The organism is Roseibium aggregatum IAM 12614, from assembly GCF_000168975.1.
Taxonomy (GTDB): Bacteria; Pseudomonadota; Alphaproteobacteria; order Rhizobiales; family Stappiaceae; genus Roseibium; species Roseibium aggregatum.
On record NZ_AAUW01000017.1, the window covers coordinates 112,794 to 169,354 of the forward strand.

The window sequence follows — 56,561 nt, forward strand, 5'->3', positions numbered from 1 at the left end:
ACGCTCTCATTGCCAGGACCGGCGATGACCCGGGAAACGTCTACATAACCTTCGATAGCGAAGGCGCTCTGGCGGCGGCGGCCGCCGCCGATGAAAGCGTGAAGGCCGGAGAACCCCTCGGCCCGCTGCACGGTGTGCCGATTGTCGTCAAGGACAACATAGCCGCCGTCGGCCTGCCGACAACCGGTGGAACGCCGGCGCTGAAGGGCTGGGTGCCACGGGAGGATGCACCTGTTCTGAAGAAGCTGCGGGACGCGGGAGCCATTCTGCTCGGCAAGACCAATCTTCATGAACTTGCCTTCGGTATCACGTCGAACAACGCTGCCTTCGGTGCCGTGGCAAACGCCTATGATCCGTCCCGCTTCGCCGGCGGATCGAGCGGTGGCACGGGCGCTGCGGTTGGCGCCCGACTGGCGCCTGCCGGGCTTGGAACCGATACGGGTGGATCGGTGCGTATTCCCTCGGCGCTCAACGGCGTCGCCGGTCTGCGCCCAACCACCGGCCGCTACCCGGCAGAAGGTATCGTGCCGATTTCCACCACGCGCGATACGCCCGGCCCGATTGCAAGGACGGTTGCCGATCTGATTCTGCTCGACGCGGTCATCACGGGCAGCACGACACAGCTTGAGCCGGCGGATCTGAGCACTGTCCGCCTTGGGGTTCCAGGTGGGCTGACGGATAATCTCTCACCGGAGACGGATCGTCTGTTCAAGGAGGCGCTGGAAAAGTTGAAGGATGTCGGCGTGACCCTTGTTCCCGTCGATATCAGCACGGAGCTTGAGCTTGCCGGAAAAGCCGGTTTCCCTATCGCCCTTTGGGAAGTGAAACGGGATCTCGCCGCCTTTCTGGAGATCCATGAAACCGGGCTCAAGTTGCAGGACATTGCAGATGAGGCCGACAGCCCCGATGTCAAATTCGTGTTCGACAATCTGGTGCTGGGCAACCAGGCGATCCCCGATGACGTCTACCGGGCAGCCATGGACGACATGCGACCCTTGATCCAGTCCGGATATGCGGAGGTCTTTGCGGCCAACAAGCTGGACGCGCTGGTCTTCCCGACAACCCCGCTGCCGGCCCAACCCATCTTGGGGTCCGACGAGACCGTGTCGCTGAACGGAGAAGACGTGCCCACCTTCCCCACCTTCATCCGCAACACCGATCCGGGATCGGTCGCCGGCATTCCGGGCCTGTCGTTGCCCGCGGGACTGACATCCGACGGCCTGCCCGTCGGCCTGGAACTTGACGGTCCGGCCTTTTCCGACCGGCACCTCCTGTCGCTCGGTCTTGCGGTCGAAACCGTGCTGCCGGACATGCCGGCTCCGGCATCCAACTGAGCAGAAGGTCCAGACAGGAAAAGGAAATTTCCCGTCTGGACTTTTCCGGATGCCCCGACGCACACTCGCGCAAAACAGGAGTTTCAGCCATGAAAACCGTGTCCTTCACCCAGATGAAAGACGGCACCAGGGAAGACTACGACCTGCTGGCGGAGGCGGAGCGTCCCTATCACGCCCTGACACCGGAACGGATCCTTGCCGAGTTGAAACGACAGAACGAGGACACGCTGTCGGGCTACAAGATCACCCGCATGCAGCATGGCCTGCAGGCCGCAACGCGCGCGCGGCGGGAAGGCGCAGACATGGACTGGGTCGTCGGCGCGCTGCTTCACGACATCGGCGACGGGCTGGCCCCGCAGAACCACGACCGATTCTCAGCCGAGGTCATCCGCCCCTTCGTGCGCGACGAGGTTGCCTGGGTGGTGGAACATCATGGCATCTTCCAGATGCTTTACTACGGCCGCCACTACGGCTGGGACGAAAACGCCCGCGACCGGTTCAAGGATCACATGCACTTCCAGGCCTGTGCCGACTTCTGCGAGCGCTGGGACCAGTCCTCTTTCGATCCCGACTATGAGATGGACACGCTGGAAAGCTTCGAGCCGCTGGTGCGCGAGGTCTTCTCCCGCAAGGCCTATGACCCGGCAGTAGTGCAGGAAGGCGTTTCCCTGGGATTGCCACCGCTGAAGTAATCGAAACAGGTATAAGGGAAGTGTGAACCGGGCCGATCGGCGACCACCTCACCCGGAGAAAGGCAGATAGCCTGTCTCCCGGGGGGCGCAGCTTGCTCCCGATTACGCTTCCCTCGCGAGAAGGACTTTTCAGTCCTCCTCAGGATGCAGCAATCAACCGCGATACAGGGATCTCGATGGAACTGAGGCCTCGTCCGAAACAGGGACTGGGCCTGATCAGTTCGGTTTGGTTTCCGGAACCACCTCGGTTTCTATGGGTCCGACACCATCGGCTGCTTCCGATGCTTTCGGTCCGAAGGGCACCCAGCGCTTGAAGAAGCTGCCGACAGAGCTGCCGCCGGACTGGTCCTGCGGGGCAAAGGCAGTCTCGACAGCCGATCCCGGCCGTGGCTGGGCGGCCGGAGCAGCCCCTGCCGGGGCGTCCGCTGTCGCCGTTGCTGTTTCAACCGGTTGCGCCTCGGCAGCAGCGGCTTCCGCCGTGGCAACGTTCGGGTTGGTATCGCCGTCACCGCCACCAATAACTTCAGCAAGCCGGTTGGACCGTTCTTCCCAGCGCTTCTGACGCTCTTCACGGGCGTCAAAACGGGCTGCAAGCTGCTGGTATTTCTCGTTGTCGCGGCGCTGCTTGGAAGCAACCGCCGACGCGATTCCCGGGCTCACCTGATAATCAGGGCACTTGGCACTGGCCCGGAAAGGCACACCCTCCACCAGCGTGGTGGCATCGAACACGTATTTCTTCTCGCATACGGAAATCTGCGGCGGGGTCTGCGTCACTTCGAAGTGGTCGTAGCCGGTCTTCAGCATCTGCCAGAATTCCATGTGCTCGCTGTCGCGATGGCGCGCCATGTTTTCCGGTGTCATGCGGAACGGAAACGCCTGCACCTGGAAGGAGCGCTGACCGCCCTTGAAGCTGTCTCGGGCAAGCGCATAGATGTCCTGCACCTGCTCGTCCGTCATGGCGTAGCAGCCGCGGGAGGAACAGGCGCCATGCACCATCAGGTGCGAACCGGTGCGGCCGTGGGCGCGGTCATAGGAGTTCGGATAGCCGAGATTGAAGGCCAGATGATAACTCGAGTTCGGGTTCATCAGGGCCGGCGTGATTTCGTAGAACCCTTCCGGGGCCTGACGGTCGCCTTCCTTGAACTTCGGACCGAGCTCGCCTGACCATTTGCAGATCTCGAATTCGTCCAGAAGCTGGTATTTGCCGGTGCGCGTCTGTTTCCAGACCTCCAGCGCGCTTTCTTCCTTGAAGATCCGGATCATGATCGGCGACGACGAACTCATGTTGAGGTCGTTCATCTTGCGCTTGATCGACGCACTGACGGGAAGCTGTGCCTTGTTCGGACCCGCGCTGAATTCGTCTCCCTGGCAAGCCACCAGCACTCCGGCAAGCAACAGTGCCGCACCGATACGGGCTGTACGCCGGCCGTTGAGGCCGCTTTTGCTAAGAAGAAGGCCGGCTGGCGTGTTCATAAAGCGCCGAAAGACCATGATACTGTCCCAAACTAAGCGGAAACCGACTAAGGCGAACGAATTGCCTTGCCGCACTTCCTGCGTCCTCGCCCCCGCGCAAAGGCTAGGGAATGATGGTTGACGATAAGTTACTGAAACCGGATTGCACCCGCGACCAAAATTATGGTGATAGGAACAAAAACTTGCCCAAGCGTCATCCTGCGCGTCTCAAGTTCGCCTGAATGACGGCAAATTCTGGCCACAGGATGGCAAAAGGGCCGCTTTTCGGGCGGCCCTGCATCGTTTTTTTGCTTATCTGCGGCGTATTGAAGCCTTTTGCGGTTTTAAATGAAGCTGTTTCGCTGAACCCTGCAATCGGCACGTCTTCACTTGACCGTGAAGACCTAACTAAGCGTTCTGCCGATGGAGATGAACTTGTCGCGTCGCTGCTTGCGCACTTCCTCCGGAGACAGACCTGCCAAACCCTTCAACGCGGTCTCGATGGCCTTGCCCGCGTTGTCGATCACGATTTCGCGTGCCCGGTGAGCACCGCCGACCGGCTCCTTGATGATGTCGTCGATGACGCCGAGCTGCTTGAGATCCTGCGCGGTAATCTTCAGCGCGGTCGCGGCATCCTGCGCCTTGGCACTGTCACGCCACAGGATGGAGGCGGCCCCTTCCGGTGAAATCACCGAATAGATCGCATGCTCCATCATCAGAACCTTGTTGGCGGTTGCAATGGCGATCGCACCACCGGAACCGCCTTCGCCGATGACGACGGCAACGGATGGCGTGCCGAGACCCAGACCGACATCGGTCGAGCGGGCAATTGCTTCGGATTGGCCGCGCTCTTCAGCCCCGCGTCCCGGATAGGCGCCGGACGTGTCGACAAAGCTGATCAGCGGCAGGCCGAAACGTTCGGCCATTTCCATCACCCGGACGGCCTTGCGGTAGCCTTCGGGGCGGACCATGCCGAAATTGTGCTTGAGGCGCGTTTCGGTATCGTGGCCCTTTTCCTGAGCCAGAATGGCGACGGACTGTCCGCGGAAACGGCCAATGCCCGCGATCAGCGCTGCATCTTCGGCAAATTTCCGGTCACCGGCAAGCGGCGTGAAATCTTCGATCAGCCCGGCGATATAGGCAACTGCGTGCGGACGGTCCGGATGACGGGCAACGAGCGTTTTCTGCCAGGGCGTCAGCTTGGTGTAGAGTTCCTGCAGCGTTTGCGAGGATTTCGTTTTCAGCCGGTCGATTTCACTGTCGACATTGACGGCTTCGCCATCTTCCCCGGCCAGAGCCCGAAGCTCCTGGATCTTGCCTTCAATGTCTGCAACGGGCTTTTCGAATTCCAAATAGCTGTGCATTTACTCGGTTACCTGAATCATGCCGGCGCCGCCTCTCGTCCGCGGCCGTTCCGGAAATTCTGTTACAAGATCGAAGGATATCCGGCCGGAGGCAGCCGGTCACCCAAGGTCGATCGTTTCAAAGACGTTCAAGCATCTTTGCCGCCTTTGAACAACGCAAGATGCTTCAGGCCGTTTGACCGTGCCTGAACGCATACGTGGGGGCTGTATCAAGAGACGCAAGGTGGCGCAAGCCTCGGCGTGCCGGTTGCCGGAAAACGCAATACCCCTGCGCCCGTCAGGCCCTGCCCGATTTCATGCCGGAACAGGGCACGCAGAGCGCTTCATCAAAGGCCAGGGCTCAGTCGACGGACGCTTGATCGCTGCCGGCACCATCGATCTTGAGTTTGTCGGCTTCCACGATAAGCCGGCCGTTCTTGGTGTCGATGGAAATCCGGTACGGCACCAGCACGTTGTCCCGACCCATGGGAGCAACCCAGACTTCCATATTCGCCTTGGCCATGTATTTGACCGAATCCTTGGACGGACGGTGACCGGCGACAGGTACCCAGCGAGCCTTGCAGACCACCACCTGGCCGTCATAGCCGTGGCCGGAGACTTCCTTGGTGCCGGAGTAGCTCAGCTTGATATCGAACCGCGTCCAGCCGTCGAACACCGGCAGACGGCGGGAACAGGCTTTCGGCCCGAGGCTGTCCTTGGCCCGGCCAACCGGCATCAGCGCCGCACTCAGTGGATCGATCGCATTGCGCGTGTGCCGGTCCGTCACCTTGATCCGCTCCGGATTCGGCTTGAACTGGGGCGCGACTTCCATGGACCGGATGCTGCCGGATCCCTGGCTCAGATTGACGTAGAAATCGAGATTGGAGGCTTGCGAGGCCATGCGGTATTTCGACGGCACGACGCGCGAACCGACCATCCAGCCCGATGCTTCCGCCCCACCCTTGCCGGTGGTGAACAGCGTGCCGATGCCTGCGGGCTCGAGGCTGACCTTGGCTGAATAGGCATTGCCCTGCATCACGAGCGACAGCGTTCCGCGCCCGACCTTGAAACCGGCAATAGAGATATTGTAGAGGCCGCCGACGCTGTTTTTCTTGGCTTCCGCCGGTGTCGTCAGCAACGCCGCAGCAAGCATTGGCAGGGCGACCAGCCGCCCGAAAGACATCAAACCGAACACTTCAAAACCTCCGGACTGCCGCCTGGCAGCGAATTGCGCCCCCGCGCCATGAGAGTTCCGCGACGGAAAGATACCATGAATCCCGCTCGTTGAACGACCCCAATCATTCTAAATTATGGTAACTCACTGGTTAACGGCAGGGCTTCGTGCAAATAAAAGCAGTGAATCTCCGCAAAGCGGCGGAGATGTCTTGACGTTGGCCTCCACTCCCATTATAGCGGGGCAACTTTTTCCGAGAAATGCCGGAGACGATGTCGCCGGGCCTCAGGTCCGCGCCGGTTCCGGTTGGACTTGCTGGGTTCAAGGTAACGGCCCAGCCACGAAAACAAAAGGTGATATCATGGCACGCCGTTGCGAACTCTCCGGCAAAGATGTGATGACGGGCAACAACGTCTCTCACGCGAACAACAGGTCCCGCCGCCGGTTCCTGCCGAACCTGTGCAACGTGTCTCTCATCAGCGACACGCTTGGCGAAACCTTCAAGCTGAAGGTCTGCGCACACGCTCTGCGCTCCGTCGAACACCGCGGCGGTCTGGACGCATACCTGATGAAGGCCAGCGACGCGGATCTGTCCGACGCTGCCCGCAAGATCAAGGTCGATATCAAGCGCAAGCAGGCTGAAGCCGCTGCCGCTTAAGGCCTGAAGCGCCTGCCCAACCGCTTTCGGCAGCAGGCCGCTCTGACAGTTGCATAGAGCCTTCTCAGAACGCCCAATCGACATCGGTTGGGCGTCTGTCGTTGTGAGGTGAACACATGACCGCCACCCGGACATTTTCCGCGAGCCATCACGTTGTCGCCATTCTGGCGATGGCGGCTGTCGTCGTGGCCTCCAACTTTCTGGTCCAATTCCCTGTCAAACACTTCATCGGTGGCATCAACCTGGCCGATACGCTCACCTGGGGCGCGTTCACCTATCCGGTCGCCTTTCTGGTAACCGACCTCACCAACCGCCGGTTCGGCCCGGCGGCCGCCCGCAGGGTGGTGATGTCCGGCTTCCTGATTGCCGTTGTCGTGTCGGTGTGGCTGGCAACGCCCCGTATCGCCATCGCCTCCGGCACGGCCTTTCTGGTGGCGCAATTGCTAGATGTGACCATTTTCGACCGCATGCGCAAGCTGGCCTGGTGGAAAGCTCCGGTCACCTCGTCCTTCATCGGATCTGTCATCGACACGCTGCTGTTCTTCGGCATCGCCTTTTCCGCCAGCTTCGCCTTCATCGACGGCCTGTTCGGCATGGAAGACAGCTCTCTCGCCTTCCCCGTGCCGTTCCTGGGCATCAGCGACGATACCCAGACGCTGTTATGGGTCTCGCTGGCCATTGGCGATTTCCTGGTCAAGGTGCTCGTCGCCGTCGTGCTGCTCGCCCCTTACCGGATCGTGCTTGGCCTCTTCCGGGCCGTGCCGGACGAACGGGCAGCTTAAGAGGCCCCCGAAAATTCCAGCCTGCGACATGGATGACGGAAAGGCGCTTTATGGCGCCTTTTTTTTCAGGCTTCTGATTTCCCGCTTGCGCGAGCCAAGTTTTCCAAAAGAGGAAAAGCTTAGCGGTCCAACCCCTAGTCCTCCAGCCGGAACCTCAGAAACAGGGCTCGCTGCAGGATCGAGCGGTTGTTGTCGGAGACGAGGGTCAGGATCGTTTCACCGTTTTCATTGGTGTGAACGCCGAGCGCTTCCATATTGTCGATCTGGGAGTTGAAGTCGGCCTCCAGCAGCAGCTCGCCTTCCAGAACGGCTCCGGGAACGATATCCGCCCCGTTGAACCGGCGCAGCCTGAGCCCGATCAGGTCGCGCAGGTTGAAGCGCCGCTCAACCAGAACCATATCGCCACCGGGAAGAAAAGTGGCATCGGTCGCGTCGAACCGGTCGTGCCGGCGGATGGTGAAGCGTTCCGTGCCATCCGGACCGATGATGAAGCCCGACAGATCGTGCAGATCGCTTGGCACTGATTCAGCGACAGCTACGAGCTTGCCGGCAAGAGGGCCATCTTCCGGTCCCGCCGCCAAGGCTTCCAGTCCGGTGTTGCGCGGCAGATCGCGAATATCCTGCGGCAACGCGACTTCACCGATCATCTGTTCCTTGCCGGTCGAGATCGGCCAGGGAAACCGGTAGATGGCATTGCGGGTTTCGGCTGTCACGTAAAGTCCGGAGCCTGACAGTGTCAGCGCCTCCGTATCGTGTCCCCAGCGCGCATCGAGCGTTTTGCCGTCAGCGCCAAGCATCGGGGCAAAACGAAGATCTGCAATTCCCGTCGGCTTGCCTTCCACCGTCTGCTCGATCCGGCCGCTGACCCAATGGCCATTGTCCGTCACCGCCAGAAATCCGTTCCCGCCGTCCAGACTGATCAGACCGGACAGACCGCCAACCTTGCGGTCGGCAGCAATCAGTTCCAGACCGCCCAGATAGGTGAGCTTGCCGAATGTCGTGTCAGCCGTCCCGATGCGGAAGGTGTCGATGGACCGGGTGCGCGCCTTGACCGGCTGTCCAGAGGACAGCAGCTCCTCAGCTGAGGCGTTGACAGGCTCGACACACCACAGAGCGGAGAGAAAGGCGGCCGCCAGCGCGAGGCGACTTGCCGGACGACGTCCCTCTGCTGCCATGCTTTACGGATCCTGCCGTCTAACGATGACCCGCGCGGCGACGACGGCCACGCGTGTTGAAGGACGTGTCCACCTCATCGTCGAAGAGATTGGCGAGCTGGTCCGTCATGGCCCCTGCCAGTTCTTCGGCATCGACGATGGTGACAGCGCGGCGGTAGTAGCGCGTGACGTCATGGCCGATACCGATGGCGATCAGCTCGACCGGCGACCGGGTCTCGATTTCCTCGATGACATAGCGCAGGTGCCTCTCCAGATAATTGCCCGGGTTAACGGACAGCGTGGTGTCGTCCACCGGCGCGCCGTCGGAAATCATCATCAGGATGCGGCGCTGTTCGGGACGTGCCATCAGCCGGTCATGAGCCCACAGCAGCGCTTCGCCGTCGATGTTTTCCTTCAGAAGGCCTTCGCGCATCATCAGGCCGAGGTTGCGCCGGGCGCGCCGCCAGGGAGCATCCGCAGACTTGTAGATGATGTGGCGCAGGTCATTGAGACGGCCCGGGGTCGGCGGCTTGCCGGCACCGATCCAGCTCTCGCGAGACTGGCCGCCTTTCCAGGCCTTGGTGGTGAAGCCGAGGATCTCGACCTTCACCCCGCACCGCTCCAGCGTGCGCGCCAGAATGTCGGCGCAGGTGGCCGCAACGGTGATTGGGCGGCCGCGCATCGATCCGGAATTGTCCAGAAGCAGTGTCACGACCGTATCGCGGAAATTGGTGTCGCGCTCCTGCTTGAAGGCAAGCGGTGCCATCGGGTCGGTCACGGCCCGGGTCAGCCTGGCGGTGTCGAGCAGGCCTTCTTCCAGGTCGAAATCCCAGGCCCTGTTCTGCTGCGCCATCAGCTTGCGCTGCAACCGGTTGGCCAGGCGCGCCACGGCCCCTTGCAGATGGGTCAGCTGCTTGTCCAGGAACCCGCGCAGCCGGTCGAGCTCCGCCATGTCGCACAGTTCTTCGGCGGTGATCGTCTCATCGAACTGGGTGGTGAACACCTTGTAATCGGTTTCCGGACGGTTGGAGGCCGGAAAGTCGGGCCGATCGCTTTCGCCCGGCTCCTCGGTGTCCTCCGACATGTCCTGGTCGGCGAAATCTTCCATGTCGGTTTCGGCAGCTTCCGTATCGCCGCTTTCCTGCTCTTCGCCGGAAAGTTCCATCTCCTGCGGAGAGGCTTCCTGTTCGCCGGAATCTTCTTCGCTGTCGTCGCCGGATTCGGCCTCGTCGTTGTTCCCCTGGTCCTCGTTTTCGTCCGGGTCCATGTCCTGGTCCTGGTCGCCAAGCTCATCGCCCATGTCGAGCGATTTCAGGACATCACGCAGACGGGCCGCGAAGGAATTCTGGTTCTCGACCTCGGCTTCCAGCCGGTCGAGGTCGGCACCGGCCTTGTCCTCGATCCAGCCGCGCCACATGTCGACAAGTTTGGTCGCGCTTTCCGGCGGCTTTGCCCCGGTCAGGCGTTCACGCACCAGGAGGGACAGGGCATCCTGCAGCGGGGCTTCTTCGCGGCTGGTAATGTCCGGCGCACCGGACTTGCGGAATCGGTCATCGAGCATCACCGACAGGTTGTCGGCCACCCCCTGCATCCGGCGCGCGCCAACCGCTTCACAGCGGGCCTGCTCGACCGCCTCGAAAATCGCACGGGCGTCCGGGCCTTGTGGCATGTTCTTGGAATGCACGGCCTTGTCGTGGCAGGCGATGCGCAGCGCAATGCTGTCCGACAGACCACGGGTGATGGCGATCTCCCGCGCATTGATCTTGCGCGACGGCTCCGGCAGGCGCGCGGACATGCCGCTGAGACCGGGCCGGTCGCCGGAAAAGATGACTTCCAGTTCCGGCTCGCCGGAAATCGCCCGCATGGTGCCGCTCACCGACTGCTTGAACGGCTCGGTGCTCGGCGCGGGCTTGTTGCCCGGAAGGGAATTATGACCCGGCCGTGGTGCCATCGGAACCTCAGCTCATGACTACGTTGACAGCGGATTCCGGCAGATCTTCGCCGAAGCAGCGCTGATAGAACTCGGCCACCAGGGACTGTTCCATGTCGTCGCACTTGTTGAGGAAGGTCAGACGGAAGGAAAAGCCGACATCGCCGAAGATCTGCGCGTTTTCCGCCCAGGTGATGACCGTACGCGGGCTCATGACGGTGGACAGGTCGCCGTTGATGAAGGCGTTCCGGGTCATGTCGGCCAGGCGCACCATCTTGGAAACGGTGTTGCGGCCTTCTTCCGTCTGGAAGTGCTTGGCCTTCGACAGAACGATATCCACCTCGTTGTCGTGCGGCAGATAGTTCAGCGTGGTGACGATCGACCAGCGGTCCATCTGCGCCTGGTTGATCTGCTGCGTACCGTGATACAGGCCGGAGGTATCGCCCAGACCAACCGTGTTGGCAGTGGCGAACAGCCGGAAGGCCGCATGCGGACGAATGACGCGGCTCTGATCCAGAAGCGTCAGGCGGCCGGACGATTCCAGGATACGCTGGATCACGAACATCACGTCCGGACGGCCGGCGTCATATTCGTCGAAGACCAGCGCGACATTGTGCTGATAGGCCCAGGGCAGGATACCGTCACGAAACTCGGTGACCTGCTTGCCGTCCTTGATCACGATTGCGTCTTTGCCGACGAGATCGATACGGGAGATATGGCTGTCCAGGTTGACGCGGATACACGGCCAGTTGAGACGCGAAGCCACCTGTTCGATGTGGGTCGATTTGCCGGTGCCGTGATACCCGGTCACCATCACGCGCCGGTTGTGCGCAAAACCCGCCAGGATCGCCAACGTTGTGGCGCGGTCGAAAAGGTAATCCTCGTCACGCTCTGGCACATGTTCTGACGGCGCGGAAAATGCGGGTACCTTGAGGTCGGACTTGAAACCGAAAACCTCTTCTACGGAAATTTCAGTGTCCGGCATGGCCATGGCCGCAGTCGTCGTCTCAGTCATCAGTCCTCCGCAGTCCCGTCAGTTCGGGAAGGGTCGTTTGGAAAAAGCCGGCAGGACCCTGCAGGCTCTAAAGGAAACCGGCTTTTTTCAGAACGTTATACGCCTGAATGATTTCCCGCAGGCGGTCTTCGGAAGACCTGTCACCGCCGTTGGCATCCGGATGGTTCAATTTAACAAGCTCCTTATAGCGCGCTTTGATTTCGGCGCCACGGGCTGTGTAAGGCAGATTGAGCACATCCAGGGAACGTTTTTCAAGCGTTAGTAGCTTTCTTTCGCGCGGACGGCGCACTTGCTCGGCTCGCCGTTGCGCGTTGGAGCGCATGTTGGAGCGTGCGTCGAAGCCGTCCGGCCCCTCGGCTGCCTGCCGGTTTACACCCATTTTCCAGGTCGGCCGGTGCCCGGTCAGACTATCCTTCTGATAGCTGCGCACGTCGTCGTCGCCCATGCCTGTAAAATAGTTGTAGGACTTGTTGTACTCGCGCACATGGTCGACGCAGAAATTGAAATACTGCCCTTCCCGGTCGCGCCCTTTCGGTGCCCGGTGCGTGCCCGGCCGCTTGCAACCCGGATGATCGCACACCGGATGACGGCCCTGTTCGGCCCGTTCCTTGTCCGGCTTCACGCGGATGCTGTCGAAGAGTTTTGAGTCCAGTTTCATGCGCCGAAATATTGAAGTGTGAGGGCGTGCGGGCAAGCCGCAGGCCGTTGCATTGTCCCGGTATCCAAAGTTAATTTCCTCAGACCGGATGTCGAAAGTCGAAGAGCCCGGCACTGTATCAGGCAGGGTCGGGCCATGAAAGACTTGAACTTCGAAAACAGCTGCGCCAAATGAAACCGATGAGCACGAAACAAACGATTACCGACAAACTGTCTACAGCCTTTTCGCCCTCTTTTCTGAACGTCATCGACGAGTCGGACAAGCACAAGGGCCATGGCGGCTGGCGCGAAGGCGGCGAAACCCACTTCCGTGTGCAAATCGCCGCAGCCGCATTCGACGGCATGAACCGGGTTGCAAGACACCGGGCGATCAACGATCTGCTTGCAGACGAGCTCGCCGGCGGCGTGCATACCCTGGCACTGGAAATCCGCTCTGACAGCGAACCGGACCCGCGCGCAGCCCGGGTGGCCGGAGGCTGAGCGGCAGTCTCCTCAAAAGTCCAGTTTTTTCAGTACCAAACACATTGAGCCACACCGCCCGGCTTTCCAACGCCGCTTGTTTTTTTAGATCAACCGCCCGCTTTCGCAGCCGCACCGGCAACGGCCTGGGCGGCGCCACCCGGCATCTTGGCGCCAGGCGTCTGCCCAAGCGGCATGATGCGCAGCCGCGTGATACGGTTCTTCTCCCGGCGCAGCACCGTGAAGCGGAAGCCGTGGAAGGTGAAGATCTGGCGCTCGTCCGGGATCATTCGCGCTTCATGAATTACCAGACCGGCAATCGTCGTCGCCTCGTCGTCCGGCAGGCTCCAGTCGGCAGCGCGGTTGAGGTCGCGAATCGGCACGGAGCCGTCGACGATCACGGAGCCGTCCGCCTGCGGCCGCAGGCCTTCCAGTTCGACGTCGTGTTCATCGGCGATCTCACCCACGATTTCTTCCAGAATGTCTTCCAGCGTGACCAGGCCCATCACCTCGCCATACTCATCGACAACCAGGGCAAAATGCGACTTGTGCCGCAGGAAGGCGTTGAGCTGATCCTGCAACGATGTCGTGTCGGGAACGAACCAGGCCGGGGCAGCGATATCCAGAACGTTGATCTTCGCAGCATCGCCGCCGGCAGCCTGCAGTGCGCGCAGCAGATCCTTGGCATGGAGCACGCCGACAAAGTTGTCGCTTTCCCCGCGCCAGATCGGCAGGCGGGTATAGGGCGATGCCAGAGCCGCGTTGACCAGCTTGTCCGGCGCATCGTCCGCATTCAGCGCCACCATGTTGGTGCGATGAACCATCACGTCCGAGACTTCCAGTTCCGCCAGGTCGAGCAAGCCGCCGAGGCGGTCGCGCTCGCCCTTTTCCAGCCCGCCTTCGATATGCTGCAGGTCGACGGCACCGCGCAGTTCCTCATGCGGCGACAGTATCGAGGTGTCGTCACCGATATTGACGCCAACCAGCTTCAGGATGTTGCGGACGATCCACTCCACCCCGACGACAATCGGTCCGAACACCGCCACCACGAAGCGCACAATCGGTGCCACCGCCAGCGCAAAGCGCTCGGGGTTCGAAATCGCCCAGGTCTTCGGCAGCACTTCGGCGAAAACCAGAACGAGGGCGGTCATCACCAGGGTGGCAAGCGCCACGCCCGCTTCGCCGAACAGCGACAGGAACACGCTGGTTGCCAGCGCAGACGCCAGAATGTTGACCAGGTTGTTGCCCAGAAGCAGCGCGCCGATCAGCCGCTCTCGGTTGGCGATCAGCAGGCTGACCACCCGGGCGCGCCAGTCTCCGGTTTTTTCCATCTGGTGCATGCGCGCGCGCGATGCGGCGGTGAGCGCCGTTTCCGAGCCGGAAAAGAAGCCGGACAGGACCAGGAGAACGAAGATGGCGCCGACCGCCAGCCAGAGAGCCGTTTCCGTCATGCCTCGAGTTTCTCCTTCAGGAAGTCAGACACCAGTGCGGGATCGACGCCTTTTTCGACAAAGGCTTCGCCGATGCCGCGTGTAAGAATGAAGGTGAGCGCGCCCCGGCTGACCTTCTTGTCCTGTGCAATGATATCCATGAGCGTTTCGGCCGGCGGCAACTGGCCGGGGATGTCCTGCAACCGCACAGGCAGACCGACATCGCTCAGATGCTTGTGGACACGCTCGACAGTGTCCTCACCGATGAGGCCGAGGCGCTGAGAGAATTCATGCGCCAGCATCATCCCGATGGAGACACCTTCGCCATGCACCAGACGCTCGGTCTCATAGGCGACGGCCGATTCCAGCGCGTGGCCAAACGTGTGACCCAGATTGAGCAACGCCCTGCGGCCTGATTCCAGCTCGTCCGCTGCCACTACATCCGCTTTTGCCTGACATGACCGGGCGACAGCTTCATCCCGTTCCGCGCCACCGGCAAAGACCGCCTGCCAGTTGGTTTCCAGCCAGGCGAAGAAGTCTGCATCGCCCAGAAGCCCGTATTTGGCGACTTCCGCATAACCGGCGCGAAAATCGCGCAGCGGCAGCGTGTCCAGAATGGCGGTGTCGGCCAGCACCAGCGCAGGCTGGTGGAAAGCGCCGATCAGGTTCTTGCCATGACGCGAGTTAATACCGGTCTTGCCGCCGACGGAACTGTCGACCTGGGCAAGAAGCGTGGTCGGCACCTGAATGAACGCCATGCCACGGCGCACGGCGGAGGCAACAAAGCCGGTCAGGTCGCCGACGACACCGCCACCAAGGGCCACGACCGCGTCGCCGCGTTCCAGCCGGGCGGCCAGAACCTCGTCGCACAGGCGTTCGAATTCACGAAAGCATTTGGTGCTTTCACCCGGAGGCACCGTGATGACCGTATGTTCGAGCCCGGCAGCCTTCAGGCTTTGCGAAAAGGCCTTCAGATGCAGGCCTGCAACGGTTTCATCGGCAACGACCGCAAGGCGCGCACCGGGCATGACGGCGGCGATTTCCGCCCCGGCGCCCTCGAGCAGCCCCCGGCCGATCTTGATGTCGTAACTGCGCGCGCCAAGATCGACCCGGACAATTTTCTCGTCCCGGCCCAACAATGCTTTTGCCACTACCGTGTCTACCATGCCGTTACGCTTTTAAGTTCAAGACATTGATGTTTGCGCGGCGCTGGTGGCCTCGCGATTGAAGAGATGCTCCGCCAGGGTGGCGATGATCTGATCGACCACCGCTTCATGCGGAACGTCCCTGGAAGTAACCGTCAATGCCGCCTTGGCATAAACGGGTTCGCGGTCGGCCATCAGCTTGCGCATGGTGCCCTCGGGATCAGGGTTCTGCAGCAGCGGCCGCGTGGACCTGCGCCGGACCCGCGCCATGACCGTGTCGAAATCGACTTTCAGCCAGATGGACAGGCCATGCTCGGCGATTTCCGAACGCGTCGCCTCGCTCATGAACGCGCCGCCACCCGTCGCAAGCACCTGCGACCCTTCACGCAGAAGACGGGCGATCACCCGTTCCTCACCGCTGCGGAAATAAGGCTCGCCGTGCTCGGCGAAAATCTCCGCAACGCTCATGTTGGCCGCGCGCTCGATTTCGGTATCGGCATCGATAAATTCAAGCCCGAGCCGATGCGCCAGCCGTTTGCCGACCGTCGACTTGCCACACCCCATGATTCCCACCAGAACGATGGACCGATGCCCCAGGGCTGCTACCAGGCGGGCCAGATCAACGGTTTTTACGTCTGTCTCCGCGGACCCTCCTTTGGAAGACCGCGCCTTGTCGTATTCTGTCATGGCGGCGTTTTAGCATATTCGTCAAAAAAGACACGGGGGAACTCCGCCTGCCAGACTGCTGCTTTGCCTTGCATGCGCCCCCGCCTTGTTGAAACAATCGCCTATCCGATTCGCTTGCCCGCAAGGGAACCGACGCCCTGACCTGGAGACAGCCGACGTGCCGACCCTGACCCGCCTGTTGCTCGTGCTGCTGCTGCTCGGCGCGCTCGGTTACGGCGCGATCTATTCCTTGGCCAATCTTGTCGAACCGCGCGAACGGGAAATCGAAATAAGGCTCAAGAAAGACGGCTTCGGCCGCTGACCCGTCGTTCATAAAGACAGGTCATCCAGGGCACTTTCTTGAGGCCCTTTGCGAAGGCAGACGCGATGGCAACCGGTTTCGATCTTGAAAACTTCCTGGAAATGCTGGCCGCCGAACGCGGTGCGGCGGAAAACACGCTGGCCGGATACCGCCGCGACCTGGAGGACTTCTCCGGCTTTCTCGGGCGCAAGTCCCTCGCCTCCGCGCAATCGGAGGACATCTCGGCCTATCTGGGCGATCTCAATCGGCGCGGATTTGCCGAAACCTCGCAGGCAAGGCGCTTGTCCGCGCTGAAGCAGTTCTACAAGTTCCTTTATGCGGAAGGCACGCGGGAAGACGACCCGACCCGCACCCTGTCCGCCCCGAAGAAACGCGCAAGCCTGCCCAAGGTGCTGTCGATAGAAGATGTCGACAGGCTGATCGAGACGGCGCGGGCGGAAACCGAAAGGCCCCGGAAAAGCGCGACAGCGCGCTTGCGCGCGCAGCGCATGTACACGCTCATAGAGGTGCTCTATGCCACCGGCCTGCGCGTTTCGGAACTGGTCGCCCTGCCGGTCACCGCGGCACTTAGGGACGCGCGTCTGATCGAAATCAAGGGCAAGGGTGGCAAGGAACGGCTGGTGCCGCTCTCCCGCGCCGCACAGGCCGCCATGAAGGACTACGTCGGCTTGCGCGCCGCCGAAGGCGCCTACGAAAAAAGCCCCTGGCTGTTTCCCTCCCACGGCGACAGCGGGCATCTGACCCGCCAGCATTTTGCACGCGAACTGAAAGATCTCGCGGTCGCCGCCGGGCTCGATGCCGGCAAGATTTCCCCGCACGTGCTCCGCCATGCCTTCGCCTCGCATCTGCTGCAGAACGGTGCCGATCTCAGAGTGGTGCAGCAGTTGCTGGGCCACGCCGACATTTCGACAACGCAGATCTACACCCACGTTCTGGACGAACGCCTGCGCGAACTGGTCGAAAGCGCCCACCCGCTCGCAAAGAAATGACTGCCCGGAGACATCCGCTTCGCGCCTGCCTGCTTCTCGTGACAGATCGCTTCAAACCGCTGATTTTATAGGGAATACTAACGAGGATGCCTTTTACAAAAGGCGATGCCGGCAGTTCCGTTCGCGTGTCAGGTCATGGAGTGCAAACCGCGATTTCCCGCGATGATTTCGGCTCTATTGCGCTGCAGCAATGACCGCCCTAAACTCCGCTGCTTAAAATTGATGCACCGGACGCCCTGACATGCTGCAGCCAACAGCCAACTACGACGCGCTGAAAGAGACTTTCCGCTGGCCCCGGCCCGCAACCTACAACATGGCCGCAGCCGTCAGCGACCAGTGGGCTGCTCAGGACCCGGAGCGCTTGGCGATCCGTCAGGTTCTGGGCGACGGCACGCACCGGGACTGGAGCCATCTTGCCCTGAACCGGGCAGCCAACCGCTTCGCCAACGCCCTGGAAGGTCTTGGCCTGAACCGCGGCGACCGGATCGCCCTGCTGCTTCCGCAGATTCCCGAAACCGCGATCGCGCATCTGGCGGCCTATAAGTCCGGCGCGATCGCCGTGCCTCTGGCCGCCCTGTTCGGACTGGAGGCGCTGCGCTACAGGCTTTCTGATTCCGGCGCGCGTGTTCTGGTGACAGATAGCGCAGGCCTTGCGAAGCTTGCCGACATCCGCTCTGACCTTCCCGGCCTCGATCTGGTGATCTCGGTCGATGGTCCGCAAACCGGTGTGTTCGGCTTTGACGATCTTTTGGAGAAGGCCTCCGACACCTACCGGACTCTTGCGACTACCCCCGACGACCCGGCGCTGATGATCTACACGTCCGGCACCACCGGACAGCCCAAGGGCGTGCTGCATGGGCACCGGGTGCTGCTTGGCCATATGCCCGGCATCGAGCTTTCGCAGAATTTTCTCGGCCGTGACGGTGACCTGCTCTGGACCCCCGCCGACTGGGCCTGGGCGGGCGGATTGCTGAACGCGCTGTTTCCAGCCCTGTCGCTCGGCGTGCCGGTGGTCTGCCACGCGTCCCGCAAGTTCGACCCCGAATTCGCCTTCCATCTTCTGGAAAGACAGAAGATCCGCAACGCCTTCATTCCGCCGACGGCCCTGAAAATGCTGCGGGCTGTCGACAGTCCCGCGAAGCGCTTCAACCTGACCTGGCGCAGCGTCGGCTCTGCCGGGGAATCTCTTGGCAAGGAAACCTACGACTGGTTCGCTGCGGAATTCGGTTTCAAGGTCAATGAATTCTACGGCCAGACCGAGTGCAACGCCGTGCTCGGCTCCGCCGCCGCCCTCGGCGTCAGCCGATCAGGCGCCATCGGCAAGGCAACACCCGGCCATCAGGTTGCGATCATCGACGATGACGGCCGGGAACTGCCGGCGGAAACCCTCGGCCAGATCGCCATCCGCCGGCCGGATCCGGTCATGTTCCTGGAATACTGGAACAAGCCGGAGGCAACACGGGAGAAGTTCATCGGCGACTGGATGATCACCGGTGATCAGGGCCTGATGGACGAGGACGGCTATGTCCATTTCGTTGGCCGCGACGACGACATCATCACCTCGGCAAGCTACCGAATCGGACCGGGCGAGATCGAGGATTGTCTCTTGAAACATCCGGCCATCGCGCTTGCCGCTGCTGTCGGCAAACCGGATCCGCTGCGCACGGAAATCGTCAAGGCCTTCATCGTTCTCAAGCCGGGTGAGACGAAAACCACCGCGCTGGAAAACGACATCCGCACCTTCGTTCGCGAGCGCCTGTCGGCCCATGAATATCCGCGGGAAATCGAATTCGTCTCCTCCCTGCCCATGACCACCACCGGCAAGATCATTCGCAGGAAGTTGCGCGATCTGGAGAGCGTCGAAGGTTAGCTTCGTTCGGCCTCAGGAGCGCAGACGCGCCCTGACTGTGCGGGCGGCCTTGAGCAAGGTTTGTTCAAGCTTGAGATCCGCCTTGCAGAGCGCGCGTTTGAGACCGTCGGCATAAAGCACCGTACCGATTTCCAGCCGCCCCCGCCACAGAGGCTCGATCATCGAATGCCCCGGTATGGCAAGGGAATCCGCCACCCTGAACCCCGGGATCGCCAGGTTGGTCTTCAGGGTCTGCAATGCGAGCTGGGCGCCGGGTGAATATCGCGCGAATTCCTCGTCAAAGGCGATCTTCCAGGTAAACACCTTGCCTGACTGCAAGAACAGCACCAGGGCGGCAACCAGCGTCTCGCCCGACCAGAGCTGATCGATCCGCACCGCGTTTCGCCGTGCCAGATTGGCAATGGCGGTGCGGGCAAAGTCCGCCGTCCGGGGCTGACTGACCAGAGCGGTTCCCTCCCGGCCCTTCCAGCCGGAGGCTTCCAGCGCAAGAAAGGCTTCAAACCCGGCAACCGCTTCCGGTCCGTCCAGGCTCCGGAAAGTCGTCTTGCCATGGTCGCCCAACCGACGCATCAGCCGGCGCATTTCCTTGCGCCTTTTGCCGCTGTCGGCCTCCGCAAGCTGCGCCTTGCCCGTGGCGCCACCATTATGGCTGGCCCGGACGGATTTGCTCAGCACCGAACTTTTTCCGGACCCCGCCGCCCTCAACCTGATTGCCGATTGTGAATGCAGCGGCAGATACGGAATGGCGAGCGCATTCCCGGGGGATCTGGCGGCGTCAAGAAAAGCGGCAATCGCTTCATCGCCCGCCTGCGGGTGGATCAGCGGTGTGCCGAGCGGCGCATAGTCTGTCGCCCAGGTGGTGTTGACCGGAACGGCCAATCCGAACCTTCGACGGCCGACGGGAGCTGCCACCAGCCAGCGCCCGCCTGGCGCTTCCCGCACCACGACGAGCCGCACCCGCCCTTTGTCCATATTGTCCAGAAACGGACAGAGGAAATCCGGGCCGAAGAACGGGTTCGGGCTGAGCGCAGCCGCACAGAGCGCCTGCCAGTCCTCCAGCGGGGTCTCAGGGCTCAACGGATCAAGGGACAAAACCTCAAGCGGCACGGAAGGGGGCGTATCACTGGTCAACCGGACGGTCCCTGGAGAAAAGCAATGGCAAAACGAATGTCGTTATATTGAGCTTCCGTTTTGCCACAACCGCAAGGGCTGTGGCTTCAAAAAGGATCGCAAGGCTTGTGGCGATTGCCGCCCCGGCGAGACCGAGCAGCGGGATCAGAATGAGATTGAGAATGACGTTGAGGACAAACGTCCCGGCATAAATGCCGGCGCAGGTGTTCTGGTGCCCCGTCATCGTCAACAGTGCATCGGCCGGTCCGACGGACGCGCGCGCAAGGACGCCGATCATCAACAGGGCGATCAACTCGTAGCCGCTTTCAAAACCGCTGCCGAACAGGGCCAGCAGCAAGGGGGCGATCAGAAGCAGCCCCGCTCCTGCTACCAATGACGGCCAGAAGGTCCACAGGGTGGCCTGCCGCATATAAACTGCCAGCCCTGAAAGATCCTGATTGTGGGTGTAGCTGGAGAAGCGATGCGCCGAAGCCGCCCGCACGGCAAAATAGACAAAATGCACCAGTGCCAGGGTTTTGGACGCTACGAAATACACCGCAACCTCGTCCGGGTCCTGAAAGAAACTGACCATGATCACATCGGCGCTCGTGATCAGTTGCAGGAAACCGTCGACCATGAGCATAGGCATGGAGATCGCCAGCCAGAACCTGAACTCGGTCTTCTGCGGCCCGCGTGGAACGCTTGGACGCAGCCGCTGACTGAGATGGAGAAACTGGTAAAGCGCGACCAGGACGGTTGCCGCAACGGCCACCACAGCAGCCGTCAGCGCATCGGGCCGAAAACCAGCCAGCACTGCGCAAACCAGCAGAAACAGGATGGCCAGCGGCCGCCAGATATAGGTTGGCAGCATTGCCAGAGACGACCAGTCGTAACTGCGGGCGATCCCGTCCTGCACCAGACCGAACGCAAAAAACGGCAGTGCCAGCAGAACGACGCTCAACGGCTGGAAATAGGACGTATCGATAGACGAACGGAACAGGGTGATACAGCCGATACCGATGACAGCAGTCGCGCCGCCGAGGAAAAACGCCATTTGACGGCTGGTGCGCAGGAAACCGCGCAGGCGTGCCATGTCACCGCTTTGCTGATACTGCGGAATGAACCTGCTGGCAGAGGTGGAAAATCCTCCGCAAGCAATCACGCCCAGCACGATCACAAAGGTCCATGCGACCGAATAAAGACCGTAGTCATGCGCGCCCAACAGGCGGGCAAGCACGATTTGCGACAGATAGGCGACGGCCGCACCGGCGATCCGCACGGCGAAGGTCGACACCGCCATTCGGCCCGCCGCATGCCGGTCGCTTCCGTCTCCCTTCAGGAAATCCAGGATCTGGTCAGCCCCCTTCCCCAATCCCAGCGGCGAGGCGACGCTTTGCAAACGCTTGGTCCAGGAGTTGGCGGAAAAACGCACTTAGGGGTCCCTTATGAGTACTCTTGCGTATTTGTGACAGGAGGGGCTTAATATTCTATGGCGATCACTGAAACGCACGTGGCAACGCTTCACAGATGTGTGACGACATTCCGCGAGTGCTCAACGCTTCTGCGTCCCGGCAAGCCCCCATATCTTCTTCAACCCCTGAAAATCGGTTTCCTGCTTGACGCAACGCTGCAGAATGGTGCAAATAAGAACAAATAGAGAACATTAGTCGATTCGACCCTGTCGACCGCCCTCCGGCTGCCTCTTGCCGCGGGCATTCCCGATCTCCTCGTTGCGGATGTTGAGGGCTGCCTCCCCTTCTATCCGCAAATTGGTCCGGTCCCTGCTCCCGCCGCCAATCGCAGGGACCGGACGATTTTTTTTGAAATCAACAACCAAGACTGCCGGCCGGACTATTCGGGCACCGCCTCCACATAGTACCAGCGGCCGCCTTTCTTGCGAAAGCGGCTCAGTTCCCGGTGGGTGTGAAGCTGACCGGCGGACAGGTATTTCGCCTCGAAAAGCACGGTGCCGTCCCGGTCGGCCGGGCCACCCTTTTCGGTGGCCAGGACGCTGAGGCCCGTCCAGTGGCTTTCCGCCGCCCAGCGTGCGGTGCCTTGGGCATCGAAACCCGGCTGATACTTCGGCCAGAGCGTTTCTTTCAGATAAGGGATCAACTGGCGGACATAGGCACTATAGCGCGAGCGCATGAGCGCCTCTGCGGTGTCGGCAACAGCCTTGCCGGTAAGATACGGCTCGCAGCACAGTTCGAACCCCTTGCCACTGCCACAAGGACACGCCTCGCCGCTCATTTGTCTCCCCCCTCTGGACGGATCATTCTTGAACCCGCGCTCTCTACCACTTGATCCGCTGTACCGCTATGGTTTCACTCACGCTTCTCCAAGCTGCGGGCCGCCTGAATGAAACTTGCCACCTTCAACATGGAATCCTTCGGCGAAGACCGGCATGACCCGGATGCCTTGACCCCGCGGCTGGACGCGCTTCGGCCGAAAATCCTGGAACTTGAAGCCGATATCCTGTGCCTGCAGGAGGTCAACGCCCAGAAGATAAAAGGCATGGCTGCACGGCAATTCCAGGCCCTGGATCTTCTGTTGGAAGGAACGCCCTACGAAGGCTTTCACCGGGCAACCAGTGAGCGTCTTTCCGGAAAGGGCCCGGGTGACCGCCACAATCTGGTGGTTCTCTCGCGGTTTCCGATAACCAGGTTCTTCAGCCTCTATCAGACCCATGCGCACCCGCCCCAGTGGCAACCCAAAACCGCCGAACCCGCCTACCACGGCCCGCAGACAATCCTGTTCGACCGGCCGGTCCTGCAGGTGGAAATCGATATCGGCACCGGGCGGCCCCTGCACGTCTTCTGCGTTCACCTGCGGGCGCCGGTTGCCGCCATGATCCGCGGCGGCAAGGGGGAGGACCGGACCTGGTCATCGGTCTCCGCATGGGCGGAGGGCTACCAGCTGTCCGTTTTGAAACAGACCGCACAGGCGCTTGAATTGCGCCTTGCCGTGGAAAGCCTGTTCGATGCGAACGAGAACAGCCACATCGTGCTGGTGGGCGACTTCAACGCGACCGGTGAGACCGGCACTCTGAGGCTGTTGCGCGCCGACCCGGACGACACCGGTTCGCCGAAGCTCGCCGGGCGCCGCCTCTACCAGCTCGACGCCTCGCTGCCGGCGGAAAAGCGCCAGACCGTCATTCACAAGGGCAAGGGCCAGGCGCTGGACCACATTCTCGCCAGCGCCTCCATGGCCCACCGCACGATTGACCTGAAGGTGTTCAACGTCGGCCTGCCGGATGAAGTCTTCGATGCGGAGGAAGACACCTACGCCGGATCCTTCCACGCCGCCATGCTGGCCGAATTCGAGTTCTAGCGGACGATCAACAAACCTTCCGCTTCCCTTCGATCGCATCCTGAGCGTCTGGCCCGAAAGTGGTGCACGGAAGTGGTGCCCAGAGGGGCTGCCAGGGGCGACTGCTTCAACCACATTGTCATCCCCGCTTTCGCAGGGACGACACCTGAGAAGAGCGCACGTTCGTGACAGGAACCACGACACCTGCGTCCTTTGTCACTTTCCAGTCAGACTCCGAGAAAGCGCAATCGCGCTGTCTCGAAGGCGGGGCCGCACACGCCTGAAAATGCCCCATCCGTCGAAACGGCCCTCAACACTTGAAGGTTATGAAGTCGAATCGCGCCTCAGGGCGCCAAGGATGCGATATAGCTTGAGAGATTTGCGATCTCGGTGTTGCCGAGGGTCATGTTCGGCATTTGCGGGTGGGGATTGGCGAGGAAGGTTGCGAGTTTTTCTTCAGACCAGCCCGGGTCCTTCGCCATGTCGTAAAAGCTGGGTAGAGAAGCGCTGGAGGCCCGGTCCTGATCCTCCGACACAAGGTGACAGGCAGCGCACCATTGCAGGGCCAGCGCCTTGCCGGTGGCGGCATCGCCTGCCTTGGCAGCCCCTGCACCGGACAGGACAGCGGCGCACATAAGCGCGGCCCCACCCAGGAATAACCGAATTCTCGCAGGAAGAGACGGTGTCGAAACCGCAATTGCGTTGCACATGGATCCTCCTTCAACCAGTCGCGGTCCAGGGTGTGCACCCTTGCCCTCTTGCAGCTTGCCGCTTTCAGACTGCAGCCTATCTGATCATCTAGCCTTGCGCTGAATCAAGAACGACTTAAAGTTGCCGGGAAGACCGCCACGCCCGTAGCGCGATCTGCCTACCACTTGCAAGCTCCCGCCATTCCGGCGACCGGAGGAACCCATGAAACATTTTCTCAGATCCAGCTTTGCCGCCGTTTCCATGGCAGCAGCGCTCGTTGCCGACCTCGCGGCACCCCTTGCGGCGCAGGAAGCGCCCATCTATTCGCTGAAAGACCGTTTCCAGCCGGAAACGGCGCAGAACGGCATGGTCGCCAGCCAGGAAGCCGTCGCAAGCCGTGTCGGTGTCGACATCTTGAAAAAAGGCGGCAATGCAGTCGATGCCGCCATTGCCACCGGCTTCGCGCTTGCCGTCACGCTGCCCCGGGCGGGCAATCTGGGTGGCGGCGGCTTCATGATGATCCACCTGGCGGGCAGCGGTGAAACCAAGGCACTCGATTATCGGGAAAAGGCACCGGATGCTGCCTTCAAGGACATGTTCCTGGGAGAAGATGGCGAGCCCGACAATGAGAAGTCCCGCTTCTCCGGACTTGCTGTCGGCGTACCGGGCACCGTTGCCGGTTTTGCCGAAGCCTTCGAAAAACACGGCAGCGGCAAGCTGACCTGGGCCGAACTCGTTGCGCCTGCGATCGATCTTGCCGAAAACGGCATCGAAGTGACGCCGGACCTTGCCGCCTCGCTGACCGCATCCGCAAAACGGCTGCTTAAGGACCCGGCAACCGCCGCAATCTTCTACAAGACCGGCGGCCTGCCTTTCGTACCGGGAGAGACCCTCAAGCAGGCTGACCTTGCCAACACCCTGAAAGTCATCGCCGACACGGGCGCGGTGGGCTTCTACACCGGTGAGATTGCCGAAAAGATCGCGCAGAAGGTACAGGCGGCCGGCGGCGGCATGACCAAAGACGACCTGGCCGGTTACAAACCCGTCTGGCGCGAACCGGTCACCGGCAGCTATCGCGGTTATGAAATTGCATCGATGCCACCGCCATCATCCGGCGGCGTCCACATCGTGCAGATCCTCAACATGCTGCAGGACTATCCGCTGGCCGAATATGGCCCGAATTCCGCCGACAGCATCCATGTGATGGCCGAAACCATGCGCCGCGCCTATGCCGACCGGTCCAAATATCTGGGCGATCCGGATTTTGTCGAGGTTCCGGTGAAAGGCCTGACCGATCCGGCCTATGCGGCGGAACTGGTCAAGACCATCAAGATGGACGCGGCAACGCCTTCCGTTGACGTGAAGCCCGGCGATCCCTTCCCCTATGAGAGCAACCAGACCACGCATTTTTCCGTCGTCGACAAGGACGGCAACGCCGTCTCCAACACCTACACGCTGAACTTCTCCTACGGCGTCGGCCTCACCGCCGACGGCACCGGCGTGCTGCTCAACAACGAGCTGGACGACTTTTCCGCAAAGCCAGGCGTACCCAACGCCTATGGCCTCGTCGGCGGCACGGCCAACGCGGTTGAGGGCGGCAAGCGGCCGCTTTCCTCCATGAGTCCGACGCTTGTGTTCAAGGATGGCAAGCTGTTCCTCGCAACGGGCTCGCCCGGCGGCAGCCGCATCATCACCACCACGCTGCAGATCATCCTCAACGTTGTCGACCACGGCATGAACATCGCCGAGGCAACCGCCGCCCCGCGCATCCACAATCAATGGCTGCCGGATGAGATCCGCATCGAGGAAGGTCTTTCGCCGGACACCATCCGCCTTCTGGAAGAGCGCGGACACAAGGTGGAAGTCAAGAACGCCATGGGGTCGACCCAGTCGATCATGCTCGTTGACGGCGTTCTGGCCGGGGCCTCCGACCCGCGCCGTCCAGGTGCCCTTTCCGCCGGCTATTGAGGCAAAGCCTCACCAAATTTTGTACCCCGGGCTCTCTTCGAGCGTCCGGGGTTCTTTCATGCCTGAGCCGAGTTGCCCAGGCCCCGCAGGCAGAACGGTGCCGCCGTCAAGGCCTTGGCACCCGGCCAGGACCCAAGCTCCCGGTTCACAATCACCACGAAGCGGGAACTGTGATCGAATATTACAGCCCATCCGATTGACAGCACAAAACCCGGGTGATAGCGCTATCCAAAGCGCTTTGGAGAATCTTTTCGATGGAAAGCGCTTCAGTTCTGAACTTACCAACAAATCTGCCAACATCTGAACAACGGGAGAGGCTCACATGCCGATCAGAGCCGTGGTCTGGGGCGAAAACGTCCATGAACAGCACAACAAGATCGTCGCCGGTGTCTATCCGGACGGCATGCACCAGTGCATTGCCGACACGCTGAATACCGATCCCGAAATCAGCGCCACCACGGCAACTCTTCAGGAGCCCGAACACGGCCTGACGAAGGAACGCCTTGCCGAAACGGACGTTCTGCTGTGGTGGGGTCACGCCGCCCATGGGGACGTGTCCGACGAGGTGGTCGAGCGGGTCTGCGACGCTGTCTGGTCGGGCATGGGCATGGTGTTTCTGCATTCGGCCCATTTCGCCAAGCCGTTCAAACGCCTGATGGGCAGCCCGTGCAACCTCACCTGGCGCGAGGCCGGGGAGCGCGAGCGCCTGTGGGTGACCAGCCGCAACCACCCGATCACCAACGGCCTTCCGGACAGCTTCGAGCTGGAAATGGAAGAAATGTACGGCGAGCCTTTTGGCGTGCCGGAGCCGCTGGAAACGGTCTTCATAAGCTGGTTCCAGGGCGGCGAGGTGTTCCGCTCGGGCCTGACCTACAAACGCGGGGCGGGCAACGTCTTCTATTTCCGCCCGGGCCACGAAACCTATCCGACCTATCACAATGCCCATGTGCAGACGGTACTGAAGAACGGCGTCAAATGGGCCTTCAACCCGATGGCTCGGATCGCCGATCCGAACGCTGCCCCCAATGTGCCGGTGGAAGCGGCACCTGAAAAGATCGAGGAGCGCGGCCCCAAGCTTCATGCCGACGGCGAAGAAGGCTACCGCTGATCCATATGCCCTTCCGGACCGGCTGCTTATCGCCGGTCCGGCCTGTCCCCAAACGCTGAGGAAGACCCCCGTGACCTCTGCTGCATCCCCTCTCCGGATCCTGATTGTCGGAACCGGCAACATGGCGCGTACCCACGCGGATGCCTTTTCGAAAATCGACGGCGTTGAAATCGTCGGCGGTGTCGACAGCCGCCCGGATGTCCTCACCCAATTCTGTGACACCTTTGCCATTCCGAACCGCTTCGCGACGCTGGACGAGGCAATCGCCTGGGGCGGCTTCGACGCCGCAGCCAACGTAACGCCGGACGCCGCGCACCATCCGACCACGATGGCCCTGATGAAGGCGGGCAAGCACGTTCTGTGTGAAAAGCCGCTGGCGACCAACGCCGCCGACGCTCGCGAAATGGCGGATCTGGCCCGTTCGCAGAACCTGATCGGCATGGTCAACCTGAGTTATCGCAATGTCGCCGTGCTGCAGAAGGCGGCCCAACTGGTCGCGGAAGGCGCCATCGGCACACTGCGCCACTTCGAGGCCTCCTACCTGCAAAGCTGGCTGACCCAGCCAGCCTGGGGCGACTGGAAAACCGAAAGTCAGTGGCTTTGGCGCCTGTCGAGCGCCCACGGCTCCAAGGGCGTTCTCGGCGATGTCGGCATCCACATCCTCGACTTCGTCCTCTTCGCCGCTGGCAGCCCGGTGAGCGAACTTTCCTGCCGGCTGAAGACCTTCGACAAGGTCGAGGGCGGCAAGATCGGCGAATACACCCTGGACGCCAACGACAGTGCCACCATGCAGGCGGAACTGGAAAACGGCGCGCTCGGCACGATCAGCGCCACCAGGTTCGCCTCCGGCCATCTGAACGACCTGCGCCTGCGCCTTTATGGCGACAGGGGCGGCCTGGAAGTGCGTTTCGAAAAGGGCATCGAAGGCCTGCGCATCTGCAAGGGCGAAGATCTCCCCTCTGCGACATGGACCGACATCGAGGTTGGCACCGTGCCGACGGTCTACCAGCGCTTTGCCGCCGCGATCCTGACCGGAGCCCCGGCAGACCCGGACTTCGAACACGGCGCCCGGCTCCAGGTCGCCCTCGACCTCGCCGAACGCTCACACGCGGAAAACGGCTGTTTTCTGAAAGTGTGAGCCGGACAGGTGAATAGCGAGCGGAGCAGTTCTGCTCCGCTCAGTTAACAGCCCTTCCACCGTCATCCCGGACGCAGCAAAGCGAAGATCCGGGATCGGAGAGCCCCTGATCTGGCAGTCTCGAGGAACAGAAAGGCTCTTGCCTCCCCAGTCCCGGCTCGCGCGACGCTTGGCCGGGACGACGATGGAGAGGCTGGAGAAGGGCGACAGGCTGGCCGGATGCTGAGCTATAGACGCTAATGCCACCTTGGCGTTCCTGACTTCTGAATTCTCTGCCGGTTCAGCCTTCCCGTAACGCCTTCAGATAACGCCTGCGGTTGACCTCCGGCGTAACGGCATCGGCGGGCGCAACCGGAACAAGGGCCGCAAATCCGTTGACGCCGATCAGCATCAGCCAGGTCACGATGACAAAGGTCGAGGTCAGCACCGGCATGCCGATGGGCTCCAGAAAGATCGCGACGGACGCCCACAGCCAGGTCGACACGACAACGCCAAAGAGCGTGTAGAGCGCGGAGGCTGGCGTCAACACCAGGAAGAAGCCCCCGAGCGCGATCGCCGTCAGGGCCGCGTTATAACCGAAGAGACCATCGCTGATTGCCCCTTCCGGCGCGCCGTAAACAACGGCGACAAAGGCCGCCACATTGGCACCCAGCAGCGCCATGATCGCGCTGATGCGCGAATTCACCGCAATACCGAGCACGATCAGATATCCGCTGACCCAGTTGTCCTGAAAGAAGATCTGGCCGATGGCATTGCCGATGCCCTTGTACCAGGTTGCCAGAGTATACTGGACCGACCCGTCATACTGGGTGGGCGACACGGGCTTGGCGAGCGGGCCGGCATCGATGCTGTGGAACTTCAGCACCGCAAACAGGAACAGCCAGCCGACGAGTACGAACGGCATCGTCAGCGGCGCAACCCTGTGCGGGCCGAGCAGGTTTGCAAGGCTGGTGAAGACCATCGCCGTCATGGCGGAGCCGAAGGCGATATAAACCGCCAGATAGGCGGACGGCACAGCGCCGTAGTGAAAATCCTCACTCGTAAACGCAATCAGCGCCAGCGCGACAAGCGCTCCGTTGAAACCGAACAGCCCATCGCGAATCAGCCCCTTGTCCGCCTGCAGCAGAACCGCCGTTGCGGTGGAAACCACAACGCCGAAGACGGCAATGGCGCCATAGATCGGCGAATTGAAGAAAAGCGCGCCCAGGATAATCAGGCCCGAAACAGGATTGTTCTGAAACACCACCTGCCCGATGCCGCGCAGGCACCAGTCCGCAAACCCGAACACCGGATGATCCTTCAACGCGGTCATGCCTTTCCCCCAACTGCAATCGGCATGACGGCACGGTAGAGCAAATCGCGTCTAATCGGAATCGCTTTTCGCCGGCTAAAATCAGAGATTTCAATGCAAAAAGCGATACAGGATTTTCCGGTTAAACGCGACATGCTCCAGCACAGCCAGGCAAATGACGCGGAACCATTGAATGCGGTGAGATCTTTTTCGGAAAGCCGGCCCTCAACCCCCAAACGCCCAGCACGAGAGTGTTTATGTCGCGCCGGTTGCCACTGGAACTGCAGCGGAACCGAAAGGCTCCGCTGCAGCCAAGTTGGGTACTTGAGGCAAAGCAAAAGACGGAGGCCACCGGTTCAAGGCGCCTCCGCATAATGCCCGCTGACATTACTCCCGAGCCCCCTGCGACTTCGTTCAGTTCGCAAGGCGGGTTTGTTTCAATGTTTAGACGAACCTTGAAATACTGTCACGAAACCACAGGTTTGCGCTGCGATAGGACCGAATTTACCTGTGACCACAAGACATAAAGAGCTTTGAGCTGCCTCGACCTCTAGCGCGGCCAAGGTTCACATGCGATCCCGTCGTTGTCAGCATCGTGTTTCGACCAATAACCCGGTTCGCCACGATTTGCCGGCGCCAAGCCAACTGAACGTGCTGCATCACAATTCGGAGCAGACGCAAGGTGCAGCAAGGTAACGCTTCGGGACCAGGGACTGAAGAAAGGTAGCGCCCAATATGTGAACGAAAGAAACGCCAAAAGAAATGCCAGCACCAGCAAAGGAACCGACGCGCTGAAATCCCACGAAGAACGATCCCGAAAACTCTTGTTCGACACTGCACGGAACCGATCTTTAAGCCGTAAAGCTTTTTCGTCTGCCGCGCTGCGGCCGTTCACTCGCATGTTGCGCAAGATCTTGCTCATGTCACATCGAATTTGTTTTCGACAAGACCAACATACTATGAAGACTTCGATTTAGTTCCGATTGCGCATTTTGCTCGATTTTTAGCTAATCTGAGTCTCTGGTCCGATGATCTGACGGCTGCGCTGAGAATGCATTGAAGATCAAAAAACAAAAAACCAGCATTCTTTCGAATGCTGGTTCTTCGGACCGTTCGGTCGAATTGGAGCGGGCGATGGGATTCGAACCCACGACCCCAACCTTGGCAAGGTTGTGCTCTACCCCTGAGCTACGCCCGCATAGCGTCCCTGGTCCGTGGCGGTGACCGCCTCGGCGTCGGTGGCGCAGTATATGAACTATGCTGAGACGGATTGCAACACCGAAATTGAAGAATTTTTTCCGACCATCGATTTGTGGATTTCCTGTGAAATCAGCGCCGGAAAATCGCAGATTTCTGCCGCTTTTTCTGCAACCTTCCCCTTGTGGCCAGTGGCCAAATCGCGTTAGACAGCGCAAAAGCTCTCAAAATTCTCAGGAAAACTCATGCCGGCGACACGCGACGACCTACTGGCCTTTTTCGAGGAACTCGGGATCCCTGTCACAACCGTGGATCACGAGCCCGTCTTTACCGTTGCCGAGTCCGGCGATCTGCATGAGCGCATCCCCGGCGCCCACACCAAGAACCTGTTCGTGAAGGACAAGAAGGGCCGTCTGTTCCTGATCGTCGCCCTGCACGATGCAGAGATCGACCTGAAAAGAGTGCACCAGATCATCGGTGCCCAGGGGCGCGTGTCCTTCGGCAATGCCGATCTTCTTATGGAAGTGCTTGGCGTGGAGCCGGGGTCGGTGACGCCGTTCTCGCTGATCAACGATCGTGAGGCCCAAAAGGTCACGCCGGTCTTCGATGCGGCGATGATGCAGCATGAGGTGCTGAATTATCACCCGCTGAAGAACAACGCGACCACATCTATCTCCTCGGCCGATCTTCTGAAATTCGCGTCGGCCTGCGGCCACACGGCGCAGGTTCTGGCGGTCAGCGATGAGGCGAAGGCGGCAGGGCTTTAGCGGCGCGCTTTCATCGGCAGGGAAAGGCGTTTGTAATTCGCGCCCAGTGGCTCCATGTTATGGGCCAACTCAACCATTCAACGGCATTCACTTTGAGCCGGAATGCCTCAGGCACCGGCGGTAAATTTCGAGGCGGCACATGAGCAACGGCAATTACAGCATCGGCGGCCAGGTCGGCGGCGGCTTTGGCGCCAGTATGGGCGGCGGTTACGGCGGCCAGTCTGGCGGCAGCATGGGTGGTGGCAGCATGGGCGGCGGCAACGGCGGCGATGCCCCGGCTGGCGATCTCATCTTCGACGTGACCACGCAGACCTTCATGGCCGATGTCATGGAAGCTTCGCGCCAGCAGCCGGTGCTGGTGGATTTCTGGGCCCCATGGTGCGGACCGTGCAAGCAATTGACACCGATCATCGAAGCTGCGGTGAAGGCCGCCGGCGGCCGCGTGAAGCTGGCCAAGATGAACATTGACGATCACCCGGAAATTGCCGGCCAGATGGGCATCCAGTCGATCCCGGCCGTGGTCGCCTTCAAGGACGGCCAGCCGGTGGACGGATTCATGGGCGCGCAGCCGGAAAGCCAGATCCAGGCGTTTATCGAGCGCGTTGCCGGGCCGGCCCCGGTCAGCCAGACCGACACCTTTCTGGAACAGGCCGCAGAACTTCTGCTGGCCAAGGATTACGCTCAGGCAGCCCAGCTTTTCGGCGCCGTGATGCAGATGGAACCGGACAATGTGGCCGCGATTGCCGGTCTCGCGCAGTGCTATCTTGGAGCCGACGATCTGGAGCGGGCCAAGCAGGCTCTGGAACTGATTCCGGAAGAAAAACATACCGACGAAGCCTATGTGGCCGCCAGGACCGCGGTGGAACTGGCCGAACAGGCGGCGTCTCTGGGCGACCTTGCAGAGCTGCAGGACCGTATCGCCAAGGATCCGCTTGATCTGCAGGCCCGCTTCGACCTTGCCCTCGGCCTCAACGGCAAGGGCAACAAGGAAGGCGCTGTCGACCAGTTGATCGAGATCGTCCGCCGCGACCGGGAGTGGAACGAGGACGCCGCGCGCAAGCAGCTCCTGCAGTTCTTCGAAGCCTGGGGTTTCAAGGATCCGGCCAGCGCCTACGGCCGCCGCAAGCTTTCCGCCGTTCTGTTTTCTTGACGACTGCAACAACTGACACACATTTAGGAAACAGCACGAAGCTGGCAGTCATGCTGCGATAAGACGAAAATAAGAAGGCACCGGAATGCAGGCGGGAAATGCAATTTATGAAACCATTGCGGATCTGCCGCCGATCCTGCCCGTGTTTCCGCTGTCCGGAGCGCTGCTGCTGCCCCGGACACAGTTGCCGCTGAACATCTTCGAACCGCGCTACATCGACATGGTGGATGCCGCATTGGCCGGCAACCGCCTGATCGGAATGGTGCAGCCGTCTCCCGATCGCCAGTTGGAGGATCCGGACAAGCCAGCCCTCGCCAGCATAGGCTGCGTCGGCCGTCTGACCAGTTTTCAGGAAACCGGCGACGGCCGCTACCTGATCACGCTGCAGGGCATCACGAGGTTCGCCCTTGGCCGCGAGGTCGAGGATTTCAGCAAGTTCCGCCAGATCGAGTGCGATTTTTCCGCCTTTGCCCACGACCTCAAATGCGGCCAGGGCGAGGAAGATGTCGACCGGACAAGTCTGCTCAGAACCTTGCGCGATTATCTGGACGCCAACAATCTGGAAGCCGACTGGCAGAGCGTGTCGGAAGCGGAGACGGAAGTGCTGGTGAACGCGCTGTGCATGATGTGCCCTTACGGCCCGCAGGAAAAACAGGCTCTGCTGGAAGCCCGCGATCTGAAGACCCGGGCGGAAACCCTGATTGCCATCACCGAGATGGACCTTGCCCGCACGCAAAATGACGGCGGCACCACCTTGCAGTGATTGGATTGATCATGGCGCCCCAACCTGAAAGACACCCCGAGATGACTGAACCGACCGAACGCCCGGTAGACCGCAAGCTGCTGGAACTGCTGGTCTGCCCCGTGACCAAGACCACGCTCGAATATGACGCGGACGCCAGGGAACTGATCTCGCGCACCGCCAAGCTTGCCTACCCGATCCGCAACGGCATCCCGATCATGCTGCCGGACGAAGCGCGCAAGCTGGAAGACTGAAACGCGTTAACAGCAAAAAGCCCGGGTGGCCGACCCGGGCTTCTTAAAAAATGTACCGTCTTTCCACCATCCGGACGCGGACGCATCCGGCATCCCCTTTTGGTAAAAAGCAGAACGCATGGCGGGACGCCCGGACGAACCGCCCGGGCTCTGCCCGACAGGCCGGTCAGTAGCCTCTGAACATTGGCAAGACGTTCAGGATGATCAACTGGCGCACGAAGATAATCAGCAGCAGCAGGATCACCGGGGAAATGTCGACACCGCCGAGATCCGGCAGGAACCGCCGGATCGGCCTGAGGGCCGGCTCCGTCAGGTTGTAGAGAACCCGGCCGATGGTATTGATGATCTGATTGCTCGAATTGACGATATTGAAGGCATAGAGCCAGGAGAAGATCGCGCTGGCGATGATCACATAGGTGTACAGTTCCAGGGCGAGCAGTATCACGTTGAAGAGTGCGGTCATGGTCCGGTCCGTTGCCGTTCGAAATCTGGTCTTGCCCTCATGTAGCTTCCTGACAGCCCCGCCGCAAGACGGCAGCGCCCCTGACGTTTGATTGTGCTTAAGCTTCGCAGCCGCGATATGGCGGTGCGGAAATGCAACAGTCCGGCAAAACCCATTCTCCTTAGGGTTTGTATAAGCACTTCTCGTGCTATCTTCCTGCCAATGGAATTCCTTTACTGGTGGGTTTGAATGTTCAAGTTGATGACGCGCGCCGCGCTGGCGCTTGCTCTTAGCGCTGTGTCCGGGGCCGCTCTGGCACAAAGCGGAGACTTGTCCGAACAGGACGCAAACCGCCAGTTCGTGGTCGATCTGGGCGTCGGCGGCATTGTCAAGCCGCGGTACGAGGCTGCGGACTCCTACCTGGTCTATCCCTTCCCGATCATTTCGGTCGGCCGCTTCTACTTCCCGGGCCTTGGCCAGGTTGTCGACGGACGCCGCAAGTCCGGCGTGTTCTTCTACCCGTCGTTCAACTACATCGGCGAGCGCAAGGCCAGCGACAGCACCGACCTGACCGGCACCAACACCATCGACTGGGCACTTGAACTCGGCCTCGGCGGTGGTTTCCGCACCGAGAATTTCCGTGCCTTCGCCGAGTTGCGTCAGGGCATCAACGGGCACACGGGCCAGGTCGGCCAGCTCGGTCTGGACGGCATCGTCTATCCGGCGGAAAAGTGGGAAGTCAGCTTCGGTCCGCGGGCGGCCTTTGCCTCTGACGAATACATGGACACCTATTTCGGCGTAACCTCGTCGGAAGCCGCCAACAGTGGTGGACGCCTGACGAAGTTCAACCCCAGCGCCGGTTTCAAGAGCGTCGGTCTGGCCGCGCGTGCCAGCTACGATTTCAGCGACGACATTCGCCTGCATCTGCAAGGTGGTTATGACCGGCTTGTCGGCGATGCAGCGGACAGCCCGATTGCCAAGAACGGCAGCGAAAACCAGTTCAGCATTGGCGCTGGTGTCACCTACCGCTTCGCTTTCGACCTTTTCTAGGAGCCTATCGCGACGTGTGGGGCTGGCGGCACTTTGTCAAATGACAGGTGTCGACAAGGTGATGAAGCTTTCACCTGGAGGCGGTTGACCGCCGCATCCTTCACCAGCGCTCTCAGGTACCTCTTCAGCTGCTGCTGGCCCTGACGGGGCAGCAGCAGTTTTCATTTGACCGGAAGGTTTATCCGCCGCCGGAAGGTTTCGGACGTGAAAGAAATGTCACAGGGTCGCAGCCGAAGCAGCCACCACGCGCACGGAGGCTCAATTGAAAGATGGTGCACCCAGCCAAAGGCGGCACGTTATCGGCCAGACCCAGATCCGCCCATCCGTCGCCGAGGGCCTACCAGGCGCAGGGAACCAGTTCGATGCCGCGCGGCAACTTGGTTTTTTCATCGCCACAGGCACCGAGAATGCGCTTGGGGTCGAGATTGTAGGCTCCGGACAGATCGGCACCGGCAAGACGGGTACGCCGCAGAAGAGCGCCGTCGAAATCGACACCTGTCAGGTTAGCGCCGGTCAGATCTGAACTGACGAGACGCACGCCGGAAAAATCCGCTCCCGAAAAATTCGCATTTTGGGCCTTGACCCTGTCGAGCTTGGCCTGGCGCATGCGGGCATCCTGGAAGTTGGCCCCGTTCAGGTCGACGCGCTCCAGATTTGCGTCATCCATCTTGGCGCCCTTGAAGGAAGCCTTGTTCGCTACCGACCGGGTGAACAGGACATTGCGCATGTCCGCACCGTCAAAAATGGCTTCATTCGCCTCGACCGTGTTCAGGTCCCCGTCCCGAAGGTCGGCATCCTGAAAATTCGCCTTGTTCAGATTGGCTTTTTCCAGATCGACGGAGCGCATGTTGGCCCCGGAGAAATCGCTGCCGGAAAAATCCGCCCGTTCGGCTTCCGTCCGCCGGAAATCGGAATTCTTGAAATTCGCGTTGGGCAGCATCGCTTCCTTCAGGTCGACTTCCCGCAGATTGGTGCCGGCGAAATCTCCGTTTTCAAGGACCAGACCGCGGAGCTCTGCCAGTCCGAGATCACAACGCGGGCAACCGCCCTTTTCCTTGATCTCGGCCATGCGTGCTTCGTCGCTGCCGGCCTGTGCGCCACTGACCGCCAGCAGAGCCATGGCGCCGACGCAGCCTGCAAGAACCCGGGTCACCCTGTTTTTCATCGCGAATCCCTTTGCCAATCTTGTCTAAACATAGGTCGCACTTGTGGCGGTTGAAGGACTGTATCCGATCAGAACATTGAAAAAGTGAGAAAAATCGGCAGATCCACGTCACATCACGGCGATCCTTTGCCGCAGGTGGGGCTTCCTGGCCTCAGGAGAAGAGGGGAAGGGAGGGAAGAAGCAGGCGGGGTCGCAGATGCCCGCTCCTTCCGTCCATCTAAGCGCTGACGACGCACTACCTGACAATCAGCGTGCCAATTAGAATGCATAAGCCTTGCCAGTTTGGTTTCAACGCTTATCAAACCAGATCTGGCCCTGGCGAGAGCTGATGACACAAGATGCTGAATATGTTTAGACTTTGTTCACACCTGCTGCATTGCATTTTGCAACGCCACATGCAAACACGGCTAACAGATGGTTAAGAACACCGGGAGCCCGACCGTCAGGATATCTCTCCCTTGACGTCAATGGTCGAGCGCTTGCCGATATCGTCATAGTGCCGCTCGAGCCATTCCTGCGCCGTCTTGCGCCCAAGCTCCTTCAGGTCGGTCAGAAACGCCCATTCGGCATTCAGTTTCGACGAGGCCTGCAGCGGCTTCAATTCACCGGCGGATATCCGGTGCATGTTCACCTTCATGTATTCCTCGCTCGACAACTTGCCTTCCTCGATCAGACGCGTGACGAAATCGATCGCCCTGAGCTCGCGCAGCAGTGTGGAATTGAAAGTGATCTCGTTGAGCCGGTTGACGATCTCCCGCGCGGTCTTGGGCACCTTGCGCCGTTCGATGGGGTTGATCTGGATGAGCATCACGTCCGGCGTATCCGTGTCGTAAAACAGCGGATAGAGCGGTGGATTGCCCATGTAGCCGCCATCCCAATAGGGCTCGCCATCGATTTCCACCGCCTGAAACACCTGCGGCAGGCAGGCGGAGGCCATCACCGCGTCCAGCGTGACTTCCTTTTCGCTGAACACGCGGATCTTGCCTGTGAAGACGTTTGTCGCCGCAACGAAGATCTTCATGTGTTCGCATGCGTTCACCCGGTCGAAATCGACCGTCTTTTCCACGACATCACGCAGCGGATTGGCGTTGAGCGGGTTGAATTCGTAAGGCGATGCGAACCGCGTCAACACATCGAAGAACAGATAGCTGGGCGAATGATCCAGGCTCCATTCCCCCAGGAAAACGTCCAGAGGCGACCGCTGGATCGGGCTGTATTTGGCCTGCTTGCTGACTTCGTACCAGAAAGCTTCCAGATGTTCGCGGGCACCTTCTGCGCCGCCCTGCTGCATGCCGCTGGCAAGAACAACCGCATTCATCGCGCCTGCGGACGTTCCGCTGATGGCGTCGATTTGCAGCCGCTTGTCTTCCAGAAACCAGTCCAGAACGCCCCAGGTAAAAGCGCCATGCGCACCGCCACCTTGAAGGGCAAGATTGATCTTCTTCGGACCGGCCATGGCGGTTCCTTTATTTGAGGGCTTCGGCGGAGGTCGCGTGCGGGCAAAAGCCCGCACCGCGGAAAGCGCGGATCAGTGCGCGGTCCAGCCGCCATCGATGGGCAGGATAGCGCCGGTGATCGACGCGGCCGCGTCAGAGCACAGGAACACCGCATAGGCTGCCACCTGCTCGATGGTCACGAACTGCTTGGTCGGCTGCGCGGCCAGCATGACATCGTTCTTGACCTGCTCTTCGGTCATGTTGCGGGCTTTCATGGTGTCGGGGATCTGTGCTTCCACCAGCGGCGTCCAGACATAACCCGGGCAGATGGCGTTGACCGTAATGCCCTGCTGCGCCACTTCCAGCGCCACTGTTTTGGTGAGGCCGGCAATGCCGTGCTTGGCCGCCACATAGGCGGACTTGTAGGGAGAGGCGACAAGCGCGTGGGCGGAAGCGGTGTTGACGATCCTGCCCCAGCCTTTGGACTTCATGCCGGGCAGCGCTGCCCGGATCGTGTGGAAGGCGGACGTCAGGTTGATGGCGATGATGGCGTCCCACTTTTCAACCGGAAACTCATCTACCGGCGACACGAACTGGATACCCGCGTTGTTCACCAGGATATCGACCCCGCCGAATTCCTTTTCCGCATCGGCGATCATACCGGCGATCTCATCACCCTTCAGCATGTTGGCCGGCGAATAGGTGCAACGCACGCCAAAGTCGGCCTCGATGGCGGCACGGGTCTTCTCGATCTCGTCCGCGTCACCCAGTCCGTTGATCACGACGTTGGCGCGGTTTTCCGCAAAAGCGCGTGCATAGCCCAGACCGATGCCCGAAGTGGATCCAGTAACGACGGCAGTTTTATTGGCAAACATTTGGGATCTCCCTTGATCGGCGGATCACCGGCCGGAGCAGCCCGGCCATCCGCAAACGGATCGTTGAAAAGCGTAGAGGCCTCATTCATTCCACTGGATGCAAGGAGGCATCTGGACAGAAATTTCAGGACCACATTTGACCAGTTATCGCCGCACCGCAACATCGGAATGATGAATTTTCATCCATGTAGGGTCCTCAGCGCCTGTTCATGCGCTGCGCACCGGCCAGCGCCTTGCGCGCCCGCTCCCGCGCGGCTTCCTTTTGCGCTTCAGCCTTGGAAAGGTCTTCCTGTCTGAGCCCGAGCTGCGCGGCAAAACGTTCGCGGATCAGGCCGTAGAATGTCGCGTGCAGGCTGGCGAAGGCCCAGACGAGGATCAGCATGGTGCCCATCGGAAAGACCGCCGAACGGATCTGCTGCCACAGCACGCTGGCAGGCATCAATCCATCGCTGACGCCAAGCACGACCGCCCAGATGCCGACCAGGAAACCCGCGAGCAGGCTCATCACCAGCGCCGCAAAAGCCATGGCCCAGCCAAACCCGGACGTTGCCCGCCAACTTTCCCTGAGTGTCAGCGGATCGTCCACCGCCGATGCCGGCAACACGACGGAAAAGCGTTGCACCACCATCAGCGCAATGAACGGCGCCAGAAACAGCAGCAGCAGCCCGATGCCCGCCGTGACGGCGGCCAGCAGCAGGGAAACAATCACCAGGGGTATCAGTGACAAGGCACCGATCAGGGTAAGTACGATCTGGTTGAGAATGACGCGGATATTGCGCGCGCCGAAGGCGACCGGAAAATCCCGTGCGTCGATCAGGATGCGCCGCACATAGGCAATGGCGATGGAAAAGCCGACAAGAAGATTGGCAATGGCTGCCAGCGCTCTGAGCGCGCCTTCATCGGCAGCGGCGACCGGCTCGGTCATGTAGGAAACGGTCTTGAAGCCGCTTTCCGGCATCAGCGATCCGCCGATGGCGAAATTCAAGGCAACCAGGAGCAGGATATAGGCCCAGCCGGTTTTCAGAAGCGTCCCGAAATTATGCTGCGCCAGCGACAGCGAACGTTCCAGAACGGTGAAAAACATGATCTGCCCCGGTTGTTTGCGACCACCGGAGGATACGCGATTCAGGTCCGGGCACCAGCCCCCTCCGGCCGTTCCATCGCGATCCGGTAACCCGCCGTCAGGATCGAGATGCCCAGCACCGTGACGATGATCTGCACCAGCACGTTGAGAACGAGGATCTTCATCTGGATGAGGGCTGCCGGAAGGCCTCCGGACAGGAGACCAAGAACATACTGCAGACCCTCGCCAACGGCGACAAAAGGCAGGATCAGAATGAGCGCCGCCAGGAACATCGGCATGCCGAGGCCTTTTCCGAACTGAAGCATCTGACTGAAGCCGAGCGGTCGCTCGACGGCAACGGCCGGCAGGCTGAGGTTCAGGCGGAACAGGAACGGGGCGAGGACGAAAACCGCGACGATCCATAGCACCACCGTCAAGGCGGTGCTTTTGAACAGGCTCGACAGGACGCCGATCATCAGCCCCGCGGGCAGCACGACAACCACTGCGGCCAGCGACAGCAGAAGCATTTGCCCGATAAAGCGGAACTCGACAGCGCCGACGCGAAAGTGCAGAGGCCCCGGCCGCTCGTTCAACAGACCGAACCGGTGCCAGGCGACCGAAATGGATGCGGACGACAGCAGCGCAATCACCATGGTCGTTAGCAGCAGCAGGACCGTCGTTCCGGAGATATCCTCCGGCGCGGTCGCTTCATCAATCTGCGTGCCATTCGCCAGAATGAGCAGAGACAGCACGAATTGCAGAAGAAACCAGCCACCACAAACCTTGAACACGGTTTCCAGATTGCCAAAGACAATGGAAACAGAGTCCGACAGCAACCGTTTCAACATGCAGTACCCTCCGAAAAAGCCGGCCGGCGGAGTGGCCGGCGCATGCAAGCTCATAGCGGGCGGAAAACCATGTGGCAATGTCCGCTTGCCGGAGGATCGACCTGCCTTTGCCGCTGCTCTGCCATTGCCCTTTTTTGCCGCACGCCCTAATCATGCGCTGGAAAGTCGGCCCCAGTTCCCTCATATGAGGGGCAAACGCTCAAAACCTGTTGGTTCCTGTGATGATCGATGATTTCGCGAAAGCCCTGCCCCGCCGCTCCTCCGTCGGTGTGAAGGTCGGCAATGTGATGGTTGGCGGCGATGCGCCCATCGTGGTGCAATCCATGACCAATACCGACACGGCGGATGCCGATGCGACCGTCGCACAGGTGGCAGCCCTCGCGCGCGCCGGCTCTGAAATCGTCCGCATCACCGTGGACCGAGCGGAAGCTGCGGCCCAGGTGCCGCGGATCAAGGAACGGCTGGAGCGGATCGGCATCGATGTGCCGCTCGTCGGCGACTTCCACTACATCGGCCACAAGCTGCTGACCGACTATCCCGATTGCGCCGCTGCGCTCGACAAGTACCGCATCAACCCGGGCAACGTCGGCTTCAAGGCCAAGCGCGACACACAGTTCTCGCAGATCATCGATATTGCGCAGAAGCACGACAAGGCCGTCCGGATCGGCGTCAACTGGGGCTCCCTCGACCAGGAGCTTCTGACGAAGCTGATGGATGAGAATGCCGAAAGTGCAAAGCCGGTTTCGGCAGCCGCCGTCATGCGCGAAGCGATCATCCAGTCCGGGCTTCTGTCCGCCGAACGCGCCGAAGGCCTCGGCATGGGCCGCGACAAGATCATCCTCTCGGCCAAGGTCAGCCAGGTGCAGGACCTGATCGCCGTTTATGCCGATCTCGCCCGCCGCTGCGACTATGCCCTGCATCTCGGTCTCACCGAAGCCGGCATGGGCACCAAGGGCATCGTTTCCTCCGCCGCTTCCATGGGCATTCTCCTGCAGCAGGGCATTGGCGACACCATCCGCGTGTCGCTGACCCCGGAACCGGGCGGCGACCGCACCCGCGAGGTGCAGGTGGCGCAGGAGCTTTTGCAGGTGATGGGCTTCCGCGCCTTCGTGCCGGTGGTTGCCGCCTGCCCGGGCTGTGGCCGCACCACCTCCACTGTCTTCCAGGAACTGGCCCAGGACATCCAGGACCACATCCGCGTTTCCATGCCCAAGTGGCGCGAACAATATCCGGGCGTTGAAAGCCTCAACGTTGCCGTGATGGGCTGTATCGTCAACGGCCCGGGCGAATCCAAACATGCCGACATCGGCATTTCTCTGCCCGGGACCGGCGAAACCTCCTCGGCGCCTGTCTTCATTGATGGCGAGAAGGTCATGACCCTGCGCGGACCCGGCATTGCCGACGAGTTCAAGCAGATGGTTCTGGACTATATCGAAAAGCGCTACGGCACCGGCAGCAAGTCTTCGTCCGACGCCGCCTGACCTCAGAAGGAACACGATCCCATGATGCAGCCGGGCGCTCCCGAGCCACAGAAAAAGCCGGTTCTGGTGATCACGTCACAGGTGGTCCGTGGCGGCATCAGCGGACGCGGACTGACCTTCGCGCTTGAGCGGATCGGCCACGATGTCTGGTTTCTGCCGACCATCCTGCTGCCGTGGCATCCGGGACAGGGCAAGGGCAAACGTATCGTCGCCCCTGCCGCCGACTTCGCCGCGATTGTGGAAGATCTGGCGTCTTCTCCGAAACTGACGGAAGTGGGTGCGGTCATTTCCGGCTATCTCGGCGATCCGGATCAGGCCGGCCCCATCGCCTCGCTCATCAAGGCGGTCAAGGCACATAATCCGGAAGCGCCTTACCTGTGTGACCCCGTGATGGGCGACGAACACGACGGCAACGGCAACCTTTATGTGCCCACGGCAACGGCTGAAGCGATCCGCGACCAACTGGTACCGCTGGCCGATGTCGTTACGCCCAACGCCTTTGAACTCGGCTGGCTGACGGGCTGCGAGATCGAAAGCGAAATGCAGGCTCTCGCCGCTGCCCGCAGCCTTGGCAACGAGCGCGTGATGGTGACATCTTCCCCGGCCCTGCGCCGCAACGCCATTGCCAATCTTCTGGCAGGCCCGCGCGGCGCCGTTGCCGCCGAGCATGCCGCCATCGCCAATCCACCGCACGGCACCGGAGACCTGATCGCAGGCCTGTTCCTGTCCAACCTTCTGGCGGGACAAAACGACGAGGAAGCCCTGAAACGTGCTTCGGCTTCCGTTTTCGAACTGGTCGCCCGCAGCGTGCGCAAGGGGGCTGACGAACTGCTGTTTGCCGAGGAGCAGAACTCCGTGGTGAAGGCAATGGCTCTCGTCACCTCGCGCCGGGTTCTGGAAGCAAAGGCCCGTGCCTGACGGGGCGGGCACATGGGTTGCCGGCGTTGACGGCTGCAAGGCCGGTTGGGTCGCGGTCATCCGCAATCTCGATGCCCCAGAAGATCTGAAACTGATCGTCGTTCCGACCTTTGCGGATCTGGTCGGTTTCACCCCGCATCTCGCCATTATTGCCGTCGACATGCCCATAGGCCTGCCGGATCGCATCGGCCCCGGTGGGCGCGGCCCGGAAAAAACCGCTCGCAAACACCTGGGCATGCGCCAATCCTCTGTCTTCACGGTGCCTTCCCGGGCCGCCGTTTATGAAGACGACTACGCAAAAGCCTGCGCCACGGCGCTCACGACGTCCGAACCGCCGAAAAAAGTCTCCAAACAGTGTTTCTTTCTGTTCCCGAAGATACGGGAGATCGACACCCTGATGTCACCGAAGCTGGAGACGCGTGTTCACGAGGTTCACCCGGAACTTGCCTTCTGGCGCCTCAACGACGAAGCGGAAATGAGCCTGCCCAAGAAGGTCAAGAGCCGCGCCAACCCGGCCGGCCTCGACCAGCGCCGCGATCTTCTCGTCTCCAAAGGACTACTCAAGGAGTTTCTCGACCAGACGCCACCGCGCGGCTGCGGCCGCGACGACCTTCTGGATGCCGCCGCCAACAGCCTGATCGCGGAACGGATTTTTTCAGGAACGGCAGAGCCGTTTCCCAAGGACTTCCAGCGGGATGAGCGCGGCCTGAGGATGGCGATCTGGGCGTAAAGCGCCCGCTTTTTCCATTTTCCTGCTTTTCCTGAAAACCCTTCAATGCACGCCCCACCCTTCCCTTTTCGCGAAAACCTGCTAAAACGCGCGCCGTTCCTCAAAAGGGAACCACCGGTCGCAGCCTACCCGGTGCCAGCGAAAACAAGGGACCACATCGTTGAAAACACTTGTCATCTGCTCCGGCGGAATGGATTCCGTCACCCTTGCGCACAAGGTTGCGCGGGAACACGAGCTGATCGGCCTCGTATCTTTCGACTATGGCCAGCGCCACAAGAAGGAGCTGGACTATGCGAAGGCCTGTGCCGATGAGCTGAAAACCGAGCATATCCTGATCGACATTTCCAATATCGGCCGCCAGCTCACGGGCTCGGCGCTGACCGACAATCTGGACGTGCCGGACGGGCATTATGCCGAGGAAACCATGAAAATCACCGTTGTGCCGAACCGCAACGCGATCATGCTTTCCATTGCCTTCGGCATTGCCAGCGCGCGCGGTGCCGAAGCGGTCGCGACCGCCGTTCATGGCGGCGACCACTTCATCTATCCGGACTGCCGTCCGGCCTTCACCGAAAGCTTCGAGACCATGCAGCGCCACGCGCTGGAAGGCATGGGCGAGATCAGCCTCTTTACGCCTTACGTCCACACCTCCAAGGCGGACATTGCCGCCGAGGGACTGAGGCTCGGCGTCGACTACCGCAAGACCTGGTCCTGCTACAAGGGCGGCGAGGTTCACTGCGGACGCTGCGGCACCTGCGTGGAACGGCGCGAAGCCTTTCACCTGGCCGGCGGCGTCGACCCGACGGTCTACGCAGACGAAGCATTCTGGAAGGAGGCGTGCAATGTTTAGGATCACCAAGGAATTCCACTTCTCCGCCAGCCACCAGATCCTTGGCCTGGGAGAAGACCACCCCTGCGCTCGCCTGCATGGCCACAACTACGTGGTTGAGGTGGAACTGATGTCGGAAGAGCTGAACGGCACCGGCTTCGTGCGCGATTATCACGAACTCTCCGAGTTCAAGCGCTTCATCGACGACACGCTTGACCACCGGCACCTGAATGACGTGCTCGGCGACGATTGCGTGACCGCCGAAACCATGGCGCGCTTTTTCTACAACTGGTGCCGTCAGCGCTGGTCGGAAACGTCTGCCGTCCGCGTGAAGGAGACGCCGAAGACCTGCGCCGAATTCCGTCCCCTCGTCTATCCGGGGGCACGCGCGGCATGAGTATCGAACAGATCCGGGTCAGCGAGATTTTCGGCCCCACCATTCAGGGCGAAGGCGCCCTGATTGGCCAACCCACCGTGTTCGTGCGCACCGGCGGCTGCGACTACCGTTGCTCCTGGTGCGACACGCTCCATGCGGTCGACAGCGCCCATCGGGACGAATGGTGCCCGATGACGCCGCAAGCCATCCTGATGCAGGTGGAGATCCTGTCCGGCGGCAATCCGCTGACCGTGTCGCTTTCCGGCGGCAATCCGGCGATCCAGCCACTCGGCGGCCTGATCACGCTCGGACGCAAGGAAGGCTATCGCTTCGCGCTGGAAACACAGGGCAGCCTGGCAAAGGACTGGTTCGCCGATCTCGACGTCCTGACACTGAGCCCGAAACCGCCGTCCTCCGGCATGACGACAGACTGGCAGCGCCTGGCCGAATGCGTCGAGGCCGCAGGGCCGGAGACGCAGACAGTGCTGAAAGTCGTCGTCTTTGACGAGGCGGACTACGCCTTCGCGCGGGACGTTTCGGACCGCTACCCGCACCTGAGCTGCTTTCTGCAACCGGGCAACCATACCCCGCCGGCGGCGACAGACACCGATGCCACAATAGACATGACCGGCATCATGGAACGCATGCGCTGGCTGGTGGACCGGGTCACCTCCGACAAATGGTACGCAGCCACCGTCCTGCCCCAGCTTCACACCATGATCTGGGGCAATTTGCGGGGCGTGTAACGAGCTCTCTCATTGACCACCCTCATCCTGAGGACGGCCTGTCTCGAAGGATGGGGGGGCACGCATAGAACAGGCAGCCCGTGCCGAAACTGGCACGTCACAGGCAAATTGATCGTATCGCGCAGAACCCACAGGCCTTCGCCTCCCCGATCCCGGATCTTCGTCCGGGATGACGACGAAGAGGAAGGCCTGCAAAACCTCCCCCTCATCCTGAGGAGCCGCGCCAGCGGCGTCTCGAAGGATGGGCGGCACGCACAAAACAAGCGGCCCGTGCCGAAACCGGGACGACCGCCATTTCGCAGCAGAACCCATAGGCCTTCGCTTCCCCGATCCCGTATCTTCGCGTTGTTGCGTCCGGGATGACGATGGAGAGAACGGTCTTTCGAAATTCACCCCCTCATCCTGAGGAGCCGCGTCAGCGGCGTCTCGAAGGATGGGCGGCACGCACAGAACAAGCGGCCCATCCTTCGAGACGGACCTGACGGTCCTCCTCAGGATGAGGGCGCAGGGAAGCAAAAGCCCGAAGTCGGGTCTTTGCGAGCTCATTCAAGAACACGGAGCCCATCCATCGACAGCGCACAAGCGCGTCCCCGGAGCGGGCACAAATTCAGGAAACCGTCATGTCCGACAAGAGCATCTACGAGAACCTGACCCAACTCGGGTCGTCCACCGAACTGCCGGACGATCCGGACAAGGCGGTTCTGGAAAAAGTGCCGAACCCGCAGGCAGGCACCGGCTATATGGTCCGCTTCGTCGCACCGGAATTCACCTCGCTGTGCCCGATCACCGGTGCACCGGATTTCGCCCATCTGGTGATCGACTACGTGCCGCGCGATTTCCTGGTGGAGAGCAAGTCGCTGAAGCTGTTCCTGGGCTCCTTCCGTAACCACGGCGCTTTCCATGAGGACTGCACGGTTTCCATCGGTAAACGCCTGGTTGACCTGCTCGATCCCGAGTGGCTTCGGATCGGCGGCTATTGGTACCCGCGCGGCGGCATCCCGATCGACGTCTTCTACCAGACCGGCCCGGCCCCGGACGGCGTCTGGATCCCCGACCAGGGCGTCGCCCCCTATCGCGGGCGCGGCTAAGGCAAACGAGTTAGATCCGTGGATACGACGATCCCGAGTTCCGTGCAGGAATTCGGCACCATCGATCAACGCCAGGCCTCGCCCCACCCAGAAGTGTCACCCCGGGCGAGCATCGCGAGACCCGGGGCCCACTCGTTTCCAGAGCCTCGAGACTTGCCCAACGCTCAAAACGACTGCCTGAACGCAATAGAGATTTCCGAGCTCGCCGCGATGGGGATCAGATCCCGGGTCAAGCCCGGGATGACATCTGAGGGTGGGCGCTCCCTTGGCCAGCGGCAAATCTGGCTTGCCCTCAGGCAAACCCGAGGTGTCTGATTTTCCACGCAAGAGGCCAGCACCATCAAAAAACACGGCGAACCCCACCCAGAAGTGTCACCCCGGGCGAGCATCGCGAGACCCGGAGCCCACTCGTTTCCAGAGCCTCGAGACTTGTCCAAGGCTCAAAGCGGCTGCCTGAACGCAGTAGAGATTTCCGAACGCGCCGCGATGGGGATTGGATCCCGGGTCAAGCCCGGGATGACATCTGCGGGTGGGGCAAGCCTCGCTTGCCATCCGCCTGGCTGCCTTACTCCGGCACCGGCAGGTTCAGCCCCGTGGCTTTTTCGATCACCTGGGTGGTCACCATCTCGAACGACGGCGCCTTGGTGTCGTAGATCGCCTTGACGATGAAATCGTCGCTGCGGCGGACAAAGTAAGTGTAGCGGTTTTCCGTGACCATGCCCTGGCTGACGGTGATATCCGCTGCCACAACCTCCACGGCCTCACCGTCCAGCTCTTCCTCGCCGCAGGCGGCGTTGCGGATGGTGGCCGCGTTTGTCTCCTTGTCGGCGCGCGCCTGCTCCGCGTTCTGGCTCGTATCCATCTCGCGGATCTTTTCCCAGGTCGAGCCCTGGTCGGCGGATTGATAGAGCACGTTGCCATACCCCAGCACCCACGGGCCTTCCGGCGAGGTCGGCACCGTCAGATAGTGATCCTGCGACAGATAGAAGAAGTCATTGGTGGTCGGTGGCGCGCCCTTGAAGGCGGTGGTCACTTGCGTCTTGGTCGGCGTTTTCTGGTCGAGCTGCAGATAAAGCTCCGTGAAACGATCCTGGCACGGATCTGCCAGAGCCCCCTGGATCGATCCGGCGAGAAGAAAAACAACTGCGGGCATGCGGTATGTCATGAAAGCCCCCGTGGAAATGAATTCAAGAAATCGGCCGCAATTACAGGCCGACTCCATGGAACACGTTTTCCCACCGCCGGACAATGCCCCCGCGCTTTCAACGCCGCAAACAAAGCGGGGCCGCCCGATCGGCATCGATCGGACGGCCCCTGATTGCATCTGCGTTCCTGATGAACTCAGCCAGCTCTTAGAAATGAACCGACCGTGCATCGAGCGGCTTCTGGGTCGGCGGTGCGAACTTGGTCAGATCGATCCCTTCGACAGCTGCCTTGTATTCCTCCAGGCTCGGCGTGCGTCCGAGAATGGCTGACAGAACCACGACCGGCGTCGAGGCCAGCAGGGATTCGCCCTTCTTCTCGGAGGAATCTTCCACGACGCGGCCCTTGAAGAGGCGCGTGGAGGTTGCAAGCACCGTGTCGCCCTTGGCGGCCTTTTCCTGGTTGCCCATGCAAAGGTTGCAGCCCGGACGCTCCAGATAGAGAATGTTCTCGTATTCGGTGCGGGCCGTGTTCTTCGGCGCGCTGTCGTCGAATTCGAAACCGGAGTATTTCTGCAGAATGCTCCAGTCACCCTCTTCCTTCAGTTCGTCGATGATGTTGTAGGTCGGTGCGGCCACCACGAGCGGTGCCTTGAACTCGACCTTCTCGCCGGACTTCTCCAGGTTCTTCAGCATCTGAGCGACGATCTTCATATCGCCCTTGTGCACCATGCACGAGCCGACGAAGCCGAGATCGACCTTCTTCTCGCCCCGGTAAAAGGAAACCGGGCGGATCGTGTCGTGGGTGTACCGCTTGGACACATCCTCGTTGTTCACGTCCGGGTCGGCGATCATCGGTTCGTCGATCAGGTCCAGATCCACCACAACTTCCGCGAAATACTTCGCGCTGTCGTCCGGCTTCAGGGCCGGCTTCTCGCCGGAGCGGATTTCGGCAATGCGCTTGTCGGCCTTGTCGATCAGCCCCTGCAGAACCTTGTTGGCATTGTCCATGCCCTTGTCGATCATGATCTGGATACGGCTCTTGGCGATTTCCAGAGATTCGATCAGCGTGTCGTCGTTGGAAATGCAGATGGAGGCCTTGGCCTTCATTTCCGCGGTCCAGTCGGTGAACGTGAACGCCTGGTCGGCGAGCAGCGTGCCGATGTGAACTTCGATGACCCGGCCCTGGAAGACGTTGTCGCCGCACTGCTTCAGCATCTGGGCCTGGGTGGCATGAACCACATCGCGGAAGTCCATGTAGTCCTTCATGGTGCCCTTGAAGGTGACCTTGACCGATTCGGGGATCGGCATGGTTGCTTCACCGGTGGCCAGCGCCAGTGCGACCGTGCCCGAATCCGCGCCGAAGGCAACGCCCTTGGACATGCGGGTGTGGCTGTCGCCGCCGATGATGATCGCCCAGTCGTCCACGGTGATGTCGTTCAGGACCTTGTGGATCACGTCCGTCATCGGATGGTAGACGCCCTTCGGGTCGCGCCCGGTGATCAGGCCGAACCCGTTCATGAAGCTCATCAGCTTCGGAATGTTGGCCTGGGCCTTCAGGTCCCAGACAGACGCCGTGTGGCAGCCGGACTGGTAGGCGCCGTCGACGGTCGGCGCGATCACCGTTGCCGCCATGGCTTCCAGTTCCTGGGCGGTCATCAGACCGGTGGTGTCCTGGGACCCGACGATGTTGACCTTCACGCGAACGTCGGAACCGGCATGCAGCACCTTGCCGTCTGCGACACCGACAGCGTTCCGGTTGAAGATCTTTTCAACCGCCGTCAGGCCCTGGCCTTCGTGCGACACTTCCTTGTTCGGCGCGAACACCGGCGGCACGTCGATGCCGAGGGTCTCGGCGGCAAAGCTCTGCAGCTTCTTGCCGAAGACGATGGCGTAGGAGCCACCAGCCTTCATGAATTCGACTTTCTGCGGGGTCAGCGCGGAAGCAACGTCGGCCAGCTCTTCGTCACCGGCTTCGTTGTAGAGCTTCTTGGTCTTGGTGTTGATTGTCAGCACCGTACCGGTCTCGACGGAATATTTCTGTTCCAGAACCGGGCTGTCGTCATTGTTCAGGATCGGTTTGCCGTTTTCGTCCAGCTTCTTGACCCAGTTCTTCAGGTCGATGCCGATGCCGCCGGTCACGCCGACGGTGGTCAGGAAGATCGGCGAAATGCCATTGGTCCCGGCAACGACTGGAGCAATGTTCACGAACGGCACATAGGGGCTTGCCTGCTTGCCGGTCCAAAGCGCCACGTTGTTGACACCGGACATGCGCGAGGAGCCGACGCCCATGGTGCCCTTTTCGGCAATCAGCATGACGCGCTTGCCCGGATGCTGCAGCTTCAGCGCCTCGATTTCCTTCTGCGCCGCTTCGGAGATCATGCACTTGCCGTGCAGCTCACGGTCGGAGCGCGAATGCGCCTGGTTGCCGGGGGACAGCAGGTCGGTGGAAATGTCGCCTTCGGCGGCAACATATGTGACGACCTTGATTTCCTCATCCACGTCCGGAAGCTTGGTGAAGAATTCGGCCTGGGCGTAGCTTTCCAGAATGTCCCTGGCAACTTCGTTGCCGGCCTCATAGGCGGCCTTCAGCCGGTCCGTGTCGGCATCGTAGAGGAAGACCTGGGTCTTCAGCACTTCTGCCGCGTCCCGGGCGATCTGCGGATCGTCGCCAAGCGCCAGATCCAGAAGAACCTCGACGGAAGGACCGCCCTTCATGTGGGACAGAAGCTCGAATGCGAAGGCCGGGGTGATCTCTTCGACGACTGACGTGCCGAGGATGATCTCCTTCAGGAATTTCGCTTTCACACCGGCCGCGCTCGTGGTGCCCGGCAGCGTGTTGTAGATGAAAAACTTGAGCGACTCTTGCCGGTGCTTGTGACCGGTATCCTTGATCTGCGCGACGATCTCTTCGACAAGAGCACCGTCTTCGATTGGCTTGGGATGCAGGCCCTGGCCTTTACGCGTCTCGATCTCTTTCAGGTAGTCTTCATACAAGCTCATGGTGGTCCCGGCGTCCTCGGTGTTTGGATCAGGCTTGCTCTCCGGTTGGCCTTCGATCTGGCGCGCCGGGACAAGCTGGCTGAGCGGCGTTTTAATTCAGTATACAATGGTATGCAATATCTTCCCATCCACTAAATGGTGTCTATATACCGGTTGACGCATCTGCATGCACTCAGGATCGCACCTTCGAATTTGCGAAGGTGTTTCCTGGCTTCAAGATCCGGACAGCGCCGTTCAATGGGCTGAAACTTCACCCGAAGTATCGACAACCGCTTCGGTGTCATGTCTGGTGGATGAAGCCAAAGATTGCTATAGGTGCGGCGCATCAATTTGCGGCGGCGACTGAGGGAGAGGCTCTCATCGTACCCGCGCGAAAGGATGACGGATCGCGTGGCTTTGCAGCTTCGTGTCCGGAGCCTTGAGAGAGTATACCGGGAACCGGTACACACGGCCCGGGCCTTTTGGACAATGAAGGAGATCGCACGTCGTGACCCAGTCCCTCGACAGCTTCAAGTGTAAGAAAACACTGACCGCCGGCGGCAAGACCTACACCTATTTTTCCATCCCCGAAGCGGAAAAGAACGGCCTTGAAGGTGTTTCCAGACTGCCGTTCTCGCTGAAGGTGGTGCTTGAGAACCTGCTGCGCTTCGAAGACGGCCGCACGGTGACCAAGGCAGACATTCTTGCCTGCGCCGAATGGCTGAAGACCCGCAAGTCCGATCAAGAGATCTCCTACCGCCCGGCCCGCGTGTTGATGCAGGATTTCACCGGCGTTCCGGCCGTTGTCGACCTTGCAGCCATGCGCGATGCTGCCGTGAAGCTCGGCGGCGATCCGGAAAAGGTCAACCCGCTGGTTCCGGTCGACCTCGTGATCGACCACTCGGTGATGGTCGACTATTTCGGCACCAAGGACGCCTTCAGACAGAACGTCGAACTGGAATATGAGCGCAACCGCGAGCGCTATGAATTCCTGCGCTGGGGCCAGTCCGCCTTCAACAATTTCCGTGCCGTGCCCCCGGGAACCGGCATCTGCCACCAGGTGAACCTGGAATACCTGGCCCAGACCGTCTGGACCAAGGACGAGGACGGCGAAACCATCGCCTATCCGGATACGCTGGTGGGCACGGACAGCCACACCACCATGGTCAACGGCCTGGCCGTTCTCGGCTGGGGCGTCGGCGGCATCGAGGCGGAAGCCGCCATGCTCGGCCAGCCGATCTCCATGCTGATCCCGGAAGTCGTCGGCTTCAAGCTGACCGGCAAGCTGAACGAAGGCATCACCGCGACCGACCTCGTGCTGCGCGTCGTGGAAATGCTGCGCCAGAAGGGCGTCGTCGGCAAGTTCGTCGAATTCTACGGCCCCGGCCTCGACAACCTGTCCCTGGAAGACGCGGCCACCATTGCCAACATGGCCCCGGAATACGGCGCGACCTGCGGCTTCTTCCCGGTCGACAAGGAAACCCTGAAGTATCTGGAAGCCACCGGCCGCGACAAGGACCGCGTCGCCCTGGTTGCCGAATACGCCAAGGCGCAGGGCATGTTCCGGTCGGGCGGCGAGGAACCGGTCTTCACCGACACGCTGGAACTCGACATCTCCACCGTCGTTCCGGCGATTTCCGGCCCGAAACGTCCGCAGGACCGCATCAATCTTTCCGATGCCGCCGCCGGTTTCACCAAGACCATGACCGAGGAGTTCAAGAAGGCGGACGAGCTTTCCAAGCGCGTCGCCGTTGAAGGCAAGGACTACGACATCGGCAACGGCGACGTCGTGATCGCCGCCATCACCTCCTGCACCAACACCTCCAACCCGTCCGTTCTGATCGGCGCCGGCCTTGTGGCCCGCAACGCGCTGAAGAAGGGCCTGAAGGTGAAGCCCTGGGTCAAGACATCGCTGGCACCCGGCTCCCAGGTTGTGACGGACTACCTCGAGAAGGCCGGCGTTCAGGACGATCTCGACGCACTCGGCTTCACGCTGGCCGGTTACGGCTGCACCACCTGTATCGGCAACTCCGGCCCGCTGGATCCGTCGATTTCCAAGGCGATCAACGACAACGACCTGATTGCCTGCTCGGTGCTGTCCGGCAACCGTAACTTCGAAGGCCGCGTCAACCCGGATGTGCGCGCCAACTATCTGGCCTCGCCCCCACTGGTGGTCGCCTACGCCCTTGCCGGCAACCTGAAGGTCAACATCACCGAGGACCCCCTTGGCGAAGATCAGGACGGCAACCCGGTCTACCTGAAGGACATCTGGCCGACCACGGAAGAGATCACCGACCTGATCCGCTCCTCGATCAACGAGGAAATGTTCCGCACCCGCTATTCCGACGTCTTCAAGGGCGACGAGCACTGGCAGAGCATCAAGGTGGAAGGCGGCCTGACCTACTCCTGGCCGGTATCTTCGACCTACGTCCAGAACCCGCCCTACTTCGAAGGCATGACCATGGAGCCGAAGCCGCTTCAGGACATCGAGAACGCGGCGGTCATGGGCCTGTTCCTGGATTCGATCACCACCGACCACATTTCCCCGGCCGGCTCGATCAAGGTCGACAGCCCGGCAGGTCAATATCTGTCCGAGCATCAGGTCGCCCAGAAGGACTTCAACTCCTACGGCTCGCGCCGCGGCAACCACGAAGTCATGATGCGCGGCACCTTCGCCAACATCCGCATCAAGAACCAGATGGTTCCGGGTGTCGAAGGCGGCGTGACCATGAAGGACGGCAAGAAGGAATGGATCTACGACGCCTGCATGGAATACAAGGAAGCAGGTGTTCCGCTGGTCGTCTTCGCCGGCAAGGAATACGGCACAGGCTCATCTCGTGACTGGGCTGCAAAAGGCACCAACCTCCTTGGCGTGCGGGCGGTCATCGCCCAGTCCTTCGAGCGTATCCACCGCTCCAACCTGGTCGGCATGGGCGTCATCCCGCTCACCTTCAAGGAAGGCGAGAGCTGGCAGTCGCACAACATCACCGGCAAGGAACGCGTGACCATCAAGGGCATCGCCGACATCCAGCCGCGCCAGATGATGGACGTGGAAGTCACCTACGAGGACGGCACCACCAAGACCATCGAGTGCCTGTGCCGCGTCGATACGCTGGACGAGCTGGAATACATCAAGGCCGGCGGCATCCTGCACTACGTGCTGCGCAACCTCGTGACGAGCTGAGGGTCGGCTTTTCAAGTCAGGTGAGATCGAAGCGGGCCCTGAGGGGCCCGTTTTGTTAGATAACAAACCCCTCGGCGAGTCATTCCGGACAAGTGCAGCGAAGCTGCGCGCTGATCCGGAACCCAGTGCATGCTTCGCGCCGCAGGCGCGTCTTTTTTAAGTGTCAGATGCTTGTTTGAGTTTGTGCTCGCTTTCGCTCACGCTGATTCACTGGATTCCGGATCGGGCCATGCAGCTACGCTGCAGACCGTCCGGAATGACCAGCCGAGAGTTAGTCGCCTAGCCGCGGACCCTACAGGGCGCTTTTGTCATTTGCCACTGGTGTAAAAGTCCGTCAGGCTCAACCTCAGGCAGTTCCGGAGGTTTCCTCATGCCAGATACCAAACCACCGCATCTCTCCCATATCGCTCCGGTCTTTCCGGTTTCCGACCTGAAGGCCGCCGTCGCCTATTACCGGAACAGGCTCCTGTTCAAGAGCCGGTTCGAATGGGCGGATACGGAGGCCGAGCCCGTCCGCTATGCCATTTTGTGCCGGGACCATGTCGAATTGCATCTGTCGGCCGGAGCCGGACGGCATCCGGCGACGGCCTATTGCTTCGTGGCCGGGATCGACGGCTATTACACCTCGGTGACAGAAGCGGGCGCCGATATCGCCGAGGCGATCACCGACCGACCCTGGGAAATGCGCGAATTCAGCGCAAGGGACCCGGACGGGAACATGCTCAATTTCGGCGAGCATCTGGAGCGGATCGGGCAGTGAATGCCCTCGGTAAAAACGGAGAACGTGATCCTAACGGAACCCTGGCAGCAGCTGTCGGTTGCGAAGCTCAGACCGAGCGGCTAATAAACCCGGCATGCGCCGATTTTCAATCGTCTGTTTCTTATTGATCCTTTCAGGGACCTTGCTTCCCTCATATGCACAAGAAGCCGTTCAGGAACCGCTTGAAATCGGCGACTCGGGCAAGGAGTACCTGCGTGCGATCCGTCTGCGCGGGATCGATACGGACGTAACCTACTTCGACCCCTCCGCACCGGCGCCCAAGCTGGACACGGCGCAGGAGCCGCCGAAACCGGCAGCGGACAAGCCTCAGGTGACGTTTGAAGATCGCTGGATCCCCGGCCTGATCGTCGGTGCTGTCCTTCTCGTGATTGCCTATCTCTTCCTGCGCTTCGGCGGCCGGTTGACGGTGTCGCTTGGCCGTGACGCCGACAACCCCGACAGCAGCCGCCCCAGAATACGTGGCCAGGCCCCCGTGTGGGCGGAAAAGCTGGCCCCGCTCGACGAGATCCTGCGCATGGAAGACCGGCAGAGGGCCCTTGTGCTGCTGACACAAAAGGTGCTGGCCACCGCCATCGCAGCCAACGGCATCCTGATGCAGCGAAGCTGGACGGCACGCGACGCCTTGCGCCAGTTGCCCGAAAGCCAGGCGCGCGACCTTCTGCGCAAGCTCGTGACCATGGCAGAACGGGTGCAGTTCGGCGGCAGGGATGTCAGCGAGGACGAGTTCAACGACCATGTCGCGAACTGCCGTTGCCTGCTGGGTCCGGAGGCGGCATGAGCGAGAGCACGGCAAACACGCAAACCAAGGGCCCGAGCCTTGAAACCGCGGTCATCGCGCTGATCTGCGTCGCGGTGCTGATCGCCGGCTGGTACATCCTGTCCCAGCGCCAGCAGGTGCTGCGCCGCTCGCCCGCCGGACTGGACGGGCTTCAGGTGTGGCTGGTGAAAAACGGTGCCAGCGCCCAGAATTTTGCCGGTGGCTGGCTGATGGACCAGACGGGGGTCGGCCTCCTGGTGGTACCGCTTTACGACACGCTGCCGGAAAGCGGCCGCGACACCCCGGCCACCAAGGAAGAACTGCTGCAGCAGCAGGACGAATACGATCTGGACACAATCGTCATTTCCGAAAAGGCCGAGCGCGTGCCGACCTTGCTCGTGCTGCCGAAATGGCGCAGCGGCATGCGCCTGACGGGTCTTGCCCACCCCGCGCTGAAGGTCGAGGCCGACCGCCTGCAGGCCATCGTGGACAAGATCACCGGCACACGCGGCACCAAGATAGGCGCTTCGAACCGTGCCTTCACCGATTTCCGGTACCGGTCACAGGCAGGCGAGCCTCTGCGGGCAGAGATCTATGCCGCCCAGACCTTCGCCAACGAAAGCTGCCGCCCGATCGTCGGCGACACCGGCGCCATGCTGCTGGCCGATTGTCCGCTCGCAACCGCTGGCGACAGCGAGCAGGAGCGCATTCTGGTGCTGTCCGATCCGGACCTGATCAACAACCATGGCCTGCGGCTGGGCGACAATGCCGGGATTGCCCTGGATGTCCTGACCGAGACGGCCGGCACCCGGAATATCGTCATCGACTACAGCCGGTCCTCCTGGCTGCGCGATCCCGTGAGCGAGCCCAGG

The 56,561-nt window shown here is 61.1% G+C and carries 53 protein-coding genes and 1 tRNA gene (2 of these 54 cut by a window edge); 29 read left to right on the forward strand and 25 right to left on the reverse strand.

Going from position 1 to position 56,561, the window contains the following annotated elements; all coding sequences use genetic code 11:
* Together iaaH and SIAM614_RS21540 are read left to right on the forward strand one after the other, a co-directional pair.
* A protein-coding gene (gene iaaH, locus SIAM614_RS21535; protein WP_040440807.1) for an indoleacetamide hydrolase crosses the window boundary here: on the forward strand, positions 1–1,334 show its 3' portion. It extends 148 nt beyond the left edge of the window; 1,334 of the gene's 1,482 nt are visible here — the last part of the coding sequence; the start codon falls outside the window, past its left edge; the stop codon is at positions 1,332–1,334.
* Between the two features lie 89 nt (positions 1,335–1,423).
* On the forward strand, positions 1,424–2,026 hold the full coding sequence (locus SIAM614_RS21540; protein WP_006937888.1) for an HD domain-containing protein: 603 nt from the start codon (positions 1,424–1,426) through the stop codon (positions 2,024–2,026).
* A 216-nt stretch (positions 2,027–2,242) separates the two neighbouring features.
* Here the strand turns inward: SIAM614_RS21540 and SIAM614_RS21545 are convergent, their stop codons facing one another.
* The 3 genes from SIAM614_RS21545 to SIAM614_RS21555 all read right to left on the reverse strand — a co-directional run bounded on the left by SIAM614_RS21545 (position 2,243) and on the right by SIAM614_RS21555 (position 6,016).
* On the reverse strand, positions 2,243–3,517 hold the full coding sequence (locus SIAM614_RS21545) for a L,D-transpeptidase family protein (protein WP_006937889.1): 1,275 nt from the start codon (positions 3,515–3,517) through the stop codon (positions 2,243–2,245).
* Between the two features lie 365 nt (positions 3,518–3,882).
* Positions 3,883–4,842, reverse strand: a complete 960-nt coding sequence (locus SIAM614_RS21550) for an acetyl-CoA carboxylase carboxyltransferase subunit alpha (RefSeq protein WP_006937892.1) — start codon at positions 4,840–4,842, stop codon at positions 3,883–3,885.
* Between the two features lie 340 nt (positions 4,843–5,182).
* Positions 5,183–6,016: a DUF3108 domain-containing protein gene (locus SIAM614_RS21555; protein WP_208984067.1), complete on the reverse strand. Its 834-nt coding sequence runs from the start codon at positions 6,014–6,016 to the stop codon at positions 5,183–5,185.
* 340 nt (positions 6,017–6,356) lie between these two features.
* On the opposite strand from SIAM614_RS21555, the gene rpmB reads away from it, so the two are divergent.
* A complete protein-coding gene (gene rpmB, locus SIAM614_RS21560) occupies positions 6,357–6,653 on the forward strand; it encodes a 50S ribosomal protein L28 (protein WP_006937908.1) in 297 nt (98 codons plus the stop codon).
* A gap of 116 nt (positions 6,654–6,769) precedes the next feature.
* Positions 6,770–7,435, forward strand: a complete 666-nt coding sequence (locus SIAM614_RS21565) for a VUT family protein (RefSeq protein WP_006937910.1) — start codon at positions 6,770–6,772, stop codon at positions 7,433–7,435.
* A gap of 134 nt (positions 7,436–7,569) precedes the next feature.
* On the opposite strand, the gene SIAM614_RS21570 is transcribed toward SIAM614_RS21565, so the two are convergent.
* From SIAM614_RS21570 to SIAM614_RS21585, 4 genes are all read right to left on the reverse strand, one after another.
* Complete coding sequence (locus SIAM614_RS21570) at positions 7,570–8,610, reverse strand: esterase-like activity of phytase family protein (RefSeq protein ID WP_006937912.1); 1,041 nt, start codon at positions 8,608–8,610, stop codon at positions 7,570–7,572.
* Positions 8,611–8,629: 19 nt separating this feature from the next.
* Positions 8,630–10,540 (reverse strand): cobaltochelatase subunit CobT, encoded by a 1,911-nt coding sequence (gene cobT, locus SIAM614_RS21575; protein ID WP_006937914.1) that lies wholly within the window; start codon positions 10,538–10,540, stop codon positions 8,630–8,632.
* Between the two features lie 7 nt (positions 10,541–10,547).
* Positions 10,548–11,534: a cobaltochelatase subunit CobS gene (gene cobS, locus SIAM614_RS21580; RefSeq protein WP_006937916.1), complete on the reverse strand. Its 987-nt coding sequence runs from the start codon at positions 11,532–11,534 to the stop codon at positions 10,548–10,550.
* A 67-nt stretch (positions 11,535–11,601) separates the two neighbouring features.
* The gene (locus SIAM614_RS21585) at positions 11,602–12,192 is read right to left on the reverse strand and encodes a DnaJ domain-containing protein (RefSeq protein ID WP_006937918.1); all 591 of its coding nucleotides are present in this window, start codon (positions 12,190–12,192) and stop codon (positions 11,602–11,604) included.
* Between the two features lie 179 nt (positions 12,193–12,371).
* Between SIAM614_RS21585 and SIAM614_RS21590 the strand changes: the two genes are divergently transcribed.
* Positions 12,372–12,671 (forward strand): BolA family protein, encoded by a 300-nt coding sequence (locus SIAM614_RS21590; RefSeq protein WP_040440808.1) that lies wholly within the window; start codon positions 12,372–12,374, stop codon positions 12,669–12,671.
* An 89-nt stretch (positions 12,672–12,760) separates the two neighbouring features.
* Here SIAM614_RS21590 and SIAM614_RS21595 read toward each other — a convergent pair whose 3' ends face one another.
* From SIAM614_RS21595 to SIAM614_RS33010, 3 genes are read right to left on the reverse strand one after another with little or no spacing between them, the layout of a single operon-like run.
* A complete protein-coding gene (locus tag SIAM614_RS21595; protein ID WP_006937921.1) occupies positions 12,761–14,101 on the reverse strand; it encodes an HlyC/CorC family transporter in 1,341 nt (446 codons plus the stop codon).
* Positions 14,098–15,246 carry a 3-dehydroquinate synthase gene (aroB, locus tag SIAM614_RS33005; RefSeq protein ID WP_050789449.1) on the reverse strand — a complete coding sequence of 383 codons (1,149 nt, stop codon included), beginning with the start codon at positions 15,244–15,246 and terminating at the stop codon, positions 14,098–14,100. Before aroB ends, SIAM614_RS21595 begins: the two co-directional genes overlap by 4 nt.
* Before the next feature lie 18 nt (positions 15,247–15,264).
* The gene (locus tag SIAM614_RS33010) at positions 15,265–15,912 is read right to left on the reverse strand and encodes a shikimate kinase (RefSeq protein WP_006937923.1); all 648 of its coding nucleotides are present in this window, start codon (positions 15,910–15,912) and stop codon (positions 15,265–15,267) included.
* A gap of 157 nt (positions 15,913–16,069) precedes the next feature.
* On the opposite strand from SIAM614_RS33010, the gene SIAM614_RS32545 reads away from it, so the two are divergent.
* The 3 genes from SIAM614_RS32545 to SIAM614_RS21615 all read left to right on the forward strand — a co-directional run bounded on the left by SIAM614_RS32545 (position 16,070) and on the right by SIAM614_RS21615 (position 19,072).
* Positions 16,070–16,213, forward strand: coding sequence for a hypothetical protein (locus tag SIAM614_RS32545; RefSeq protein ID WP_006937924.1), 144 nt, complete (start codon positions 16,070–16,072; stop codon positions 16,211–16,213).
* Positions 16,214–16,278: 65 nt separating this feature from the next.
* Positions 16,279–17,202 carry a site-specific tyrosine recombinase XerD gene (gene xerD / locus SIAM614_RS21610; RefSeq protein WP_006937925.1) on the forward strand — a complete coding sequence of 308 codons (924 nt, stop codon included), beginning with the start codon at positions 16,279–16,281 and terminating at the stop codon, positions 17,200–17,202.
* Positions 17,203–17,443: 241 nt separating this feature from the next.
* Positions 17,444–19,072 carry an AMP-binding protein gene (locus SIAM614_RS21615; protein WP_006937926.1) on the forward strand — a complete coding sequence of 543 codons (1,629 nt, stop codon included), beginning with the start codon at positions 17,444–17,446 and terminating at the stop codon, positions 19,070–19,072.
* 12 nt (positions 19,073–19,084) lie between these two features.
* Here the strand turns inward: SIAM614_RS21615 and SIAM614_RS21620 are convergent, their stop codons facing one another.
* From SIAM614_RS21620 to SIAM614_RS21630, 3 genes are all read right to left on the reverse strand, one after another.
* Positions 19,085–20,203, reverse strand: coding sequence for a GNAT family N-acetyltransferase (locus SIAM614_RS21620; RefSeq protein WP_157140004.1), 1,119 nt, complete (start codon positions 20,201–20,203; stop codon positions 19,085–19,087).
* Positions 20,193–21,614, reverse strand: coding sequence for a lipopolysaccharide biosynthesis protein (locus tag SIAM614_RS21625; RefSeq protein ID WP_208984068.1), 1,422 nt, complete (start codon positions 21,612–21,614; stop codon positions 20,193–20,195). The genes SIAM614_RS21620 and SIAM614_RS21625 overlap by 11 nt, the downstream gene beginning before the upstream one ends.
* A gap of 419 nt (positions 21,615–22,033) precedes the next feature.
* Entirely contained in the window at positions 22,034–22,432 is a 399-nt protein-coding gene (locus tag SIAM614_RS21630; RefSeq protein WP_006937929.1) for a YchJ family protein, read from the reverse strand.
* 108 nt (positions 22,433–22,540) lie between these two features.
* On the opposite strand from SIAM614_RS21630, the gene SIAM614_RS21635 reads away from it, so the two are divergent.
* Entirely contained in the window at positions 22,541–23,512 is a 972-nt protein-coding gene (locus tag SIAM614_RS21635; protein ID WP_006937930.1) for an endonuclease/exonuclease/phosphatase family protein, read from the forward strand.
* Between the two features lie 323 nt (positions 23,513–23,835).
* On the opposite strand, the gene SIAM614_RS21640 is transcribed toward SIAM614_RS21635, so the two are convergent.
* Complete coding sequence (locus SIAM614_RS21640) at positions 23,836–24,126, reverse strand: c-type cytochrome (RefSeq protein ID WP_006937931.1); 291 nt, start codon at positions 24,124–24,126, stop codon at positions 23,836–23,838.
* Positions 24,127–24,403: 277 nt separating this feature from the next.
* Between SIAM614_RS21640 and ggt the strand changes: the two genes are divergently transcribed.
* From ggt to SIAM614_RS21655, 3 genes are all read left to right on the forward strand, one after another.
* Positions 24,404–26,149, forward strand: coding sequence for a gamma-glutamyltransferase (gene ggt, locus SIAM614_RS21645; protein ID WP_006937934.1), 1,746 nt, complete (start codon positions 24,404–24,406; stop codon positions 26,147–26,149).
* Between the two features lie 322 nt (positions 26,150–26,471).
* Positions 26,472–27,257, forward strand: a complete 786-nt coding sequence (locus SIAM614_RS21650; RefSeq protein ID WP_006937936.1) for a ThuA domain-containing protein — start codon at positions 26,472–26,474, stop codon at positions 27,255–27,257.
* A gap of 70 nt (positions 27,258–27,327) precedes the next feature.
* Positions 27,328–28,395 (forward strand): Gfo/Idh/MocA family protein, encoded by a 1,068-nt coding sequence (locus SIAM614_RS21655; protein ID WP_267871946.1) that lies wholly within the window; start codon positions 27,328–27,330, stop codon positions 28,393–28,395.
* A 280-nt stretch (positions 28,396–28,675) separates the two neighbouring features.
* Here the strand turns inward: SIAM614_RS21655 and SIAM614_RS21660 are convergent, their stop codons facing one another.
* The 3 genes from SIAM614_RS21660 to SIAM614_RS21665 all read right to left on the reverse strand — a co-directional run bounded on the left by SIAM614_RS21660 (position 28,676) and on the right by SIAM614_RS21665 (position 30,884).
* Positions 28,676–29,707, reverse strand: a complete 1,032-nt coding sequence (locus SIAM614_RS21660; RefSeq protein WP_006937938.1) for an urea transporter — start codon at positions 29,705–29,707, stop codon at positions 28,676–28,678.
* Positions 29,708–30,236: 529 nt separating this feature from the next.
* Complete coding sequence (locus SIAM614_RS31305; protein WP_198137369.1) at positions 30,237–30,608, reverse strand: excalibur calcium-binding domain-containing protein; 372 nt, start codon at positions 30,606–30,608, stop codon at positions 30,237–30,239.
* Between the two features lie 201 nt (positions 30,609–30,809).
* Positions 30,810–30,884 (reverse strand) — tRNA-Gly (locus SIAM614_RS21665).
* A gap of 52 nt (positions 30,885–30,936) precedes the next feature.
* On the opposite strand from SIAM614_RS21665, the gene SIAM614_RS32115 reads away from it, so the two are divergent.
* From SIAM614_RS32115 to SIAM614_RS21685, 5 genes are all read left to right on the forward strand, one after another.
* On the forward strand, positions 30,937–31,092 hold the full coding sequence (locus SIAM614_RS32115) for a hypothetical protein (protein WP_157140005.1): 156 nt from the start codon (positions 30,937–30,939) through the stop codon (positions 31,090–31,092).
* 36 nt (positions 31,093–31,128) lie between these two features.
* Positions 31,129–31,650 carry a prolyl-tRNA synthetase associated domain-containing protein gene (locus tag SIAM614_RS21670; RefSeq protein WP_006937940.1) on the forward strand — a complete coding sequence of 174 codons (522 nt, stop codon included), beginning with the start codon at positions 31,129–31,131 and terminating at the stop codon, positions 31,648–31,650.
* A 139-nt stretch (positions 31,651–31,789) separates the two neighbouring features.
* Positions 31,790–32,800: a thioredoxin gene (trxA, locus tag SIAM614_RS21675; protein ID WP_006937941.1), complete on the forward strand. Its 1,011-nt coding sequence runs from the start codon at positions 31,790–31,792 to the stop codon at positions 32,798–32,800.
* Positions 32,801–32,885: 85 nt separating this feature from the next.
* Entirely contained in the window at positions 32,886–33,563 is a 678-nt protein-coding gene (locus SIAM614_RS21680; protein ID WP_006937942.1) for an LON peptidase substrate-binding domain-containing protein, read from the forward strand.
* 41 nt (positions 33,564–33,604) lie between these two features.
* Positions 33,605–33,796 (forward strand): Trm112 family protein, encoded by a 192-nt coding sequence (locus SIAM614_RS21685; RefSeq protein ID WP_006937943.1) that lies wholly within the window; start codon positions 33,605–33,607, stop codon positions 33,794–33,796.
* A gap of 166 nt (positions 33,797–33,962) precedes the next feature.
* Here SIAM614_RS21685 and SIAM614_RS21690 read toward each other — a convergent pair whose 3' ends face one another.
* The gene (locus tag SIAM614_RS21690; RefSeq protein ID WP_006937944.1) at positions 33,963–34,259 is read right to left on the reverse strand and encodes a YggT family protein; all 297 of its coding nucleotides are present in this window, start codon (positions 34,257–34,259) and stop codon (positions 33,963–33,965) included.
* 228 nt (positions 34,260–34,487) lie between these two features.
* Here SIAM614_RS21690 and SIAM614_RS21695 point away from each other — a divergent pair, with 228 nt between their 5' ends.
* On the forward strand, positions 34,488–35,288 hold the full coding sequence (locus tag SIAM614_RS21695; RefSeq protein ID WP_006937945.1) for a MipA/OmpV family protein: 801 nt from the start codon (positions 34,488–34,490) through the stop codon (positions 35,286–35,288).
* Positions 35,289–35,625: 337 nt separating this feature from the next.
* Here the strand turns inward: SIAM614_RS21695 and SIAM614_RS21700 are convergent, their stop codons facing one another.
* The 5 genes from SIAM614_RS21700 to SIAM614_RS21720 form a co-directional block, all read right to left on the reverse strand.
* Entirely contained in the window at positions 35,626–36,453 is an 828-nt protein-coding gene (locus SIAM614_RS21700; RefSeq protein WP_006937947.1) for a pentapeptide repeat-containing protein, read from the reverse strand.
* A 442-nt stretch (positions 36,454–36,895) separates the two neighbouring features.
* Positions 36,896–37,909 (reverse strand): patatin-like phospholipase family protein, encoded by a 1,014-nt coding sequence (locus SIAM614_RS21705; protein ID WP_006937948.1) that lies wholly within the window; start codon positions 37,907–37,909, stop codon positions 36,896–36,898.
* A 72-nt stretch (positions 37,910–37,981) separates the two neighbouring features.
* A complete protein-coding gene (locus SIAM614_RS21710; protein ID WP_006937949.1) occupies positions 37,982–38,764 on the reverse strand; it encodes a 3-hydroxybutyrate dehydrogenase in 783 nt (260 codons plus the stop codon).
* Between the two features lie 196 nt (positions 38,765–38,960).
* Entirely contained in the window at positions 38,961–39,848 is an 888-nt protein-coding gene (locus SIAM614_RS21715) for a hypothetical protein (protein ID WP_006937950.1), read from the reverse strand.
* A gap of 41 nt (positions 39,849–39,889) precedes the next feature.
* Positions 39,890–40,675: a hypothetical protein gene (locus SIAM614_RS21720; RefSeq protein ID WP_040440815.1), complete on the reverse strand. Its 786-nt coding sequence runs from the start codon at positions 40,673–40,675 to the stop codon at positions 39,890–39,892.
* A 221-nt stretch (positions 40,676–40,896) separates the two neighbouring features.
* On the opposite strand from SIAM614_RS21720, the gene ispG reads away from it, so the two are divergent.
* The 7 genes from ispG (at position 40,897) to queF (ending at position 46,843) form a co-directional block, all read left to right on the forward strand.
* Entirely contained in the window at positions 40,897–42,156 is a 1,260-nt protein-coding gene (ispG, locus tag SIAM614_RS21725; RefSeq protein WP_006937952.1) for a flavodoxin-dependent (E)-4-hydroxy-3-methylbut-2-enyl-diphosphate synthase, read from the forward strand.
* Between the two features lie 21 nt (positions 42,157–42,177).
* A complete protein-coding gene (pdxY, locus tag SIAM614_RS21730; RefSeq protein WP_006937953.1) occupies positions 42,178–43,074 on the forward strand; it encodes a pyridoxal kinase in 897 nt (298 codons plus the stop codon).
* Positions 43,067–43,804, forward strand: coding sequence for a DUF429 domain-containing protein (locus tag SIAM614_RS21735; protein WP_006937954.1), 738 nt, complete (start codon positions 43,067–43,069; stop codon positions 43,802–43,804). The genes pdxY and SIAM614_RS21735 overlap by 8 nt, the downstream gene beginning before the upstream one ends.
* A gap of 160 nt (positions 43,805–43,964) precedes the next feature.
* Positions 43,965–44,654, forward strand: a complete 690-nt coding sequence (queC, locus tag SIAM614_RS21740; protein WP_081455311.1) for a 7-cyano-7-deazaguanine synthase QueC — start codon at positions 43,965–43,967, stop codon at positions 44,652–44,654.
* Entirely contained in the window at positions 44,647–45,030 is a 384-nt protein-coding gene (gene queD / locus SIAM614_RS21745) for a 6-carboxytetrahydropterin synthase QueD (RefSeq protein WP_006937956.1), read from the forward strand. The genes queC and queD overlap by 8 nt, the downstream gene beginning before the upstream one ends.
* Positions 45,027–45,755: a 7-carboxy-7-deazaguanine synthase QueE gene (queE, locus tag SIAM614_RS21750; protein ID WP_006937958.1), complete on the forward strand. Its 729-nt coding sequence runs from the start codon at positions 45,027–45,029 to the stop codon at positions 45,753–45,755. Before queD ends, queE begins: the two co-directional genes overlap by 4 nt.
* Before the next feature lie 620 nt (positions 45,756–46,375).
* On the forward strand, positions 46,376–46,843 hold the full coding sequence (gene queF, locus SIAM614_RS21755; protein ID WP_006937960.1) for a preQ(1) synthase: 468 nt from the start codon (positions 46,376–46,378) through the stop codon (positions 46,841–46,843).
* Positions 46,844–47,408: 565 nt separating this feature from the next.
* Here the strand turns inward: queF and SIAM614_RS21765 are convergent.
* Positions 47,409–47,996 carry a hypothetical protein gene (locus SIAM614_RS21765; protein ID WP_157140006.1) on the reverse strand — a complete coding sequence of 196 codons (588 nt, stop codon included), beginning with the start codon at positions 47,994–47,996 and terminating at the stop codon, positions 47,409–47,411.
* A gap of 199 nt (positions 47,997–48,195) precedes the next feature.
* Positions 48,196–50,988: a bifunctional aconitate hydratase 2/2-methylisocitrate dehydratase gene (locus SIAM614_RS21770; RefSeq protein ID WP_006937962.1), complete on the reverse strand. Its 2,793-nt coding sequence runs from the start codon at positions 50,986–50,988 to the stop codon at positions 48,196–48,198.
* A gap of 487 nt (positions 50,989–51,475) precedes the next feature.
* On the opposite strand from SIAM614_RS21770, the gene acnA reads away from it, so the two are divergent.
* From acnA to SIAM614_RS21790, 4 genes are all read left to right on the forward strand, one after another.
* Positions 51,476–54,151, forward strand: coding sequence for an aconitate hydratase AcnA (gene acnA, locus SIAM614_RS21775; RefSeq protein ID WP_006937963.1), 2,676 nt, complete (start codon positions 51,476–51,478; stop codon positions 54,149–54,151).
* A 370-nt stretch (positions 54,152–54,521) separates the two neighbouring features.
* A complete protein-coding gene (locus tag SIAM614_RS21780; protein ID WP_006937964.1) occupies positions 54,522–54,911 on the forward strand; it encodes a bleomycin resistance protein in 390 nt (129 codons plus the stop codon).
* Positions 54,912–55,053: 142 nt separating this feature from the next.
* On the forward strand, positions 55,054–55,710 hold the full coding sequence (locus SIAM614_RS21785) for a DUF4129 domain-containing protein (protein ID WP_006937967.1): 657 nt from the start codon (positions 55,054–55,056) through the stop codon (positions 55,708–55,710).
* Positions 55,707–56,561, forward strand: the 5' portion of a protein-coding gene (locus tag SIAM614_RS21790; protein ID WP_006937969.1) for a hypothetical protein. Its footprint extends 468 nt past the window's final position; 855 of the gene's 1,323 nt are visible here — the first part of the coding sequence; the start codon lies at positions 55,707–55,709; its stop codon lies off the right edge, out of view. Before SIAM614_RS21785 ends, SIAM614_RS21790 begins: the two co-directional genes overlap by 4 nt.

What these genes read in the sequence shown, in the direction of transcription:
- SIAM614_RS21685 (WP_006937943.1), top strand. Translation starts at nt 33,605, where the DNA reads ATGACTGAACCGACCGAACGCCCGGTAGACCGCAAGCTGCTGGAACTG.
- queD (WP_006937956.1), top strand. Translation starts at nt 44,647, where the DNA reads ATGTTTAGGATCACCAAGGAATTCCACTTCTCCGCCAGCCACCAGATC.
- SIAM614_RS21545 (WP_006937889.1), bottom strand. Translation starts at nt 3,517, where the DNA reads ATGGTCTTTCGGCGCTTTATGAACACGCCAGCCGGCCTTCTTCTTAGC.
- SIAM614_RS21650 (WP_006937936.1), top strand. Translation starts at nt 26,472, where the DNA reads ATGCCGATCAGAGCCGTGGTCTGGGGCGAAAACGTCCATGAACAGCAC.
- queE (WP_006937958.1), top strand. Translation starts at nt 45,027, where the DNA reads ATGAGTATCGAACAGATCCGGGTCAGCGAGATTTTCGGCCCCACCATT.
- trxA (WP_006937941.1), top strand. Translation starts at nt 31,790, where the DNA reads ATGAGCAACGGCAATTACAGCATCGGCGGCCAGGTCGGCGGCGGCTTT.
- aroB (WP_050789449.1), bottom strand. Translation starts at nt 15,246, where the DNA reads ATGGTAGACACGGTAGTGGCAAAAGCATTGTTGGGCCGGGACGAGAAA.
- SIAM614_RS21635 (WP_006937930.1), top strand. Translation starts at nt 22,541, where the DNA reads ATGAAACTTGCCACCTTCAACATGGAATCCTTCGGCGAAGACCGGCAT.
- SIAM614_RS21595 (WP_006937921.1), bottom strand. Translation starts at nt 14,101, where the DNA reads ATGACGGAAACGGCTCTCTGGCTGGCGGTCGGCGCCATCTTCGTTCTC.
- SIAM614_RS21780 (WP_006937964.1), top strand. Translation starts at nt 54,522, where the DNA reads ATGCCAGATACCAAACCACCGCATCTCTCCCATATCGCTCCGGTCTTT.
- SIAM614_RS21710 (WP_006937949.1), bottom strand. Translation starts at nt 38,764, where the DNA reads ATGTTTGCCAATAAAACTGCCGTCGTTACTGGATCCACTTCGGGCATC.
- xerD (WP_006937925.1), top strand. Translation starts at nt 16,279, where the DNA reads ATGGCAACCGGTTTCGATCTTGAAAACTTCCTGGAAATGCTGGCCGCC.
- SIAM614_RS21590 (WP_040440808.1), top strand. Translation starts at nt 12,372, where the DNA reads ATGAGCACGAAACAAACGATTACCGACAAACTGTCTACAGCCTTTTCG.
- SIAM614_RS21705 (WP_006937948.1), bottom strand. Translation starts at nt 37,909, where the DNA reads ATGGCCGGTCCGAAGAAGATCAATCTTGCCCTTCAAGGTGGCGGTGCG.
- SIAM614_RS21640 (WP_006937931.1), bottom strand. Translation starts at nt 24,126, where the DNA reads ATGTGCGCCGCTGTCCTGTCCGGTGCAGGGGCTGCCAAGGCAGGCGAT.
- SIAM614_RS31305 (WP_198137369.1), bottom strand. Translation starts at nt 30,608, where the DNA reads ATGAGCAAGATCTTGCGCAACATGCGAGTGAACGGCCGCAGCGCGGCA.
- SIAM614_RS21690 (WP_006937944.1), bottom strand. Translation starts at nt 34,259, where the DNA reads ATGACCGCACTCTTCAACGTGATACTGCTCGCCCTGGAACTGTACACC.
- ggt (WP_006937934.1), top strand. Translation starts at nt 24,404, where the DNA reads ATGAAACATTTTCTCAGATCCAGCTTTGCCGCCGTTTCCATGGCAGCA.
- SIAM614_RS21660 (WP_006937938.1), bottom strand. Translation starts at nt 29,707, where the DNA reads ATGACCGCGTTGAAGGATCATCCGGTGTTCGGGTTTGCGGACTGGTGC.
- SIAM614_RS21765 (WP_157140006.1), bottom strand. Translation starts at nt 47,996, where the DNA reads ATGCCCGCAGTTGTTTTTCTTCTCGCCGGATCGATCCAGGGGGCTCTG.
- SIAM614_RS21615 (WP_006937926.1), top strand. Translation starts at nt 17,444, where the DNA reads ATGCTGCAGCCAACAGCCAACTACGACGCGCTGAAAGAGACTTTCCGC.
- SIAM614_RS33010 (WP_006937923.1), bottom strand. Translation starts at nt 15,912, where the DNA reads ATGACAGAATACGACAAGGCGCGGTCTTCCAAAGGAGGGTCCGCGGAG.
- SIAM614_RS21670 (WP_006937940.1), top strand. Translation starts at nt 31,129, where the DNA reads ATGCCGGCGACACGCGACGACCTACTGGCCTTTTTCGAGGAACTCGGG.
- pdxY (WP_006937953.1), top strand. Translation starts at nt 42,178, where the DNA reads ATGATGCAGCCGGGCGCTCCCGAGCCACAGAAAAAGCCGGTTCTGGTG.
- cobT (WP_006937914.1), bottom strand. Translation starts at nt 10,540, where the DNA reads ATGGCACCACGGCCGGGTCATAATTCCCTTCCGGGCAACAAGCCCGCG.
- SIAM614_RS21695 (WP_006937945.1), top strand. Translation starts at nt 34,488, where the DNA reads ATGTTCAAGTTGATGACGCGCGCCGCGCTGGCGCTTGCTCTTAGCGCT.
- SIAM614_RS32115 (WP_157140005.1), top strand. Translation starts at nt 30,937, where the DNA reads ATGAACTATGCTGAGACGGATTGCAACACCGAAATTGAAGAATTTTTT.
- SIAM614_RS21770 (WP_006937962.1), bottom strand. Translation starts at nt 50,988, where the DNA reads ATGAGCTTGTATGAAGACTACCTGAAAGAGATCGAGACGCGTAAAGGC.
- SIAM614_RS21720 (WP_040440815.1), bottom strand. Translation starts at nt 40,675, where the DNA reads ATGTTGAAACGGTTGCTGTCGGACTCTGTTTCCATTGTCTTTGGCAAT.
- ispG (WP_006937952.1), top strand. Translation starts at nt 40,897, where the DNA reads ATGATCGATGATTTCGCGAAAGCCCTGCCCCGCCGCTCCTCCGTCGGT.
- cobS (WP_006937916.1), bottom strand. Translation starts at nt 11,534, where the DNA reads ATGACTGAGACGACGACTGCGGCCATGGCCATGCCGGACACTGAAATT.
- SIAM614_RS21715 (WP_006937950.1), bottom strand. Translation starts at nt 39,848, where the DNA reads ATGTTTTTCACCGTTCTGGAACGTTCGCTGTCGCTGGCGCAGCATAAT.
- queF (WP_006937960.1), top strand. Translation starts at nt 46,376, where the DNA reads ATGTCCGACAAGAGCATCTACGAGAACCTGACCCAACTCGGGTCGTCC.
- SIAM614_RS21540 (WP_006937888.1), top strand. Translation starts at nt 1,424, where the DNA reads ATGAAAACCGTGTCCTTCACCCAGATGAAAGACGGCACCAGGGAAGAC.
- SIAM614_RS21570 (WP_006937912.1), bottom strand. Translation starts at nt 8,610, where the DNA reads ATGGCAGCAGAGGGACGTCGTCCGGCAAGTCGCCTCGCGCTGGCGGCC.
- SIAM614_RS21680 (WP_006937942.1), top strand. Translation starts at nt 32,886, where the DNA reads ATGCAGGCGGGAAATGCAATTTATGAAACCATTGCGGATCTGCCGCCG.
- rpmB (WP_006937908.1), top strand. Translation starts at nt 6,357, where the DNA reads ATGGCACGCCGTTGCGAACTCTCCGGCAAAGATGTGATGACGGGCAAC.
- SIAM614_RS21585 (WP_006937918.1), bottom strand. Translation starts at nt 12,192, where the DNA reads ATGAAACTGGACTCAAAACTCTTCGACAGCATCCGCGTGAAGCCGGAC.
- SIAM614_RS21630 (WP_006937929.1), bottom strand. Translation starts at nt 22,432, where the DNA reads ATGAGCGGCGAGGCGTGTCCTTGTGGCAGTGGCAAGGGGTTCGAACTG.
- SIAM614_RS21550 (WP_006937892.1), bottom strand. Translation starts at nt 4,842, where the DNA reads ATGCACAGCTATTTGGAATTCGAAAAGCCCGTTGCAGACATTGAAGGC.
- SIAM614_RS21700 (WP_006937947.1), bottom strand. Translation starts at nt 36,453, where the DNA reads ATGAAAAACAGGGTGACCCGGGTTCTTGCAGGCTGCGTCGGCGCCATG.
- SIAM614_RS21565 (WP_006937910.1), top strand. Translation starts at nt 6,770, where the DNA reads ATGACCGCCACCCGGACATTTTCCGCGAGCCATCACGTTGTCGCCATT.